The organism is Cyanobium sp. Aljojuca 7D2, assembly GCF_024346415.1.
Classification (GTDB): domain Bacteria; phylum Cyanobacteriota; class Cyanobacteriia; order PCC-6307; family Cyanobiaceae; genus Cyanobium_A.
Window position 1 is genome coordinate 1 of record NZ_JAGQCX010000004.1, and the last position, 54,702, is coordinate 54,702.

Here is a 54,702-nt window from a genome sequence, read left to right on the forward strand (position 1 = left end):
GCTTTGCGACTCGTTGCTGTTCGTCCCAAAAGCCTCTCTGTCCCTCCTTTGCCTGCAAAATTCTTGCTCGATTATAATCAACAAATCCCGAAGATCAAGTGCCCTGGCAATTTTTCGAGGTACCCTTAAAAGAATCCATTCATCAACATCTTCGCAACAAAGGAGCCCACGATCTCAAAGTGATGACCACAGAACATTCAGCTGAGCCATAGCTCAGGACTTCAGGGCGCGGGTTTCACAGCGGCGGCGGCGGCGGCGGCCAGCAGCTCCAACACCTCGTGGTCACTGAGCTGGTTGAATGTTTCGTACCACAGTCCTACCGCTTCAAGCTGATCGACGATCGCCAAGGCTTCGAGGTGATCCACCAACTGGGACAACTCCCGGGCCACTGTGCGGTCAACCACGGGTACGGCCAAGGTGAGGCGGCTCGGCTGAAGCTGATGCAGCGAGAGCAGGGCCGCCCGAACCGTCATCCCGGTGGCGACACCATCATCAACGACGATCAGGTGGCGGCCTCGGAGCGCTTCGGGCAACGGATCGCCAAACAGCCGCTGGCGCCGCAGCAATTCCTGCTGCTGCGTTTGCAACCATCCCTGCTGACGCGCCATGCTCTCGCGGAGCTCGGCAGCATGGCCATTGCGCCACACCGCCACGCCACCATGGGCGATGGCGCCGATTGCCAGCTCCGGCCACTGGGGATCTGCCACCTTGCGCACCGACCAAGTGGCCACAGGGCAGTGCAGAGCCTCAGCCACCGCCACAGCCACCGGAACCCCGCCGCGGGGCAGGGCGATCACCCAGTTGTCGTGCCGTTGGCCAGCGCTCACGCGCAGGCGCTCAGCCAGGGCCAGACCAGCCTGATGACGATTGCTCCAGAGGGGCGGATGCACGGCCATGGTCAACCCGATTGAGCGGTCGGCGTCAGGTTGTCGAGAAACCAATCACGGGCCAGCTCAGCCGCCCGTTGCAGCGCGCCGGGTTCTGCAAACAGATGGGTGGCACCGGGCACCACCTCCAGGTGGTGCCGAGCCTGCAGATGGGCCGCTGCCCAGGTGTTGAGCTCAAGCACATCCAGATCCGCCCCACCCACGATGAACAACGTTGGGCAGGACACATCAGGCAAGGCATTGAACGCCAGGTCGGGGCGGCCACCCCGCGAGACAACCGCCGCCACATGGTCGGAGCGGGCCACCGCCGCGTTGATGGCAGCGGCAGCACCGGTGCTGGCGCCAAACAAGCCCACGGGCAAGCCCTCAAGCTCGGTCTGCTGAAGGGACCAGTCAATGGCTCCCGCTAAACGCTGGCTCAATAAGGGAATGTCAAAACGTAGAGAATCGTTGCCGCGATCGCACTGGTCTTCCTCGGCCGTGAGCAGATCAAACAGAAGGGTGGCCAGCCCTGCCTCCACGAGCCGATCCGCCACAAAACGATTGCGGCTGCTGAAGCGACTGCTGCCACTGCCATGGGCAAAGATCACCAACCCGCGGCAACGGTTGGGCCGAGTCAGGGTGCCAGCCAAGTCGGCCGCCGCTGCATGCACCGTGACGGAGCGTTCGATTGCCGCCATGGAGGCCATGTCTCGTTCTCCTGCCTGGCCCGTCCAACAGCGGTCCGGTCCAAGGATGGGGCCCATCTACCGGCCTGGCCTGCCGTGCGGCCACTCCACCGCAAACCTGCCGCACGCCCCGCAGAAAAGGCCCAATCGCCAGGGGCTCTCAGCCAGATTGTCAGCCCTTGGCCGGTGGCCCGCCCAGGGAATTCTCGAGCAGATAGGCCGCCAGATTGGACAGGGAGCGTCCCTCCATCGTGGCCCGCCGCTCCAGAGCGACATAGAGGGAAAAAGGAACCGTGACCGACAGTCTGTTGGGCTTTAGAAATGCAAATTGATCACGATCAAAGCCAGCCATCTGTATGCGGAAGAAACCTAACCCTATAGCCAGCTCAGACTGAGTGCAAGAGCCCGATCTAATTAGAGATCAGCAATCCCGCATGACATAACAGGGCAGGGCAGGGCAGGGCAGGGCAGGGCAGGGCAGGGCAGGGCAGGGCAGGGCAGGGCAGGGCAGGGCAGGGCAGGGCAGGGCTACATGCGGTTCCTCGTGTATTTTTCTCCTGTAACTATTCGAAATCTGGAATTAATCCAAAGCTCGGCAGTCAGGCCGGGTGAATTGCTTTGCGCCCCAATCCAAGAACTAGGCAATCGCTGTAGCAACCACTACCGGAAAACCGGGATCGGCAAGAATGACGGCGCAAGCCACCTCCAAGCGGGTCAGCGGAATCCGGCTCAGCGCGACTGACCAACAAGTCGCACGGCCTGCCGCCAGAGGCACATCAGGGCAAGGTCAGCTAGGACGGATGCACCTTCTTCTCTGGCCATGCGCCCCATCGCTGTAGGCCCCCGGCTGCTCGCCCTCTGTGCAGCCATCGCCCTACTCCAGCCTGGCCTGGTCCAGGCCGACCCAACAGCCGCCCAGAAGGCTCCCACCCGCGGCACCGCCGAATACAGCTCCACCCTCTCCGAGGTGGACTCCTGCAACCAGGCCCAATCCCGCATTCCCCCGAACGCCACGGTCACGGCCATGCGCGTCTCGACGGCCATCAGGGGGGAATACGGCACCTTCACCTGTCGGGTGAAGTGGAGCCTGTCACCCTCCGCAAAGCCCACCTACCGCCCGATTCTGTTCTCTCCTTCGGCGTGAGCCGCCCCCTTCCTTCGCCATGTCTCGCCACCAATCCCTTCACTTCGTTCTGGAACAGCTGGAAGACGGCTGGATGCTGGAAGCTGAGCACATCACCAAGGACGGCCAGGGAGACTGGATGCTGAACCACGACCAACTTGAGGAGCTCGCCAACCTCCTCCGGCAAGCCCTCAGCTAACTGGACTCCGGTTGATTCGCCTGCGGCCACCCCCCTCCTACGCCTGTGGCCACCCCTAAGCCTCCATGCCACCCAAAAAACAACCCTCCCCCCGCACGGTCAAGCTGCAAATCCTCGGTGCCGTGTTTGTGCCGATGGGACTGCTGGGGCTATGGCTCCACTCCCAGGGCTTCTGGTGAGCCTCCAGCGACGGCACCTCGCCGTCGTGATCCCGACAGCGGCGTGCAGAGGTGGTGCACCGCATGAATCACCACACCCCAAATCAGCAGATCTGGGTCTTCACCTTGCAAGGCAATCGCGGCGGTTGTTGCATCACTCGCCACCAGGCACCACTGGGCGGGACGTCCCTCAAGCCGACGCAGCACAAAGCGTCCCTCATGCACCGCCACCACGGTGGAGCCTGAGCGCGGCGCCACGCTGCGATCCACCACCAGCAGATCACCGTGATGGATGCCGTCGCCGCGCATCGCATCACCATCCACCCGCATCAGGAAGGTGGAGCTCGGGCGGGGCATCAGAATGCCGTTGAGGTCGATAGCCGCCTCGACATAGTCGTCGGCAGGACTCGGAAACCCCGCCGCCACCGACTCCACCGCCAGGGGCAGCTGCAGGGGCCCATCCCCCTGGCGCAAGGGGCCCAACCAAATCAGATCGCTGGTGGGGGCACAGGCCATGGCCGCCACCCTCCGCAACGCAACAGGCGCAATAGTACATCTGAACCAAAGCCGGGCGTCAGTCGCCGCAGCCCCGCCGCACCACCTCAGCCCGCAGGGCCGTGAGAGCGGCGGCATCGGGCAGCTGCGGCGCAAACAGCAAGGTCCAGGCCAACGGCACATCCTCAGCCTCCAGGGCCGCTTCGATGGCCGCCAACCAGGCCAGGGAGCTCTGAGCGAGGGAGCGGATCAAGGCGGCGGTGCTCGCCATCCGTTCGGCGGAGGCGCCCACCAAGTGCACATGGGCAAAGGCCCCCTCCGGAGCCTGCTCGGGTCGCAGCCGCAACAGCACCACTTCGCCAGGGGTGATCGGCTCCAAAGGCCAGGCCAAGGGAACCGGGAGAGCCTCCCCCGCCGCCGCCAGCTGCCGCCACACGGGCCGCCCCCGGCGCTCAATGCGCAGCTCCAGCAGCGGTTCAACCACCACCAGCTGGGGACTCGGCGTGGGCACCACACCCGCGGCATCCCCTTCCTCCACCGCTTCCACCCGGGGGGACACGACACAGACCGCCACCGGATCAACCGGGCGCTGCAAGGCATACCCCGGAGCGGTGAAAGCCACCCCCAGGAACGTCAGGAGCGCAAAGGGGATGGATCGTCTGATCAACCGAATCCGCCGAACGCCGTGGCGGAGCACAACAGCAGCACCCGCAGCCTGCATGAACGATCTGAATGAACTGTCTGCATAAACGGGCAGAACTTCGCGGACCAGCAAGCCGGGTTGGCATCAACCATAGGGAGCGATTGACGCAGCGACATCCCTGGCCGGACGTTTGCAGGACGGCGCGCAGCATTTGCAGCGGAACGCAAAAAACGCCGTCTCACAGAAGCTGGGGGCGCCGCCCTAAGAGGCCTGCAGGGCTCCGCCGCAGCTGGAGCCACCACCGGCGGTGCAGCCAAAACAGTGGTCGGCCACCGCAATCGGATCGCCCTCGGGATCGCGCTCAAGCAGCTCCCGCAGATGCCGCCGGGGCTGCCCTGGCTCCGCCGCAGCCAAACCAAGCTGCTGGTTGAAATCGCAATCGAATAGCCAACCCTGCCAATCAACGCTGATCAGGGAGCGGCACATGACCTGGGCGAGATGGTCGGGACGATGCTGGGCCTGCAGCAGAGCTCGGTAGGACTCCAGCTTTCCCTGGGCCTGGAGCCAGCTGGCAAACCGCTGAATCGGCATGTTGGCCAGGGCATAGAGGCTGTTGAACACCACCCCGAAGTCGGCGGCGAGCACGCGCTTGTACTCCGCTTCCAACTGGGCCTGGGGAGGCGGCAGCGTCGGCCCCTGGGGGTTGTAAACGAGGTGCAGCTGCAGGCCACTGCCGGGCTGGCCGTAGCCAAGCCCGTTGAGCTGCTGCAGCGCCGCGATGCTGCGGGTAAACACACCAGAGCCCCGCTGGCGATCAACGTTGTCGGCGGAATAGCAGGGCAAGGAGGCCACCACCGTGACGCCCTGATTCGCCAGGAAGGGGGCCAGGTCGTGCTGGCCAGGTTCCGACAGGATCGTGAGGTTGCAGCGATCGATCACCTCCACCCCCAGCCGCCGGGCCGCCACCACCAACTCCCGAAACTGGGGATGGAGCTCGGGGGCCCCACCGGTGAGATCGAGGCAGGCCAGCCCCCGGGCGGCCAGCACCGGCGGGATCAGGGCAAGCGTGGCCGGATCCATCATTTCGGTGCGGGTCGGCCCCGCATTCACATGGCAGTGGCTGCAGGCCTGGTTGCAGCGGTAGCCCAGGTTCACCTGGAGGGTGGAGAGGGGGCCGCGCCAGAGCGGCGGGAACAGACTCGAGAGCAGGGGCTGATGCATTCCTGAAGCGACCATCCTGCCGTCTCCCGATGACCGACCATGGTGGGTCGCTTGCCCCGAGTTTGCGATGTTGCAGCAGCCCCCACGCGGCTACGTGACCCTGGCCTGGCTGGGCCTGGTGGCCAACGCCCTGGCCATTCCCCTGGGCCTGGCGGTGATTTTGCTGGATCCCACCTGGCGGGTGACCAACATTGTGGTGGGTGCCAGCGCCGTGCTGCCAACAGCCGTGGTGGGCCTGGTGGCCTCGATCGCCCTGCTCAAGTGGCGCGCCTGGGGACAGATTCTGGCGATCGTGGCGCTGGCCATGGCCCTGGCTGTGGGCTTGCCCTACGGCATCGTGCGCCTGGTGCTGCTGAGTGAGGGACGGCTGCTGACGGCGGCGCTCTCCGCCCTGCTCTGGGCGGCGACCACGGCCGCACTGGTGTATTGGTGCCGACCCAGCATCCGGCGCTACCTGATCTGAGGCCGAGTGCCCCAGGGCGGTTATCGGAATTTTGGTAGCAACAGCTACACGAAAGGGCCGGGGCGCGGCAGTGTGATGAAAGCCATCCGAACGGCACCTCCCATGCCCAGCCCCCAGCGCTTCGCCGCCCTCCAGCAGATTCAACGGCGGCGGCCAGCGGCGACGGCAGCCGCTGCCCCATTCGGGGAGCTGTGGGCAAGCGATGTGTTCACTCTCGAGAAGATGAAGGAGGCGTTGCCCGGACGCATCTTCAAATCGATCCAGCGCACGATCCGCGAGGGCGGCAAGCTCGACCTGTCGCTGGCCAATGCCGTGGCCGACGCCATGAAGACCTGGGCCACCGGCCGTGGCGCCCTCTACTACGCCCACGTTTTCTATCCGCTCACCAACTCGACTGCCGAGAAGCACGACGGCTTCATCTCGCCCAAGAGCGATGGGCGGGTGATCACCGAATTCACGGGCAAGCTGCTGGTGCAGGGCGAGCCCGACGGCTCCTCCTTCCCCAACGGCGGCATCCGCTCCACCTTCGAGGCCCGCGGTTACACCGCCTGGGACATCACCAGCCCCGCTTACCTCATGCAGACCCCCAACGGGGTCACCCTCTGCATTCCCACGGTCTTCGTCTCCTGGACCGGTGAGGCCCTCGACAAGAAAACCCCCCTGCTCCGCTCCAACGCCGCCATGAATCGGCAGGCCCAGCGCCTGCTCCGCCTCCTCGGTGAAACCGATGTGGCTCCCGTCAACTCCAGCTGCGGCGCCGAGCAGGAGTACTTCCTCGTTGACAGCGCCTTCATCTCCCTCCGCCCCGACCTGCTCCTCGCCGGACGCACCCTCTTTGGCGCTCCTCCCGCCAAAGGGCAGCAGTTTGACGACCACTACTTCGGCGCCATCCCCGAGCGGGTGCAGGTGTTCATGCAGGACGTGGAGCGCCAGCTCTACCGGCTCGGCGTTCCCGCCAAGACCCGCCACAACGAAGTGGCACCCGGACAGTTTGAAATCGCGCCCTTCCACGAGGCCGCCAACGTCGCCACCGACCACCAGCAGCTCACCATGACCGTGCTCAGGAGCACGGCCAAGAAGCACGGGTTCACCTGCCTGCTTCACGAGAAGCCCTTTGCCGGCATCAACGGCAGCGGCAAGCACGTCAACTGGTCGATCGGCAACGCCACCCAGGGCAACCTGCTCGACCCCGGCCAGACCCCCCACGACAACCTCCAGTTCCTGCTCTTCTGCGCCGCCGTGATCCGCGGCGTCCACTGCTACGGCCCGCTGCTGCGCTCGGTGGTGGCCACGGCCGGCAACGACCATCGGCTCGGCGCCAACGAAGCACCGCCGGCAATCATCTCGGTGTACCTCGGCAGCCAGCTCGAGGATGTGTTCAATCAGATTCGTGAGGGCAACCTGCAGACCTCGGCCAAGGGTGGCGTGATGGCCCTGGGGGTCGACACCCTGCCGGAGTTCACCAAAGACCCGGGCGACCGCAATCGCACCTCACCGTTTGCCTTCACCGGCAACCGCTTTGAATTCCGCGCCGTCGGCTCCAACCAATCGGTGGCCGGCCCCCTGGTGGCCATGAACACCGTGCTGGCCGATTCGATCGGCTGGATGGCCGACCAGCTGGAGAGCCAGCTCAACGCCGGGATGGCCCTGAGTGAAGCGGCCTTCCACGTGCTGCAACAGGTGATGCGCGAGCACGGCGCCGTGGTGTTCGGCGGCGACGGCTACTCCAGCGAGTGGCACCGCATGGCCGTGGAGCAGCGGGGCCTCGAAAACCTGCGCACCTGCGCCGACGCCCTGCCCGTGCTGCAACGGCAGGAGGTGCGGGAGCTGTTCGAGCGCCAGGGGGTGCTGAGCCCGGTGGAACTGGAGAGCCGCTTCGAGGTGTACAGCGAGCAGTATGTGCTCGCCATCGAAGTGGAGGCCAAGCTGGCCCTGCAGATCGCCCGCACCCAGGTGTATCCGGCGGCGGTGCGCTACCTCGGCGAGCTGGGCACGGCGTTGCAGGAGCAGCAGGCGATGGGTCTCCATCCCAACCTCAAGCTGCGCAACCAGCTGGGCGAGCTGCTCGAGCAGCTCAACAACGGCTGCGATGCCCTCGAAGAGGCCCTCAGCGGCGGCAGTCACGGCGAGGGGGCTGACCACACCGAAGCCCACATGCGCCACTGCGCCGACACCCTGATGCCCCTGATCGGCGCCCTGCGTTCGGCGGTGGATGGCCTCGAAGGCCTGGTCGACGACGACCTCTGGCCGCTGCCCAGCTACCGGGAGATGCTGTTCGTGCGCTGAGGGGCCCGCCGCGCGTGGCGCCCGACACCGAAAGATGTTGTGAAGGTGACAGTTCCGATCTGTCACACAGACCATGATGCAAGCAAGGAGTAGTGCAGACAGACATGGCATCACCGCTAACCCAGACCGTGCGACCCCCCTTCGCCAGCCACGTGCGGCACTACCGTCTCGTCGACCGCCAGGGGGCGCCCCATCCGGTGCTGGACGATCTCTACGAATCGCTCGATGCGGCCTGGAGCGAGGCGATGGGTTGGTGGCAGGAGCACTGCGGTGGCAACCAGGAGCCCTGCGAGATCGGCGTGGAGGTGAGCACGGCCAGTGGCAACTGGCGCACCTTGCGCTTTCCAGGCTGCTGAGCTCACTGGCGCGCCAGCTCCGGTCGGTCCTGCTGGTGCTGGTGATGGTGCTGCCAGTGCTCGCCCTGACGCTGGAGGCTCCGGCAGCCCAGGCGCTCCAGCTGGCGCCCATTCAGGCCTGCAGCCCGCTCAACGAGCGGCAGGTGGAAGGCTGGTTTGACCTGTGGAACGACGCCCTTGCCAGCGGTGATCCGGCCCAGGTCGCCCAGCTCTACGACAGCCACGCCCTGCTGCTGCCCACCCTGTCGGCGCAGCTTCGCGACACGCCCGAAGCCATCACCGACTATTTCGCCACCTTTCTGGCCCGCCATCCCAGCGGCACGGTGACTCACCGTCAGATCGAGCTGGGCTGCAACCTGGCCGTGGATGAGGGCACCTACCGCTTCGCCCTGCACGACCCCGAGGCCCAGGTCGACGCCCGCTACACCTTCGTCTACGGGAGGCGAGAGGGGGAGTGGCGGATCCTGCACCACCACTCCTCCCTGGTGCCCAGCTGATCTGCTGCAAAACCGACCAGCGGAATGGATCAGTTCACCTGCACGCCCTTCCAGAAGGCCACCCGGCCGCGGATGTTGGCGGCGGCCTCCTTGGGCTCGGGATAAAACCAAACGGCATTGGCGTTCACCTGGCCATCCACCACCAGGTCGTAGTAGTGGGCCGTGCCCTTCCAGCCACACACCGAGGTGTGGGAGGAGGGGCGGATGCAGCTGGGGTCGAGGGCGTCGGCAGGGAAATAGGCGTTGCCATCCACGCTGACGATGTCGTCGCTGCGGGCAATCACCCGACCGTTCCACTGGGCTTGCATGGGGCTTGGGGCGCAATCAAGGGTTGATTGTGGCAAGCGCCGGCGGCGGGGCTGGAGGTGGCAGCAGGAGCGGCAGGTGCGGCGTGGGATCCAGGGCCAGCAACTCCGCGCCCTGACGGCGCAGTTCGAAGTGCAGGTGGGGGCCCGTGGCCGAGCCGGTCATGCCCACCGTGCCCAGGGGTTGCCCCTGCTCAAGCCAGGCGCCGCTGAGCACCGTGGCTTCATGCAGGTGGGCATACAGCGTCTGCCAACCCTCGCCATGGTCGAGCAGCACAGTGGTGCCGTAGCCACTGATCGACTCCACCAGCAGCACCCGTCCGGCCCGGGAGGCGAGCACTGCCGTGCCCTGCCGGGCCGCCAGATCAATGCCGGTATGCAACCGCCACGCCGAGCGGCGTTCCGAGTAGCGCCAGCCCCAAGGGTCCAGGCTTTCGGCCAGCTGGGCCAAGGGATAGGCCAGGGGCGGCGGCGCGGGATCCGGATCTGAGGCCCGCAATGCACCCAGGGCCACCGACCCGACCGATCCAGGACGCAGCACATCCGGCACTGAAACGTGGCGCGGCAGCTCCTGGGGCATCGGCAGCAGCAGCGCCTGGGGCTCCGCGCTCTGAGCGCGCAGCGACGACTGGCCAGCCACCGCGGCCAGAAGCAGCGGCAACAGCAAGGGCCAGCTCCGGTGGGTCATGGCTCAGGGGATCGGGCTCAGCGCCAATCGGGGTCGTAGATCCGCAGGGTGCCAAATCCCACCGGCGCTGGCGAGGGGTTGGGGCCAGCGGGGTAGGCCGTCACCTGAAACATGTAGGTGTCGGAGAAGGCTGGGTTATTCCAGGGCTTGAGCACCACCGTGAGCGTGGCCCCAGGCGGAACGGGCTCTGGGAAGCTGAGGGTGAAGCGGCGCGCAGCGCTGTCGAACTGGGCCTGCACCGGCACGCGGGGGCCCTGCTGACGCGGCCGGCCCAGGAACGCGGAGGTGCGATCAACAAAGAACGGAAAGCGGGTGTCGACGCCGCGGGTCTGCTGAATCGTTAGGCCGCCGAGGGCTGCCCCCGCCTCCGGATCGAGCGTTATCGTGAAGTAGTACTCCGCACGGGTCTGCCAGATGGTGGTGTAGTAGCTCACCAGGTCCACCTTCCAGGGGGGCTTGGTGAAGTAGGTGGCACCCTGGAGTTCCAGAGCCCGAGCGGCGGGAATCACACCCGGCCCCAGAACGGGAGCCCCGGCAACGCAGCTGGCCAGGGCACAGCCGAGCGCAACGGCGACACGTCGAAGACGGGGCACAGGCACCAGGGCTTTAGGCGGCTGGGAAAACGCTAGAGGCGGCCTGCAGAAATGGCTGGGGGTCCTGGTCGCGGCGATGGGCCACCGGAATGGGCGGGCCCTGGGCGGTGCCGTCCTCGGGATCGAGGCCGGCGGTGGCCTCCAGGGCCTGACGGAGGCGCCGGGCCGCATGCAGGGGCATGTCCCGCGGCACGCTGATGCGATCGCGCAAGTAGCGCAGGGCGGCCGCGCTGCCGGCCGCCGGCACCAGGCGCTCGCCCCAGCTTTGGGGTTCGCCACGCCTTTGCGTTTCGTCACGGATCAGGGCAGTGAGGGCGGTGCGCAGGGGCTGGTCGAATCCGGCCGCCCCCAGGGAGCTGCGCGCCAGGATCGCTTGCCGGTGTTTGAGCACCCGAGCAAGGGCTACCGCCGCCGCATCGGAGGGTTCGCCGTGGCTGGTTTCCGGATCGGGTGCATCGATCGGCCAGGGGCCCTGATCGATGCGGGCGGCCAGATCGCGCTGCGCTGGCGTGCCACTGGCGTAGCAGCCGCCCATCTGGGGCGGGAGATCGTGGGCGTGGGTGTGGAAATCGCTCTGGGTGCCGCGGTAGGTGGAGCGCTGCTCCAGCGCCGCAAACCAGCGATCGATGGCCGGGTGATCCCGGCGCAGCAAAAAGCCCTTGTAGTAGGCCAGGCTGGCCGCCATCCTCTCCACGTAGGGCACGAACACCAGATCAGCCGTGCTCAGCTCCCCCAGCAAGAACGGCCCGGGGTGTTGGTCGAGCGCCTGCTCAAATGCAGCAGCAATGCGCTGAAAGGCCGCCTGGGCCGAGGCCTCCTGCTGCGGACGGAGGCCGGGGCTGCACAGCCACTGGCACCAAGCGCGAAACAGCACCCGCTCGAGCTGGCGCAGGGGCAGCACAGCGGGGTCGGCCATGCCCGGGCCCAGGCTGCCGAAGGCTCCTTCGAGGGCCTCAAGAATGCGGTCGCTCTCGGTGATCAGCCGGCCATCAAGCTCCAGGGCAGGCAACATGCCAGACGGCACCAGCTGCCGAAACCAGGCCTCCTTCTCGCCGTAGCAAAACATGGTGACCTTGCGGATCCGGTAGGGGATCCGCTTTTCCTCCAGCCACAGCCACACCTTCTGGCAGTAAGGGCACCAAGCGTGGTGATCGCGAAACAAGGTGACCCTCACCGCCTGCTCCGGCTGGCCAAACAGACGCAGGCGAGCCTGGGCGCTGGTGGGACCGTTGACAGGATCGGCTGGGGGCGCCGCCAGACGTTCCAACTCGTGCCAGCTCAGCCCTGCGTTCGCCATCGGCGCCATCCCCATCCCTGCACCAGCCTCGGTTCTAGTGGCTCACAGCAGCGAAGGTGCCTTCCCTAGGCTGGCACTCAACTTTTCGACGATGCAATTCGATGTTCGACGCCTTCACCAAGGTTGTTGTCCAGGCTGATGCCCGTGGCGAATTCATCAACGCCGGTCAGATCGACGCCCTCGCATCGATGGTGGCTGAAAGCAACAAGCGCATGGACACGGTGAACCGCATCACCTCCAACGCTTCCGCCATCGTCACCAACGCGGCTCGCGATCTCTTCGATCAGCAGCCCGCCCTGATCGCACCCGGTGGCAACGCCTACACCCATCGCCGCATGGCTGCTTGCCTGCGCGACATGGAGATCATTCTTCGCTACGTCACCTACGCCATCTTCACCGGCGACGCTTCCGTGCTGGAAGACCGCTGCCTGAACGGCCTGCGTGAGACCTACCTCGCCCTCGGCGTGCCCGGCGCTTCCGTGGCAGAAGGCGTGCGCAAGATGAAGGACGCCGCTATCTCGATCGCCAACGATCGCAACGGCATCACCCCCGGCGACTGCTCCGCCCTCATGAGCGAAGTTGGCACCTACTTCGACCGCGCTGCTGCTGCAGTCGGCTGATTAGCTGAAGCCAGCTGATTGGCTCCAGCCAGCCGAGCTCGCCTGAGCCCGGTTGGCTGGTTTTTTAATGGCGGACTTGCCAGCCTGAATCAATCCAGGGTGGCGTCGCCGGTTTCGCCTGTGCGGATGCGGATCGAGGCCTCAACAGGCATGACGATGATCTTGCCATCGCCCACTTCCCCGGTTTGAGCGGTGCCTTTGATCGCCTCAATCACCCCAGCCATGGCTGAGTCGGTGACAACGGTCGTGATCATGACCTTGGGCAGCAACCGAGCCTCCACCTTCACGCCGCGATAGACCTCGGTGTGCCCCATTTGCTTACCGAAACCCTGCACGGAGGTGACGGTCATGCCATTGATGCCGAGACTCACCAGCGCATCCTTGACAGCATCAAGCTTTTCGGGCCGGATGATGGCTTGAATCTGTTTCACGCGATACCAATGCTGATCTCCCCCTGTTTAGCCACGACCCGATCGCAGTTCTGTAGCAACCGCAGCTGAGCGATGGCCCTAGCTCGGTGGCGAAACACTCCATAACAATCTCCCGGGTGGCGCCATTCACGGCGACCGCCAAGGGATCCAATCGCTGAGAGCAACGGCTTCGCACGACGCCGGCGGGGGCCGGAGCGCGATTTGGTATCAAAACAAACATCTCATCCTCCTGGAAGCGCGCATCCTTCATTGCGAAGGGATTTCGACGATCCCCAACCTGAGCAGCTGTCCCTCTGATCTGCCCATGACCATTGCTTCCACCCCTCCAAGGCGCAAGCGCCTTCAGGAGGCGAGCCTGACTGAAGCGCCACTGATGCTCCTGCGCAACTTGCGCGGGTTGGCCTCCGGCCGCTCCATGGTTTGGCTTGCCTGCGTGCCCTTGGCCCTATTTGGCCTGGGTGTTTTTAACCTGTCTGCCCATGCAGCGGAGCTCCCCGAGCTCACCCCAGCCTTCCTCGCCAACAACCTGTTTCTGCTGGTTTGCGCGATTCTGGTGATCTTCATGAACGCCGGCTTCGCCATGGTGGAGGCGGGGATGTGCCGACAAAAAAACGCCGTCAACATCCTGGCCAAGAACCTGATCGTGTTCGCCCTGGCGGTGACGGCTTACTGGTTCATCGGCTACAAGATCATGTACAACGCCGACTGGGTCATTCCTGGTTGGTTCAAGTTTGGTGGAGTGTTCTTTGACCCGACCGTGACTCCAGAAATGGTCACAGACGGCAGTCTGGTTCCCAGCATCGACTTCCTCTTCCAGGCCGCCTTCGCTGGCACCGCCGCCACGATCGTCTCCGGCCTCGTGGCGGAACGAATCAAGTTTGGCGAGTTCGTGATTTTCTCGTTGATCCTGGTGGGCGTTGTCTACCCGATCACGGGCAGCTGGCAGTGGAACTTCCCCGATGACGCCGGTCTCGGTGGTGGTTGGCTGAACAGCCTTGGCTTCATTGATTTCGCCGGCTCCACCGTGGTGCACTCCATGGGTGCCTGGGCTGGTCTGATCGGCGCCATCCTGCTTGGCCCACGGATCGGCAAGTTTGTGGGTGGCAAGCCCCAAGCCATGCCTGGTCACAACCTGGCCATCGCCACCCTCGGCTGTCTGATCCTCTGGATTGGCTGGTACGGCTTCAACCCCGGCTCCTGGTTGTCGATGGGCGTCGAGGTGCCTTACATCGCCGTCACCACCACCCTGGGTGCTGCCGGCGGCGGCATTGCCGCAACCGTGATCTCCCAGATCCGCGGCGGCAAGCCCGACCTCACCATGACCATCAACGGCATCCTGGCCGGCCTTGTGAGCGTCACAGCCGGATGCGATGCCGTCTCCATGCCTGCCGCCTGGGTGATGGGATTCATTGGTGGTGTGATCGTGGTGTTCTCCGTGGCCTTCATTGATGGCCTCAAGATCGACGATCCCGTTGGTGCGTTCTCCGTGCACGGCAGCTGCGGGATCTGGGGCACCCTGGCCGTGGGCCTGTTCAACACCGACAAGGGTCTGTTCACCGGTCACGGCTTCTCCCAGTTGGGCATCCAATTCGTTGGTGCTCTTTCCTACGCCGTTGCCACCATCGTTGCTTCGCTGATCATCTGGTCCATCATTGGAGCCCTCTTCGGCGGCATTCGTGTCACCGAGAAGGAAGAGATCGAAGGTCTCGACATTGGCGAACACGGCATGGAGGCCTACCCGGACTTCGCCGCTACGGCCAAGTGAGTCGCGCTTCAGTAGCGCTCCTCCTTCCCCCCTGAGCCCATCCACCGGTTCAACCATCTGCCCGCGGCACGCCGCGGGCTTTTTTATTGGCACGCCGCTCGGCGGATGTGGTGCCCGAGGCGAACCCTGCCTACGGTCCAGTCAGTCGTGCGCCGCCAGCTCGCCACCATCTCGCCATGGTCGAAAGCCTCACTCTCGACGAGCTGAGCAGGCAATTTGAGGCTGATGCCCCATTGGATGGCGACTTCCTGGTGCTGACCCTCGCAGCGGCGCTGATCGCCAGCCTGGGCCTGCTGGCCAACAGTGCCGCCGTGGTGATCGGGGCGATGGTGATTGCACCCTGGATCCTGCCCCTGCGAGCCATGGCGTTTTGGATGCTGCAAGGGCAGCTGGCCTTGGCGGGCAAAGCCCTCCTGACCCTCAGCATCGGCATCGGACTCACGGCCCTGCTCTCCGCCATGGTGGGCCTTGGGGTGGGCATGCCGCTGTTGGGGCACGAGGTGACGGCCCGCACGTCCCCAAACCTGCTCGATCTGGGCATTGCCCTGGTGGCGGGTGCTGCTGCGATCTACGCCAAGGTGCGCAGCCGAGCCGTGTCCTCGCTGGTGGGCACCGCGATCGCCGTGGCCCTGGTGCCACCGGTGTGCGTGCTGGGACTGCTGGTTTCAGCCGGCGAATGGGAAGGCGCCCGGGGGGCTGGCCTGCTCTTTGCCACCAACTTGCTGGGCATCCTCAACGGCGCCCTGATGATGCTGGCCGTGAGCCAACCGCAGCTGCGAAAGCGCTTGTGGCGCAGTCGGATGGGCTGGGTGAGTTTGTTGTTCACGGCTCTGCTGGTGCTCCCGTTGAGCAGCAGTTTTGTGCAACTGGTGCGCCAATCCCAGCTGCAGCTCGAGCAGCAGCGGATTGAACGGGCCATCGCCAAAAGCCTGCAGACCAAGACCCTCACCATCGGCCGCCATTCCCAGTTGGTGGGCGTCAGCATCGACTGGAAAAAAACGCCACCGCTGATCCGCGCTTCCGTGCGGGTGAGCCAATCCAACCTGCCGACCCCGGCCCAGGTGGCGGCAGTGCAGAGCTTCATCAACAACCAACAGCCCAAGCGCTACCGACTGGTGGTGCAGCGCAGCGCCATTGACATCGTTGGCCCTGAGCCTGAGCCAATCCCAGTCCAGCCCAGCCGAACCAAGCCGTGATCCTGGGGGCCTCGCGGACGGCACAGCCGGCTGGATCATCGAGCGCGTCACTCCCTGAGGCTCAGGCCTCTACAACCACAAGGTTGCTGCCATGGCGCGATGAACCGGCACCTCGCCAGCTGGCTCAGGCCCTTGCACCTGCCCTGGTTGCTGCCGTGGCTGCTGGGTCTGCTGCTGGCCCTGAGCCCACTGAGCGCGCCCGCCACCCCCGGGCCATCCCAGCCCAACGGAGCCACGCTGGAGGTGTTTGTGCGCGAGGGCTGCCCCCACTGCACCCAGGCCAAGGCCTTCCTTCCCGAGCTGCAACGGCAGCACCCAGACCTGATCATTCGGCTGCGGCCGCTCGACACCGACCCCACGGCCCTTGCCGACCTGCAGCACCATGCGGCCCGGGGGTGCCCACCTTTGTGCTGGGGAACAGGGTTCTGGTGGGATTCGACGGGCCGGCGGGACGAGGCCGGGAGCTACTGGAGCTGATCGCGCGCCAGAAGCACCCCCAGGGGTTGCCTGATCTACAGCGGCTGGGACTGCCGGCCTTCACCTTGGCCCTGGGGCTCCTGGATGGCTTCAATCCCTGCGCGATCTGGGTGCTGCTGTTTTTGCTGTCGCTGCTGGTGCACTGGCGCGATCGCCGGCGCCTGGCCCTGGTGGCGGGCACCTTCGTGCTGGTGAGCGGGGCGGTGTATTACGCCTTCATGGCGGCCTGGCTGAATGTGTTTCTGGTGCTGGGCCTGAGCCGCCCGTCGCAACTGCTGCTGGGCAGCATCGCCCTGCTGATCGGCCTGGTGAATCTGCGCGATGCCAGCCGGCAGAGCGGGAGCTACACCCTGGCCATTCCCGAGGCAGCCAAACCCGGGATCGTCACCCGGATGCGCAAGGTTCTGCAGAGCCGCGCCCTGGCTCCAGCCCTGCTGGGAGTGGCGATGCTCGCGGTGGTGGTGAATCTGGTGGAACTGCTCTGCACCGCAGGCCTGCCGGCGGTCTACACCGCCGTGCTCAGCCAACAATCGCTGCCGGCTTGGGCCCACTACAGCTACCTGGGTCTCTACATCCTCGGCTACATCGCCGATGACGCCCTGATGGTGACCCTGGCGGTGTGGGCCCTCGGCAACCAGCGCCTCAGCGCAGCCGCCGGCCGTCGGCTCAAGCTGGTCAGTGCCGCCGTGATGCTGGGCCTCGGCCTGGTGCTGCTGCTGCAACCCGGCTGGCTGATCTGAGGGGCTGCTGAAGCGCAGCCGCTGGGATGGTGAGCTGCTGCTCACTCCAGTGGGCCAGCAACGCCGCCAGCAGGGTTGAACGATCGCCGCGAAAACGAAGCATGGGAGCCCGAACGAAAGGCAGCCTCGATGCTGGCTCCACCAGCCCGAGCGCCCTGCTGCTCTCGCCACCACCTCGCGCAACCAATGGCACAAAAGCCCGTTCCCACCTGCCAGGAGCAAGCGCTGGTGCTACACCGTGACCAACCCCTGGCCATACCCCACCAGCCACGCGAGCAGCTGTTGCCCATGAAAGAACTGACCAGCGCCATCAACCACCACCTGGCGGCGGAATTTCAGGCCAGCCACAGCTACCTGGCCATGTCGATCTGGCTGCGGGAGAAGGACCTGGCAGGGTTTTCGGCCTACATGCTTGAGAAGAGCAATGAGGAGCGCGGCCATGCCGCCCGGATGATCGCCTACCTGGTGGACAGCGACGAGCAGGTGGAACTCCCCACGATCGACGCTCCCGAACGCAGCTGGCCCTCGGTGCAGCAGCTGTTCGACCAGGTGTACGACATGGAGAAGGGGGTGACGGCCTCGATCAACCGTCTCTACTCGCTGGCCGAAAAGCTGAGTGAGCGCAGCGCCACCGCCATGCTCGATTGGTTTGTGGCCGAGCAGCTCCAGGAGGAAGCGGAGGCTCGCTTCGTGTGCAAGCGGTTGCGGCTGGCTGGCGACAACAGCGCCGCCCTGCTCCTGCTCGACCAGCAGTTTCTGGAAGGCAATGCCCTCGCTCACGTGAAAGGCGGCCTCAGCGGAGCCAATGGGGCCTGAGCAGAGCCGCTAAGGACTGTGACCCTCGTCAGACGCCCCTGAGCGCGCTCCCTACGTTGCGAGCAGTGGGATCAGGCAGGCGAGCACCATGACCGAACTCGGCAAGTGCCCCTTCAACCACGGCGCAGCAGCGGTGGCGGGCCGCGGCCCCGCGCCGCGCGACTGGTGGCCCCAGCAGCTCAACCTCGGGATCCTGCACCAGCACAGCCCGGCCTCCAATCCGCTCGGTGAGGCGTTTCACTACGCCGAGGCCTTTGAGCAGCTCGACTACGCCGGCCTCAAGCGCGACCTGATCGCGCTGATGACCGACTCCCAAGACTGGTGGCCCGCCGACTGGGGCCACTACGGCGGCCTCTTCATCCGCATGGCCTGGCACAGCGCCGGCACCTACCGCACCGCCGATGGCCGCGGCGGCGGCGGCACCGGCAACCAGCGCTTCGCGCCGATCAACAGCTGGCCCGACAACGGCAACCTCGACAAGGCCCGCCGGCTGCTGTGGCCGATCAAGCAGAAATACGGCAACCAGATCTCCTGGGCCGACCTGATGATCCTTGCCGGCAACTGTGCCCTGGAATCGATGGGTTTCCAGACTTTCGGTTTCGGTGGCGGCCGTGCTGACATCTGGCAGCCGGAGGAGGACATCTACTGGGGCAACGAGACCACCTGGCTGGGGGATGCCCGCTACAGCGGCGATCGCGAGCTGGAGAACCCTCTGGCGGCCGTGCAGATGGGTCTGATCTACGTGAACCCGGAGGGCCCCAATGGCGAGCCCGACCCGGTGGCCTCCGGCCGCGACGTGCGCGAGACCTTCCTCCGCATGGCGATGAACGACGAGGAAACGGTGGCCCTCACCGCCGGCGGCCACACCTTCGGCAAGGCCCACGGCGCCGGCAGCGCCGAGCTGCTGGGCCCCTCTCCCGAGGGGGCACCGCTGGAGGAGATGGGCCTGGGCTGGCGCAGCCGCCACGGCAGCGGCAAGGGAGCCGATGCCACCACCAGCGGCATCGAGGGCGCCTGGAAACCCAACCCCACCCGTTGGGACATGGGCTATTTCGAGATGCTGTTTGGCTACGAGTGGGAGCTGATCAAGAGCCCCGCCGGTGCCTGGCAGTGGCAAGCGAAAGACTGCCGCGAGGAGCACCTGATCCCCGACGCCCACATCCCCGGGCTCAAGCACCCGCCGATGATGACCACGGCGGATCTGTCGCTGCGCTTCGATCCGATCTACGAGCCGATCTCGCGCCACTTCCACCAGCACCCGGAGGCCTTCGCCGATGCCTTCGCCCGCGCCTGGTTCAAGCTCACCCACCGCGACATGGGGCCCAAGGCCCTCTACCTCGGTCCTGAAGTGCCCGCCGAGGAGCTGATCTGGCAGGACCCGATTCCGGCGCTGGATCACCCCCTGGTGGACGGGGCCGCCATCGCCGATCTCAAGGTGCGCGTGCGGGCGTCGGGGCTAAGCACCGCCGAGTTGGTGAGCACCGCCTGGGCTTCGGCCTCCAGCTTCCGCGGCTCCGACAAGCGTGGCGGCGCCAACGGCGCCCGGGTGCGCCTGGCCCCGCAGAACAGCTGGGCCGTGAACCAGCCCGAGCAGCTGCAACGGGTGCTGGCCGTGCTCGAGGGCATCCAGCAGGCGTTCAACGCCTCCCGCTCAGGTGGGGTGCGCGTGTCGGTGGCAGATCTGATCGTGCTGGCGGGTGGCGTGGGCGTGGAGCAGGCGGCCGCCGCCGCGGGCATGCCGGTGGAGGTGCCGTTCACGCCGGGCCGGATGGATGCCAGCCAGGAGCAAACGGATGCGGCCTCGTTTGCGGTGATGGAGCCCCAGGCCGATGGCTTCCGCAACTGGCAGAAGGCTCCGATGAGCGTGACCGCCGAGCACCTGCTGCTGGACCGGGCCCAACTGCTGGGCCTGAGCGCTCCGGAGATGACCGTGCTGGTGGGCGGCCTGCGGGTGCTGGGTGCCAACAGCGGTGGCGTGCGCCATGGCGTGTTCACCGAGCGGCCGGGGGTGCTGAGCAACGACTTCTTCGTGAACCTGCTCGACATGGCCACCAGCTGGAGCCCCGTCGACGAGAGCGGCGAGCTGTTTGAGGGGCGGGACCGCCGCAGCGGGCAGCTGCGCTGGAGCGGCACCCGGGTGGATCTGGTGTTCGGCTCCAACTCCCAGCTGCGGGCGATCGCCGAGGTGTATGCCCAGGGCGATGGCGCCGGGCGCCTGGTGTGCGACTTCGTGGCCGCCTGGGTGAAGGTGATGGAGGCTGATCGCTTCAATATCCAGCGCTGAACCCAAGCAGAGCGCAGGGAGACGCCAGACATCAATCCGCGAAACCGAGAATTACTTTAACGCCTTTATGCGGCTATAGTCATTCTATTGCCGCTGGATCCCAATGGCTGTCGCCTCTGCGCCCATCTCCCTGGCCGCCGCCGCCGGGGGCGGCGCGCTGCTGTTCCGCCAGCTGTTTGATGTCGACACCGGCACCTTCACCTACCTGCTGGTCGATGTGCCCAGCGGCGAGGCGGTGCTGATCGATTCGGTGTTCGAGCAACACCACCGCGACCTCTCCCTGATCCGCGAACTGGGCATCACCCTGGTGGCGTCGATCGACACCCACGCCCATGCCGACCACGTCACCGGCAGCTGGCTGATGCACCAGGCCACAGGCTGCGCCATCGGCCTGGCCGCGGCCGCCCGCGCCGAAAACGTCACCCTGCCCCTGGCCCATGGCGATCGCATCCGCTTCGGCGGGCGGCACCTGGAGGTGCGCAGCACCCCCGGCCACACCGATGGCTGCCTCAGCTTCGTGCTCGACAACCACACCATGGCCTTCACCGGCGATGCCCTGCTGGTGCGGGGCTGCGGCCGCTGCGACTTCCAGCAGGGCAACGCCCACACCCTGTGGCGCTCCATCACCGAGCAGCTCCTATCGCTGCCGGAGGCCTGCCTGCTCTATCCCGCCCACGACTACACCGGCCGCAGCGTCACCTCCGTCGCGGAAGAAAAGGCGTTCAACGCACGGCTCGGCGGCGCCGCCACCGAGCGGGATTTCGTGGGCCACATGGAGAACATGAAACTGCCCCACCCCCACAAGATCGCCGAGGCCCTGCCCGGCAACATGCGTTCTGGTAAGCCGCGCGACCAAGCCGCCCCCGAAACCTGGGCACCCCTGCAGCGCAGCTATGCCGGTCTGCCGGAACTCAGCCCAGACTGGCTGGCCGATCACAGCAGCAGCGTGACCGTGGTGGACGTGCGCTCAGGCGAGGAGTTCAACGGCCCCGACGGCCGCATCCCGGGCAGCGTGCTGTTGCCGCTGCCCGACCTGGACAACCGCAGCCACGAGCTGCCCGCGGATCGCCCCGTGGTGCTGGTGTGCCATTCCGGCAGCCGCTCAGCCCTCGCCACCCAGCAGCTGCTCAAGGCCGGCCGCCAGCAGGTGGCCAACCTCCGCGGTGGCATCAGCCGCTGGGAGGCCGACGGCTATCCGATCGAACGCCTGACCAGCAACTGAATCGTCTCCCTCTGCTCCGTTCCCTCCTCCGCCTTGCAAACCATGAGCCCCAGCATCAGCGCCCACGATCTGGCCGAACAGCTCCACTCCCAGCGCGTTGCCGTGATCGATGTGCGTGAGCCGATGGAATACGCCAGCGGCCACATCGCCGGCAGCCTCAACGTGCCCCTCGCACGCCTGCACCTGGCCAACCTGCCCCGGGGCCCGCTGGTGCTGGTGTGCCAGAGCGGCCAGCGCAGCAGCAAAGGTGTGCAAAACCTCCTGCAGCAGGGCTATTCCCACCCCGTCAACGACCTGGCGGGCGGCCTGCCCAGTTGGCAGCAGGCAGGCCTGCCGGTGCGCGCACTCAAGAATGCCCCCCTGCCATTGATGCGTCAGGTGCAGATCGCCGCCGGCTCGCTCGTGCTGCTGGGCCTGATCCTCAGCAACACCGTGGCCCCCGCCTGGATCCTGCTCAGCTGGTTTGTCGGGGCGGGACTGGTGTTTGCCGGCGTGAGTGGCTTCTGCGGCATGGCGCGCCTGCTGGCGGTGATGCCCTGGAACAAAGTGGACCTGTAATGGATCCCTCCAGCCTCGCCCTGTTGGCAAGCGGTGGTGTTCTGATCGGCTTTCTGCTCTCGGTGCTCGGTGCCGGTGGCTCGATCCTGCTGCTGCCCTTGCTGGTGAGCGGCGCGGCCCTGCCCACCCGGGAGGCCGTTCCCCTCTCGCTGCTGGTGGTGATGCTGCTGGCCCTGGCCAACCTGGGGCCTTACTTGCGCCGCGGCCAGTTCGCCCCCCGTCCAGCCCTGATCCTCGGCCTGCCGGCCCTGGCGGGCAGCTGGGTCGGCGGCAGCTGGGTGAAAGCGGGCCTCATTCCCGAGCCAGTGCAGCTGGCCATTTTCGCCCTCGCCGCCCTGGTGGCCGCCTGGCTGCTCAGCCGCCGCACCCTGGTGGCCAACGCCGATGGCATCCGGCGCACCCAGCCAGTGGCCCTGGCCATTCAAGGGGTGCTGGTGGGACTGCTCACCGGCATCGCCGGGGTGGGCGGTGGCTTTGCCATCGTGCCGGCCCTGGTGCTGCTGGCGGGCCTGCCGATGGCCCTGGCCAGCGGCACCAGCCTGCTGCTGATCGCCGTGAATGCCCTGGTGGCGCTCGCAGCCGTGGGCCACTGGCCCGCCGCCAGCCTGCCGCTGATGGCTCCCCTGTTGGTGGGCGGCGCCGTTGGGGCGGTGGTGGGCCAGCGGCTAGCTCCCCGGCTCAGCGACCGCCTCCTACGCCATGGCTTTGCGCTGCTGCTGCTCGGCACGGCTGCCCTCACCGGCGCCGAGGCTTGGCGGCGCCAACACCTGCCCACCGAAGCCGCCATCACCTGGCCCTCCCTCCCCCCATCAGCCGTAGCACCCCATTCGCCATTCTGTTTTCCTGATTTCCCACGCCCTCCCCGCCATGAGCAACCACTTCGATCTGATCGTGCTCGGCGCCGGCTCCGGTGGCCTGGCTGCCGCCAAACGCGCCGCGAGCTACGGCGCCCGGGTGGCGATCGTGGAGGGCGACCGGGTGGGCGGAACCTGCGTGATCCGCGGCTGTGTGCCCAAGAAGCTGCTGGTGTACGGCTCGGCCTACCGGCACCTGCTGGCGGATGCCACCAGCTATGGCTGGGAGGTGGGCGACGTGCGCCTCGATGCGTCCCGTTTGCTCGCCAACGTGCGCACCGAGGTGGACCGGCTCAACACCCTGCACCTCGGGTTTCTGGAGAAAGCCGGCGTGGAGCTGGTGCGGGGCTGGGGCCGCTTCAGCAGCGCCACCAGCGTGGTGGTAACGGGCGCCGACGGGAGCGAGCGCGAGCTCCAGGGCCAGCGGATCCTGATCGCCGTGGGCGGCCGGCCCCAGCGCCCCGAGATCCCCGGCGCAGAGCTGGGCTGGCTGAGCGACGACATGTTTGAGCTGGAGAGCCTGCCCGAGCGGGTGGTGGTGGTGGGTGCCGGTTTCATTGCCTGCGAATTCGCCGGCATCCTCAATGGCCTGGGCGTGCAGGTGACCCAGCTGGTACGCGGCGATCACCTGTTGCGCGGCTTCGATCGCGAGGCCAGCGAGGCGGTGCGTGCCGGCATGGAAGCAGGCGGCATCGAGATCCGCTTCACCCACTCGCCCGCGGCGATCACCGGCCAGTGCGCCCCCGGCGAGCTCAGCGTTACCACCCAAAGCGGCGAATCGATCGCCTGCGGCGGCGTGCTGCTGGCCACCGGCCGCAAGCCCTTCCTCAAGGGCCTCAACCTCGAGGCCGCCGGCGTGGCGGTGGAGGGCAGCCGCATCCCGGTGGATGCCGATCAGCGCACCAACGTGCCCGGCATCTTTGCCGTGGGCGATGTAACCGACCGCATCAACCTGACGCCGGTGGCCGTGGATGAGGGCCGCGCCTTCGCCGACACGGAGTTTGGCCACAAGCCCCGCCAGGTGGACCACAGCCTGGTGGCCTGCGCGGTGTTTTCCCAGCCGGAGCTCGCCAGCGTGGGGCTCACCGAGGAGCAGGCGATCGGCCGCTGCGGTGCCGATGGGATCAAGGTGCACCGGGCCCGGTTCCGGCCGATGAGCCAGGCCCTGCCGGCCCGGGATCCCAAGGTGCTGCTCAAGCTGATCGTGGACACCGCAAGTAACAAGGTGCTCGGCTGCCACATGGTGGGCGAGCACGCCGCCGAGATCATCCAGATGGCCGCGATCGCCATCGGCATGGGCGCCACCAAGGCCGACTTCGACCGCACCATGGCGCTGCACCCCTCGGTGGCCGAGGAGTTCGTGACGATGCCGAATTGATTGCCGCACGCCTTGCCGCTCGATGCCGAGGCCACCGCCTCCGCCGGGAGCGACCCGATCGGCTGGCTGGCTGAAAACAGCGAGGACCCACCTGCGCTGGGAACTGTTTCATCTTGAACAGTCTGTCCTTACCCTGCCAGCAACCCCAAGCCTGCGGCCGCACCCATCCCCATGCTCAGTCTGCTGATCGACCTGGTTGTCATCTTCGGACTGTCGGTGTTGGCGACGCTGGTGTGCCACCGGCTGCGGCTGCCCTCGGCGATTGGCCTGCTGGTGGGCGGCGTGCTGGCGGGGCCCGAGCTGCTCGGCCTGGTGCGCAACGTGCACGAGATCGAACTGCTGGCCGAAATCGGCGTGGTGCTGCTGCTGTTCGTGATCGGGCTGGAGATCTCGATCGCCGACCTGGCGCGCCTGCAGCGTTTTTTCTCCGTGGGCGGCAGCGTTCAGTTCTTCGCCACCGCCGCCGTGGTGGCCGGCGTGCTGCTGCCCACCGGGCTCAGCCCCCAGCAGGGGCTCTACCTCGGTTTCGTGGCAGCACTCTCCAGTACCGCCATCGTGCTGCGGATGCTGCAAGAGCGGGCCGAGCTGCAGACCCCCCACGGCCGCTCGGTGCTCTCGATCCTCATCTACCAGGACGTCGGCGTGGTGCCGGTGATGCTGATGGCCCCCCTGCTGGCGGGCGGAGCCGGTGGATCCGGACTCGGGGCCATCGGCCTGCTGCTGGCCAAGGTGGCCCTGGTGGGGGTCTTCGGCTTCTGCGCCTACCGCTGGCTGGTGCCCTTCGTACTGGAGCGCATCACCCGCACCCGCAGCTCGGAGGCCTTCCTGCTGGGGGTGTTCATGCTCTGTGTGGGCATTGCCGTGCTCACCCAGTCCCTGGGGCTGTCACTGGCCCTGGGCGCCTTCCTGGCGGGCTTCATCCTCTCGGAATCGGATTACTCCCACCAGGCGGTGGCGGTGATGCTGCCCTTCCGCGACGTGCTGATGAGCCTCTTTTTCGTCTCGATCGGGATGCTGCTGAACGTGCGCTTCCTGCTGGCCCATCCCTGGCAGATCGCCCTGCTCACGGCCGGCGTGCTGCTGATCAAGCCGCTGGTGGGAACGATCGCCTCCCTGCAGGTGGGCCTACCCCTCCGCAACGCGGTGCTGGCCGGCGTGGCCCTCGGCCAGGTGGGGGAATTCTCCCTGGTGGCCACCAAGGCAGGGGTGACGGCGGGGCTGCTCAGCCAGGACATCTTCCAGACCGTGCTGGATGTGGCCGTGCTCAGCATGATCGCCACGCCCTTCCTGGTGGCCAGCGGCCCGTCCCTGGCGCAATGGCTCAGCCACACCCCCCTGCAACGGCTGCAGCAGGGGTGGCGGCGGGAGGAGGCCCCGACGGCCAGCGAGGCCTACAACGGCCACATCCTGATCGTGGGATTCGGCGTCACCGGCCGCAACCTGGCCCACACCGCGCGCCGCAGCGACGTGCCCTACGCGGTGGTGGAGGTGAATGCCGGCATCGTCAAGGAAGCCCGGGCCCAAGGGGAACCAATCCACTACGGCGACGCCAGCCAACCTCCGATTCTCGAGCTGGTGCACGCCGATCGGGCCCGCGCCATCGTGGTGGTGATCGATGATCCCGCCGGTGCCAGGCGGGTGGTGGAGCTCTGCCGCCGGTTCTCCCCGGACGCCTACATCCTGGTGCGCAGCCGCTACCTGCGGGAGGTGGAACCACTAATGGCCCTCGGCGCCGATGAGGTGATCGCCGATGAGCTGGAGGTGTCGATCGAGGTGTTTTCCCGGGTACTGGCGCGGATGCTGGTGCCCCGCGAAGACATCAAGACCCTGATCGGCGATGTGAGAGGTGACTGGCGCCGCATGACCCGGGGCCTGGCGAAGGAGGCCACCGCCGTGCATGACCTGCGGGTGGCGGTGCCCAACCTGGCAACCCACAGCCTGCGGCTAGGCCCCCGCTCCCCCCTGCTGGGGGCCACCATCGCCACCAGTCGCCTGCGCGAGGACTACGGCGTCAACGTGCTGGCGGTGACGCGCTCGGGCGAGGCGATCGGCAATCCCCCCGGCGAACTGGCGTTCCAGCAGGGGGATGTGTTGTTTGTGATCGGCCCGACCGACTGGGACGCCGATCAGATCACCTGAGCCCGGCCATTGCCCCCGCGCCTCACCCCAGCAAATCCTTGCGGAGTTTGCGGATCCGATCCAGCAGCTCCGCCCGCTGTTGTTGCTTGAAGGCGTTGCGGGCCAGGCTGTTCAGCAGGGCCACCAGCCCGACGAGCTCCAGCAGCCCGCCCACCAGGGGGATCTCGTTGATGGCATCCAGGGTGGCACCGGTGAGCTTCAGGGCAATGCCGGCCAGCACCGCCAGGGCCAGGATCTGCAGGGCCGGCACCAGATCGGCCAGCGACTGCAGCGGGGTGGCACCGAGCTTCTGCAGCAGCTGGTTGAGAAACTGCAACGGCAGACCCAGCACCGCGCTGGCTCCTGGCTCGGCATTGGCGGAGTCGGATGGGGCCGGCTCAGTTGTGGCCAGCGGCGCCGCCGTGGCCACTGGAATGTCCAGCGTCGGGGGCTCCGTGGCCGGTTCAGGCTCGAGGCTGATCTCTGGGTTGATCGGCAGAGCCTCTGGGTTGATCGCCTGAACCTCTGCGTCTGCCAAGGCACCAACCAGCACAGGCCAGGGTCGTTATAAAGCGGGCTTCAGCCGGCGGCCAGCCCCTTCTCGTCGAAGACGCCTTCAAACAGCACCGAGCTGAGATAGCGCTCGCCGGAATCGGGCAGCACCACAACGATCGTCTTGCCGGCGTAGGCATCCTCCCGGGCCAGACGCAGGGCAGCGGTGGTGGCCGCGCCGCAGGAGATCCCGGCCAGGATGCCCTCCTCCTTCATCAACCGGCGGGCCATGGCCACCGCCTCCTCGTCGGTCACCGTCTCCACCCGGTCCACCAGATCGAGCTCGAGGTTGGCGGGCACAAACCCGGCACCGATGCCCTGAATCTTGTGGGGACCGGGCTTGAGCTCCTGGCCCGCCTTCGCCTGGGAAATCACCGGACTGTTGGTGGGCTCCACCGCCACCGACACCAACGGCTTGCCCAGGGTGCCCTTGATGTAGCGACTCACGCCGGTGATCGTGCCGCCGGTGCCGACGCCCGCCACCAGCACATCCACCTTCCCTTCGGTATCGGTCCAGATCTCTGGGCCGGTGGTGTCGTGGTGAATCTGGGGATTGGCCGGATTGGAAAACTGCTGCAGCAGCACGTAGCGGTCGGGGTCGGAGGCCGCCATCTCCTTGGCGGTGCCGATGGCACCGGGCATGCCCATGCGTCCCTCGGTGAGCACCAGGTGGGCGCCATAGGCGGTGAGCAACTTGCGGCGCTCCAGGCTCATGGTTTCCGGCATGGTGAGGGTGAGGGGAATTCCCTTGGCCGCCGCCACGAAGGCCAGGGCGATGCCTGTGTTGCCGCTGGTGGGCTCCACCAACTCCTTGCCGGGGCCCAGCAGTCCCTCCTGTTCCGCCCGCCAGATCATGGCGGCACCGATGCGGCACTTCACCGAGAAGGCGGGATTGCGGCCCTCGATCTTGGCCAGCACCCGCGCCTGACAACCCTCAGTCACCCGATTGAGCTGCACCAAGGGGGTTTTGCCGATGGTGAGGCTGTTGTCGGCGTAGATGCTGGTCATCCGATCGGGGCGGCCGTTCTTTGCCCGCAGCCTAGGAATGGCTGGCCCCCAGGCCATAAACCTCGGCATCGGCGGGGTCGCGGATGCCGAGCTGTTCACGCCACGCGCTGATGGGGCGATCCCAGCCCTCCTCCCAGCGGGCGGCCACCAGGCACTGGGCCTGACGCCCGATCGCCATGCCATGGGCCACCGCCTGGCTCAGTTCTTCAAAGCGCTCCATCTGGAAGCGGAAACTGGCCAGCTGACCGGCGGTGGTGAGCAACACGTAGGCCGGAAAGCCGATCTGGGCGGCGGTGATCGCCAGCACCCCGCTCTCGCCAGCGGGCATGGTGCCGAAGCCACTCACCACGTGATGGATGTCGTGGGTGGTGGCGACCCGCTGGGTGAGCCACTGGGCCTCGGTGGTGGTGGGCCGGGGCCGGAAGAATTCGGGGTCGTAGTTGAGTTGGCGAATCAGCTCGGCATAGCTGCGGCCCAGGCTCCCCTCGGGCAGCTGGATCAACCGGTCGATGTCCGGTTGGAGCGGGGGGTAGCGCTGATCGAGCATCGCGGCGCCCCCCGGCACGGCCCGGAAGCGGCGAACCGAATCCACCATCTGGGGGCTGTCGATCATGTTGTCGACCAGATCCGCCACCGAGCTCAGATCACCGCCGCTGCGACCGATCGCCGCCAACAATTTGAGGTTATTGGCCGCCCGCAGCAGCTCCCCGAACCGTGACATCCAGCCAGACCCAACTCCCTCCAGGATGACGTGCCCCAAAGGGACTGATAGGTTTCGGCCATGAGCAGTCCGCCATAGACGCCGAGCATCACCTCGGCACGGAAACTCTGCCGCTGAACCATCTGAGGTGTCAGGCCTGAACCTCAGCCCGTCGCCTTGACCTGGGCCGGGCTCGGTGTGTTCAGCAGTGCATCCACAGCTGCAGTGCCCACACAAATACCGACAGAAACCAGCGACGACCGATAACCAGTGACAAACGATCCTTTTTTGAAGGGATTCTTCCCGCCCCTGACGTCCCTTCCCAAGGAAATGCTGGCCGGCGTTGTGGTGGCCCTTGGCGTGGTGCCCGAGGCGATCGCATTCTCTCTGGTGGCGGGAGTGGACCCAAAGATGGGCCTGTTCGCCTCGGTGGCGATCTGCTGTGTGGTGGCCTTCGCAGGCGGACGCCCCGCCATGATCTCAGCCGCCACGGCCGGCGTGGCCCTGCTGATGGGTCCCCTGGTGGCGGCCCACGGGGTTGCCTATCTGCTGGCGGCCACCCTGCTGGCAGGCCTGTTCCAGATCCTCTGGGGCTTCCTGCACCTTGGCCACCAGATGCGGTTTGTGCCCCGGGCCGTGACTCTGGGCTTTGTCAACGCCATCGGCCTGCTGATCTTCCGGGCCCAGCTGCCCCAGATGGGGCTGGGGGCCGATGGCGGCGAAACGGTGGCCAGCCTGGGGGGAGCAGCGGTGGCCTGGCCCAGCGTGTGGCTGCTCGTAGCCCTTGGATTGGCAATCATCTACGGCTTGCCACGGGTCACCACGGCGGTGCCCTCCACCCTGGTGGCGATCGTGGTGATCACCCTGCTGGCCGAGGGGTTGAACCTGCCGGTGCCGCGGGTGGGAGATCTGGGCGAGCTGCCCAGCACATGGCCTGGCTTCGGGTTACCAGCCGTGCCCTTCAACCTTGACACCCTGGCGATCATCCTGCCGGTGAGCCTGGCGATCTCCTTTGTAGGGCTGTTGCAGGCCTTCCTCACCGCCACAGTGATCGACGACCTCACCGATTCCGACAGCGACAAGAATGTTGAGGCCCGCGGCCAGGGGCTGGCGAATATCGCTTCGGGGCTGATCGGCGGCATGGCCGGGGCCGGCATGATCGGCCAATCGGTGATCAACGTGGAAGCGGGCGGGCGCTACCGCCTCTCCACCTTCACCGCCGGTGCCGGCTTGCTGATTCTGGTGCTGGGGCTGCGGGAGCAGCTGGCGCGCATGCCGATGGCAGCCCTGGTGGCCGTGATGATCATGGTGTCGATCAGCACGTTCAATTGGGAGTCGTTTCGGGCCATCCGCAGGGTCCCCAAGAGCGACACCGCCGTGATGGTGGCAACCATGTTGATCGCCCTGATCACCAGCAATCTGGCGATCGCGGTGCTGGTGGGTGTAGCCCTGGCGGGGATCCTGTTCAGCCGCAAGGTGGCCAAGGTGATCACCGTGCACTCCAGCTGGCTCGAGCCTGAGCACCGCTTCTACAGCGTGCGTGGTCAACTCTTTTTCGTCAGCACGGTCTACTTTGTAGAGGGATTTGATCTGCGCAGCCATCCCCAGCGGATCACGATTGACATGGGCAATGCCCACATCTGGGATCAAACCGGGGTGCGCGCCCTTGACCAGGTGATCCGCAAGTTGCGCCAGGGCGGCTCCCAGGTGGAGGTGTTGAACCTCAATGCCGAGAGCCTGGATCTGTTTGGGCGCATCAGCGATGCCCCAGACCTGGTGGAGGGAGCCCGCTGCGAACTGGCCCGATGAGGGCCCTGAACCACTGGCGCGGGGATCTCACCGGCGGCATCACCGCCGCGGTGGTGGCCCTACCCCTGGCCCTCGCCTTCGGAGTGGCCTCCGGAGCCGGACCGATGGCCGGGCTCACCGGCGCGATCATGTTGGGCTTCCTGGCGGCCCTGTTCGGCGGTACACCCACCCAGGTGTCTGGTCCTACAGGTCCAATGACCGTGATCATGACCGCCGTGATCACCCTGCTGGTAGGGCGCTACGGCCAGTCCAGCGGCCTGGCAATGGCCTTCACCGTGGCCCTGATGGCGGGCGGCTTCCAAGTGCTGTTCGGCCTGATGAAGCTGGGCCAGTACATCACGATGATGCCCTACACCGTGATCTCGGGCTTCATGTCGGGGATCGGCGCGATCATTGTGGTGCTGCAGCTGCCGCCCCTGCTGGGAGTGAGCCTGGCTGGGCCGATCCCCACGATCCTGGCCAGGTTGCCCTGGGCTGTGGCCCATCTCAATCCCACGGCGCTGGCGGTGGGACTGGCCAGCTTTGCGCTGGTGATGCTCTATCCCAAGCGCTGGAACTTCCTGCTGCCAGCCCCCCTGGTGGCACTGGTGGTGGTGAGCGGGGTCTCGGTGCTGTGGCTGCCAAGCAACGCCCTGCCGAGGCTGGGAGCCATGCCCTCCGGCCTACCCGAGCTGCAATGGCCCCAGGTGGGATGGGGGGATCTGCGCACCCTGGCGGGCTTCGCTCTCACCCTGGCGGTGCTGGGCTCGATCGACTCGCTGCTCACCTCCCTGGTGGCCGACAACATCACCCGCAGCCAGCACGATTCCGACCAGGAATTGATCGGCCAGGGCATCGGCAACATGGCCAGCGCCCTGCTTGGTGGCCTGCCGGGTGCCGGTGCCACGATGCGCACCGTCACCAACGTGCAGGCAGGCGGGCAAACGCGGCTCTCGGGCATGGTGCACGCCCTGGTGCTGCTGCTGTTCACCCTGGGGGCTGGTTCGCTGGCCAGCCCGATTCCCCATGCGGTGCTGGCCGGCATCCTGCTGAAGGTGGGGCTGGAAATCATCGACTGGTCGTTCATCGCCAGGGCCCCCGTGCTGTCGCTGCGGACCACCGGGCTGATGTGGCTGGTGCTGCTGCTCACCGTGTTCTGGGACCTGATCACCGCCGTGGTGGTTGGGGTGTTTCTGGCCAACATCCTCACGATCAAACGCCAGAGCGAGCTGCAGCGGCAGGCGATGCGGGCGCGCAGCGGCGGCGAGGGCGACCATCACGACCTCAATCTCGAGGAGCAGGAGCTGCTAAGGCAGGCCGGCGACCAGCTGCTGCTGCTGCAACTCAGCGGCCCGTTGAGCTTCGGTGCCAGCAAATACCTCACCCAGCTGCTTCGCTCCAGCGCCAACTTTCACACCCTGGTGCTCGATCTCAGCGAGGTGCCGCTGCTGGGGGTGACCGCCGCCTTGGCGATTGAAACCATCTGCTTCGACTGCCGCGACCAGCAGCGGCAGGTGTTCATCGTGACCGCAACAGATCAACCGCGGGAACGCCTGCATCGGCTCAAGGTTCCAGCAATCTCTGGTGTGACACTCACCAAGAGTCGGCTGGAGGCCCTGGCTGCCGCAATCAGCCCAAAGGTGGCCTGATCAGGCGGACTCCCACTCGACTTTCACCACATCCAGCGGTCCGCGCCCACTGTGGTTGAGCTCGGTGGCCGCCCTCAGGGCTGCCTCATGGGTATGGAAGAGAAACGCTTCGCTGGTGCTGCCCACATCCACCAGACGCTGATCCTCTCCGGCAATGGCCACAAAGGAGCCATCGTTGAGCCGCCTCAGGGCGTAGCGCTCGGCCTGGGTGCAATCCATCGGGTGGGAGGGATCGATCTCAGGAGCCCAGAAGTGCATCGCCACCAATCAGTCGCTCCAAAGCTAGCCAGCCTCGCCAGGCCGCACGACCCCCGGCAGGATCAATTCCAGCAGGGCTCCACCCTCGGGGCGGTTGCTGGCCTGGATGCGACCGCCGTGGGTGACGGCAATCTGCTGCACGATCGAGAGCCCCAGGCCACTGCCGATGCGTTGGTTACGGGCCCGGGCGGGGTCCCCCCGGTAGAAGCGCTCAAACAGATGGGCCAGGTCGTCCTCACTGAGGCCTGGGCCCTGGTCGGCCACGCTCAACTGGCACCAGTCGCCGCGGCTGTCGAGGCTCACCCGCAGCTCGCCGCCCTCCGGGCTGTAGCGCAGGGCGTTGTCGAGCAGGTTGAGCAGGGCCCGGTGCAGGCGGGAGCTGTCGCCGCGCAGCTGCAGGACAGCGGGTGCCTCCAACGCCAGGTGGATCTGACGCGGATCGGCGAGGGGGCGCAGGTTGGCCCACACCTGCTCCACCAACTGGGGCAGATCCACCACGCTCGTCCGCTGAGCGGCGCCTGGCAGCGTGTTCTCGAGGCGGGAGAGCTCAAGCAGATCCCCCACCAACTCCTGCAGCCGCAGCAATTCACGCTGCAAGCGCTCCACCAGGCGGGCGTTCTGGCTGTTGACCTGGGCGGCGAGGCTGTCGCCCACCAGCAACAGGGCCGTGAGGGGCGTTTTCAACTCGTGGGCTACATCGCTCACCCAGCGCTCCTGCTGCTCCAGTTGGGCATCGAGGGAGCGGCGACTCTGGAGTTGCACGCCCAGCCAGCCGTCGCGGCCTGGCACCACCATCACGTCGAGGTCTTGGCCGCCCGAGTGCCACTCCAAGCGCTGGGGGCGATCCTGACGGCGGGCGATCCGGATGCTGCTGGCCAGGCCGGGATCGGCACAGATCTCGGCAAAGGGCTGGCCCACCAGCAGCCGCCCCGCATCGAGCTGGAGAATCCGCTCCGCCCGGGGGTTGATGTGGCCCACGGTGCCGTTGCGCTCGAGCAAGATCCAGCCAGTGGCCGACGAATCCATCCAGCTGAGCAGCTGCCGGGCCGGGGGCAGGGGGCGGCGCCAGCCTCCACGCCGATGCCACAACCCCATCAGTCGGTTGAGGGCGCTAACCAAAGCGATAGCCAAATCCCCGCACGGTGATCAGATGCACCGGGGCTGAAGGATTCTCTTCCAGCTTTTCGCGCAACCAGCGGATGTGCACATCCACGGTTTTGCTGTCGCCGAAGTAGTCGATGCCCCAGAGCTGCTCCAGCAGCTGATCGCGGCTCCACACCCGCCGGGGGTTCTGCATGAACAGCTCCAGCAGGCGGTATTCCTTCGGCGAGAGGTTCACCTCCAGGCCATCCCGGGTCACCCGGCATTCCTCCGGATAGAGGCTGAGATTGGCGTGCTCGAGCACCCGGGCCCGGGAGGTTTGGCTGGAGGAGCGGCGCAGCAGGGCCCGGCAGCGGGCCACCAACTCCCGCATGCCAAACGGCTTAACAAGGTAGTCGTCGGCGCCCACCTCGAGACCCAGCACCCGATCGGTTTCGGTGTCGCGGGCGCTCACCACCAGAATCGGGGTCTGGTTGCTCTGCTGGCGCAGCTGGCGGCAGACGTCGAGCCCCCCCAAGCCAGGCAACATCAGATCCAGCACTACTAGCGCAAACCCCTGCCCCTCCGGTGCCCGCTGCAGCAACTGCAGGGCATCGCGACCGTTGCCGCAGGCCTGCACCGCAAACCCCTCCAATTCGAGGGCTTCGCGGATCGTTTCGCGGATCGTTTCGTCGTCTTCGACGACCAACAAGGACGGCTGCATGGCGCCATTCTCACCGGCGAGCTTGAAACCCCAGAAGGTTGTTTCAACGGAAGAGGTTTCAACCACAGCGATACCCCTGCCCGCGCACGGTGGTGATCAGGGCTGGTTGGGCTGGATCGGCCTCCAACTTGAGGCGCAGCCAGCGAATGTGCACATCCACCGTTTTGGGGTCGAGTTCCGCCGCCTCGAGCTCACCCCACACACGGGTCAGGAGTTCATCGCGGCTCCAGATCCGGCGCGGATGTTCCAGAAAAAACTGCAGCAGGCGAAATTCCCGGGGCGAAAGGGTCACGTCCTGGCCATCCCGGCTGACCCGGTGCTCCTCCACCCGCATGGTCACCGCGCCACAACGCAGCTCGGGGGTGGCCTCCAGCCCGAGCTGGTGACGGCGCACCAGCGCCCGGCAGCGGGCCAAGCATTCCGCCAGGCCAAAAGGTTCTGGCAGAACGTCGTCGGCGCCCACCTCCAAGCCCCAGATCCGATCGGCTTCGCTGCTGCCCGGGCAGAGCATCAGCACCGGGATCGACATCTCGGCCGCCCGCACCCGGGCGCACAATGCTGCGGCCTGCGCGCCGAGGCTGCCATCGAGCACCAGCAGCTCCCAATCCGAGGGGGTGGCAAGCTGCTCGGCAGCGTCGTCTACATCTCTGCAACGGCTCACCTCGCACCCCGCCTCGACAAGGTCGTGGCGGAGCCGGTGGGCTGCCGCAGGATCGGAATGCACCAACAGCAGCCGAATCGACGGCTGACTCATCGATGCGAATGGCGCTGCTGGGGGAGATGGCTCACCACGAGACGCCGTTGGCTATCGATCTGCAGCCAACCCTCGTCGCGCAGCGCGCCCAGGATGCGGGTCACGGTGACCCGGGTGGTGCTCAACGCGCTGGCCAGATCCTGGTGGGTGAGCTTGATCTGCAGGCACAGGCCCTGCTCACAGGGCTGGCCGTAGTCGTTGGCCAACAACTCAAGGAAGCCCCGCACCCGCTCTTCGATGCGCCGCAGGCCCAGCAGCTCCAGCAGGGCTTCACTCTGGCGGTAGCGGGCCGCCATGCCCTGAAGCAAACCCATCGCCAGGTGGGGAGAGCGCTGGATCTCCTCGCAGCTGAGGCAGAGCAGGTCGCTATCCACCAGGGTGGTGGCCGCATAGGCCTCCACGTTGGTGAGCGGATCGCCGAAGGGTTCGTTCGGGCCGGCCAAGCCCAGCAGCAGCTCATCGCCGTGGATCGAGATGGCGGATAGCTTCACCATGCCCCGCACCACCACCCACACGTTGCGCTTCAGCAGGGGCACCTGGCTGCCAGGCGCCAGATGCACCAGGCTGAGCTTCTCGTAGCTGGTCTCCAGCAGCTCGCGAAAACTGTCGCTGCGACCCGGTTGAAGGGAGGGCGTGAACACCATCGCGGAACAAGCCGTTGGTTTGGCAGAACGCTATGGAGGGCTCAGCGCCGAGAGGCAAAGACCGGGTAGTGCGGGGTTTAAGGGTCGGTTAGGGCAGAGGAGCCGACCAGAGCGCGGCGCAACAAGTCATCGCGGCCACAGCGTCCCGGAAGCAGACGATCTCAACGAAGTCCAGGCGGGAGTGCGGGACCACGCACGTCGCGCCTGGGGCTGGCGACCATGGACTGAGGTCGGTGTTTCGGTCAGACCACCGCACCAAAAATGGGCCATCGCTCGACGATCCCTCTAAAAAACCAACAGGCTTGATTTGGCCAGCTTGTTGTGACGTGTTTGTTGTGGCGGCAGATCTGCTTGATGAATCCATCCCTGCAGAAACGGTTAATAGCAGTGCGGGCGCTTCGCATCAGCACGACCGCAGGATAGAGCATGTTCGAAATCAGAAGCAAAACGAAGTATTGATCACCCAAAACAACTTTTAACAGTTGAATGCGTGTGGATCAACCTCCATTTCCATCATGGGCATCCCACCCGTTCACCCCAATGAAAGCAACCCAAGGCAGGGCGCTCGATCCACCAATGATCTGAGCCCAGAGTGTTGCGCCATTCTGGAGCGCATTCCTGGGGCAGGGCTGAAAGGGCCTGGCTATCCGGAAAATGTGTTGGGCCAGCTGATGCACAGCCCAGACCTGCTTGGCCCCTTCCTGAATTGGTGGGTCACCAGCAAGAGCTCGATGGCGTTCGGCGAGCGGCAGCAGGAGTTGGTCATCCTGCGGATTGGCTGCCTCTATGCCAGCGATTACGTGTGGAAGCACCACGTGCCAGTGGCCCAGGAATTTGGTGCCAGTGATGAGGAAATTGAGGCGGTGCGGCTGGGTCGCTTTGAGGCTTTCAGTGGCCTCGAGAGGGCCTTGCTCACCCTGACAGAAGCCATGGTGGAAGAGCGCACCGTATCGGCTGAACTTTGGGCTGCATACGGCAGCCAATTAAGCGCCCAGCAGGTGGTGGATCTGATCGGCTTGATCTCCCAGTACGTTCTGTTCGCCCTCACCAACAACGTGTTGCAGGTGCCGATTGAAGCATCGATGCCCGATGCACCTGGGTTAACCCAATCATAGACAATCACGACTGGCACAATTCAGCCTCGTTTTGCTGAGGCGTTGCCAGCCATGAAGCAGACTTAATCACGAGGAACAGTCAATGGCCCCAGGAACAACTGTTGTGGTGGGAGCTGCCCACGGCATCGGTGCGGCAATCGCCCGTCGTGTCGCCCGGGAGGCCTGGACCAACAAGCTCGTGATCGCTGGCATTTCCGACGCGTCAATGGATGCTCTGGCCAACGAATTGCGCCGTGATGATCTGCCGGTGGATGTGCTGCACGTTGACCTCGCCGATCAAACCTCCGTTGCCACGCTCGTGGCTGCCACGGCAGAGGCCGAGCGCGTGGCGATCGCGGCGGGGATCTACACCAGCGCTCCGGCCTTGGAAACCACCCGCGAGCAGATCGACAACGTTATGGCCATCAATCTATTTGGGGTGTTCTTTACCGCCCAAGGGTATGCCCGTGAAATGGTGGGCCGCGGCTCTGGCTCCATTGTGGCGATTGGATCCATCTCCGGGCGCTTTCCGCGCCTGGGGCAGATTGCCTATGGAGCAGCCAAGGCCGGCATGCGCCATGCGTTGCGCATCCTTGCGCTCGAGACCGTGCCCTTGGGAGTTCGCATCAATGTGATCTCGCCCGGAGCGACGGAGTCAGACATGATGCACAAACTGATGGCAGATCACCCCAATCTTGATGATCTAGCCGCCGGCAGCTTGACGTCATTTCGGCCAGCCGTACCGGATGGTCATGTGGGTCGCCCTGAGCAGGTGGCTGCGGCCACAGCCTTTTTGTTATCTCCTGATTCGGCACATATTGCCTTTCATGATCTCTACATCGATGGTGGCGAGACCCTGGGGATTTAAGCCCCTCACTTCTCGTTGGCTGAATCCCGTGGCCGGGTAGCGACCATCAGTCTGTAGGCCTGGGACATCGCCCCAGGATCTGGATGCCCCAGGCTGCGCTCGCCATGGGGACGGCGCGGCCGAGCCGGGGCAGCAGTTGAGCGGTGGCCAAGGCCGCCCCGGAACTGGCGGCGGCGGCCAGAGCAGCGGCGATGTCGCCATCGAGGGTGTCCGCGCTGGCGAGCTGTCCGCCGCCGCCATCCCGATCGAAGCCCACGGTGAACAACGCCACCGACAGCAGCAGCAGGGGCAGGGCAACGGGCCCGCAAGCCTTCCACAACGGCAATGCAGAGGCCATAGCCCCAATCAGCTGGCGGGAGGTTATGGAAGGCCGGCGGACGATGCCGGTATCGCGCTTGCTTGACAGGGGGGGCGGAACGGAAACAAGCGCCTGTTGCGGTTTGCAATCGCCACCAGGGAGAGCATCACCGGCACCTCCACCAGCACCCCCACCACGGTGGCCAGGGCGGCTCCGGATTTAAGGCCAAACAGGCTGATGGCCACCGCCACCGCCAGCTCAAAAAAGTTGGAAGCGCCAATCATGGCGCCAGGGGCAGCAATCGCCTGGGGCTGACGCCAACGCCGCATCCACTGGGCACTGATCCAGAAGATCAGGTAGGTCTGCAGGATCAGGGGGATGGCAATCAGGGCGATCGCCAGCGGATTGGCGAGAATGGACCGGGCCTGCACCATGAACAGCACCAAAACGGTGAGGATCAGGCTCAGGATTGCCAGGGGCTTCAGGCGGTGCTCCAAGCGCTCAATCCGCCCTGGGGAGTGCAACAGCAAGCGGGTCAACCAGCCCGCCACCAAGGGCACCACCACAAACAGGCCCACAGCGGTCACCAGGGTGTCCCAAGGCACGATCACCTGGCTTACCCCCAGCAGCAGGGCTGCGATCGGGGCAAAGGCAAACACCATGATCAGGTCATTGATGGCCACCTGAGCCAGGGTGTAGTTGGGATCGCCACCGCAGAGTCGGCTCCAAACAAACACCATGGCCGTGCAGGGGGCCACCCCCAGCAGAATCATGCCGGCGATGTATTGATCGCCCATGGCTGGTGGAATCCAGGCCGCAAACAAGCCGCGAATGAACAGCCAGGCGATGGCCGTCATCGTGAGTGGCTTGATGAGCCAGTTCACCACCACGGTGACCACCAGCCCCTTGGGCTGACGGCGCAAATCGACGAGCGCATGGAAATCAACCGCCAGCATCATGGGGTAGATCATTCCCCAGATCAGCAGGCCAATCGGCAGGTTGATGCGGGCAAATTCCAGACCTGCCACAGCCTCCGCCGCCTGCGGGAAGACGGCGCCGAGGGTGACACCAGCCGCGATGGCCAGGGCTACCCACAGGCTCAAAAAGCGCTCAAAGATCCCCATGGCGTTTCAACAGCAGGGGCTGGCGGGGGCGGTGCAACCAGCCGCCAGATCGGCCAACCAGCCCCGCAGGCCCTCGAGGGCTTCTGGCTGCAGTTGGTAGTACACCCAGCGGCCCTCTTGGCGATCCACGAGCAGCCCCGCCTCCTTGAGCACCTTGAGGTGAAACGACAGCTTCGACTGAGCCAACCCCAGCTCGCTGGTGAGCTCGCAGACGCAACGCTCACCGCCGGCCAGAGCCTCGATCACCTGCAACCGCAGCGGATCGGCGAGGGCCTTGAGGCGCTGGCGGGCCTGATCGGCCTGGAGGGGCGCTGGGGCAACGGGAGCAGTGGCAAGGGGGGCGGTGGCAACGGGCACGGACGAGAGCCTGCTGAACCCATCAAAGCTAATTGGTGCGAGCAGCCAGCACCTGGGCAGAGGACCCAGCCATAGACAACACCTGCTTACACAAATCCACGTCGTCGTCCCATACTAAAGGCTGCAAATAACATGAGGCCATTCTCGGCCCATGCGAAAGGCTGCGCGACCCATGTTCGAAGCACGCTCCAACCGCGCCGGCGCCTACCGCAGCCAGCCATCGGGCTATCGCGCCTTCCGTCCGGCTCCCCTGCCGCCGGATCCGCCCGTGCGGCTGAGCGGTGAATTGCAGGCGCTGCTCTCCCAGGCTGATCGGGCCCTGGGGCGACTGGATGGATCGGTGGAAACGCTGCCGAACCCTGACCTGTTTGTCTTCATGTACGTGCGCAAGGAAGCAGTGCTCTCCAGCCAGATCGAAGGCACCCAGAGCTCCTTGCAGGATTTGCTGGCAGCGGAGGCCAAGGTATTCGGAGCCGGCGGCCTCCCCCGCGATGTGGATGAGGTGGTGAACTACGTGCGGGCGATGAACCATGGCCTGCAACGCCTCGCCACCTTGCCCGTGTCGATGCGGTTGATCGGCGAGATCCATGCCGTGCTGCTGCAGGGAGTTCGCGGCAGCCGGCTCACCCCAGGCGAGCTGCGACGCAGCCAAAACTGGATCGGCCCTGGTGGCTGCACCCTGGCCACTGCCACCTTTGTGCCGCCACCCCCGGAGGAGCTACCAGAAGCTCTGGGGGCCTTGGAACAGTTTCTCCACGCCCAAGACGATCTACCGGCTCTGATCCGCATCGGACTGGCCCACGCCCAGTTCGAAACGATCCATCCGTTTCTCGATGGCAACGGCCGAGTGGGGAGACTGCTGATCACCTTCCTGCTCACCGAGAAAGGAATCCTGCACAAGCCCGTGCTCTATCTCTCGCATTACTTCAAGCAGCACCGCCAGGCGTACTACGACCACCTGCAGGCGGTGCGCGAAGACGGCAACTGGGAAAACTGGCTGGCGTTCTTCCTGCGAGGCGTGGCCGAGGTGAGCCAGGAGGCCAGCGGCACAGCCCGGCGCATCCTGGCGCTGCGGGAACAGCATCGGGCCTTGATCACCGATCACCTCGGGCGTGCTGCCGCCAACGGCCACAGGGTGCTGGAGAGCCTGTTTGACCGACCGATCGTGAGCGTCAACGCGATCGAAGCCCTGATCCACACCACCTACCCGGCGGCCAATGGCCTGGTGGCGCGTCTGGAGTCGCTCGACATCCTTCGCGAGATCACTGGCCAGAAGCGGAACAGGCGCTTCTGCTATCAGCCCTATGTGGAGCTGTTTGGCGAAGCGCCGCCGGAGTAGCCCTGGCCCGCCCTTCCCCACCCGTCTTAACCACGCCATAAAACCCATCAACTCTGCTTGATGGGAGAGTGGGTCGAGCTTCAAGCGCTGCCCCATGAAAATCGGCATCAACGGCTTCGGCCGCATCGGCCGCCTGGTGTTCCGGGCCCTGTGGGGCCGGCCCGGCATTGAGCTGGTGCACGTCAACGACAACGGCGGCGATGCCGCCACCGCCGCCCACCTGCTGGCCTTTGATTCCGTGCATGGCCGCTGGCAGCAGGCGGTGCAGGGAAACACACGCGGCTTCTTCGTCGGCAGCCAGCCGGTGAGCTACAGCCAGGAGAGCGATCCCACTGCCGTGCCCTGGCGGGAGGCCGGCGTGGAGATGGTGCTCGAGTGCAGCGGCAAATTCAAGACGCCCGAAACGCTGCAGCCCTATTTCGATGCGGTGGGGCTCAAACGGGTGATCGTGGCCTGCCCGGTCAAGGGCGAAATCGCCGGCGCCGAAGCGCTCAACGTGGTGTTCGGCATCAACCATCACCTGTATGCCCCCGAACAGCACCGGCTGATCACAGCCGCCTCCTGCACCACCAACTGCCTCGCACCCGTGGTGAAGGTCGTGCACGAGAGCTTCGGCATCGAGCACGGTTCGATCACCACCTTGCACGATGTAACCAACACCCAACGGGTGGTGGACGGCTTCAAGAGCGATCTGCGCCGGGCGCGCTCCTGCAGCCAGAGCCTGATCCCCACCACCACGGGCTCAGCCAAGGCGATTGGGATGATTTTTCCGGAGCTGCAGGGCAAGCTCAACGGTCACGCCGTGCGGGTGCCGCTGCTGAATGCATCGCTCACCGATGCGGTGTTTGAACTCAAGCGCAGCGTCACGGTGGAGGAGGTGAACGGCGCATTCGAGGCGGCCGCCAACGGCGCACTGCGCGGCATCCTCGGCTACGAAACCCGGCCGCTGGTGTCGGTCGACTACGTCAACGACGATCGCAGCGCCATCGTCGATGGCCTCTCGACGATGGTGGTGAACGGCACCCAACTCAAGGTGTACGCCTGGTACGACAACGAGTGGGGCTACAGCTCGCGCATGGCGGATCTGGTGAGCCATGTGGCTCTGATTGACGAGCGCTGAGCCAACGCCATGGCACGCGCCCTATCCGCCCTGCAGCAATACGCGGTCGTGACGGCCAACTACTGGGCCTTCACCCTCACCGACGGCGCCCTGCGCATGCTCGTGGTGTTTCACTTCCACGAGCTGGGCTACAGCACGCTCGAGATCGCTTTCCTGTTTCTTTTCTACGAATTCTTCGGCATCGTCACCAACCTCTATGGCGGCTGGCTCGGGGCCCGCTTCGGGCTGCGGCTCACCCTCTGGAGCGGCACCTTGATGCAGGTGGCGGCCCTGCTGATGCTGATCCCGGTGGCCGACAGCTGGCCCAAGTGGTGGAGCGTGGCCTACGTGATGGTGGCCCAGGCGATCAGCGGCATCGCCAAGGATCTCAACAAGATGAGCGCCAAGAGCGCCATCAAAACCGTGGTGGCAGAAACCCCGGAGGATCACAGCCAGGGCGAAAGCCAGCTGTTCAAATGGGTGGCGATTCTCACCGGCTCCAAGAACGCCCTCAAGGGCGTGGGCTTTTTTCTGGGGGGGCTGCTGCTCACCACGATTGGCTTCAATGCCGCCGTGGGCGCCATGGCCGCCGGCCTGTTTGCCGCCTTCCTGCTCACCCTGGTGCTCCCCGGTGACATCGGCCGCATGAAGGACAAGCCGAAATTCACGGCCCTGTTCTCCAAATCGCAGGGCATCAATGTGCTGTCTCTGGCCCGCTTCTTTCTGTTTGGCGCCCGCGATGTGTGGTTTGTGGTGGCGCTGCCGGTGTTTCTGCAGAGCGCGCTGGGCTGGCGCTTCTGGGAGGTGGGCGGCTTCATGGGCCTGTGGGTGATCGGCTACGGGATCGTGCAGGGTGCCGCCCCGGCCCTGCGGCGCAGTTGGGGCAAGAGTGCACCGCCTGGCGTGAGTGCGGTGGAGTTCTGGAGTGCCCTGCTCACCGCTATCCCGGCCCTGATCGCCATCGCCCTCTGGCGTGAGGTGGCTCAGCCCGGTGTAGCCGTGGTGGTGGGGCTGGCGGCCTTCGGGGTGGTGTTTGCCATGAATTCCTCGATTCACAGCTACATGGTGCTGGCCTACACCGATGCCGAATCGGTGAGCCTCAACGTGGGCTTCTATTACATGGCCAATGCCGCCGGCCGCCTGCTGGGCACGGTGCTCTCCGGGGCCCTGTTTTTGGTGGGGGGATTGCAGGCCTGCCTGTGGAGCTCGGCCCTGCTGGTGGCCCTGGCAGCCGTGGTGAGCACCCGGCTGCCATCGCCGCCACGGCAGTTGTCCCAAGCCGGGTAAGACTCAGCCCGATCTACCGCCAACGGGCGGGAGGCAGGCCATGGGTTGGTTTGGAATGGCTGAGCTGCTGATCCTGGCGCTGCTGGCCGATGGCCTGTTTCGGCGGCTTGGGTTGCCGGGGCTGATCGGCATGTTGCTGGTGGGGATCGCCCTGGGGCAGTCGGGGCTGGGGCTGCTCGATCCCAAGCTGCTGGCCCTCAGCGGCGAGCTGCGCCAGATGGCGCTGGTGGTGATCCTGCTGCGGGTGGGCTTTGGCCTCAACCTGCGCACGCTTCAGCAGGTGGGCGGGCGGGTGCTGCTGCTGGCCTGGATTCCGGCAGCCGTGGAGGGTTTCACGATCACCCTGGTGGCCCAGCCCCTGCTGGGGCTGGGCTGGCTGGAAGCTGCCCTGCTGGGCTCGGTGATTGCAGCGGTTTCGCCCGCCGTGGTGGTGCCGCTGATGCTGCGGTTGATCGAGGAGCAACGGGGCACCGCCAAGGCCATCCCCCAACTGGTGATGGCTGCAGCCTCCCTCGATGACATCGCCGTGATCGTGGTGAATGGACTGCTGCTGGGCCTGCTGGTGCAACAGGCCAGCAGCCCTGGGCTGCAGCTGCCGTGGACCCAGTTGGCCGGGCTACCCCTGGGGCTGCTGCTCGGTGCTGCAGCAGGCGCGGGAGTGGGCCTAGTGCTGCTGCGTTGGATCGAACGCTTTGGGCCCCAGGTGAACCGTCAGGTTCTGGTGATCCTGGCCCTCGCACTGCTGCTGCTGCGACTGCAGGACAGCATCCAGGGCCTGGTGCCCTTCACCGGCCTGGTGGCCGCGCTCAGCCTCGGGCTGCTGCTGCTGGAGCTGCGGCCCCAGTTGGCGCAGCCGATCGCGGGCAAACTGGCCTCGATCTGGGTGTTTGCAGAACTGGTGCTGTTCACCCTGGTGGGTGCCCAGGTGGATTTGGAGGTGGCCTGGCGCAGCGGCCTGGCGGGGCTGGCGGTGTTGGCCATCGGACTGGTTGCTCGCAGCGGGGCCGTGCTGATCTGCTTAGCGCGCAGTGGTTTAAGCGCTGGCGAGCGGCTGTTTGTGACGGTGGCCTACATCCCAAAGGCCACGGTGCAGGCGGCGATCGGAGCCATGCCGCTGCTGGCGATGCAAGCCGTGGGTCTGCCCAGCGGACCGGGTGAAATCATCCTGGCGGTAGCGGTGCTCAGCATCCTCACCACAGCACCCTTGGGGGCGTGGCTCAGCAGCTTGGTGGCGGATCGGGTGTTGCTACCGGAAAGCCCACAGCTGGACACCCGCTGACGTTCAGTGAACGCAGACGCGCAACAAAAAAAGGGGCCCGAAGGCCCCTGAAGATGCTGCGTTAAATCACGCAACTCACTGGCCGATCTTGGCCACAGCAGCCTTGGCGCGCTTGAGCACATCACCCTTGAGGGGAACGTAATCGAGCTCGGCGGCCATCTTCTGGGCTTTGGGCGAGAGGGCCCAGAGCAGGTAGTTGCGGATAGCACCAGCCTTGGCGCCGTTGCCCTTCTGGTAAGCCAGGATCCAGGTGAAGGAGGCAATCGGGAAGGCGTTGGCACCCGCGGGGTTGCACTCTTCACCACCGAGGTTGGCATCGAGCTTGATACCGTTCAGAGCCGCGGCTCCGGTGGCATCGTTGGCCATCACAAACTTGCCGGCCTTGTTCTGAACGGCAGCCGCCTTGATCTTGCCCTTCACATAGGCCTGGTTGAGATAGCCAATGGAGCCCGGGGTGTTGTTAATCACACCGGCCACGCCCTCGTTGCCCTTGCCGCCCACACCCACGGGCCACTTCACCGCCTTACCTTTACCCACCTTGCTCTTCCACTCATTGGAGAAGCAGGACAGGGAGTTGGTGAACACGTAGGTGGTGCCCGAACCGTCGGAGCGGTGAGCCACGGTGATCTTGCCCTTGCCGCACTTCAGCTGCTCCCAGGTGGTGATCTTGCCGAGGAAGATATCGGCCACCTGCTGCTGGGTGAGCTTGAGATTCTGGCAGCTGGGGTTGTTGTAAGCCGGGGTCACCGTGCCACCCACCATGGGGATCTGCACAACACCGCGGGAAGCAGCTGCGCCCTTCTTGAAGTCAGCGGCTTGCAGTTCTTCGTCAGTACCACCGAAGTCAACTGTGCCAGCCAGGTACTGGCGCACACCGGCGCCCGAACCCACCGACTGATAGTTCACTTTGGCATTCTTCTCGCGGGCATACTCCACAGCCCAGCGCTGATAGATGGCATTCGGGAAGGTGGCACCAGCTCCGCTGATGGTGGCCTGGGCCAACGCGGGGATGGCGAAGCTTGTGGCACCGGCAGCAATCGCGGCCGTGGTGCCAAAGATCAGGGCCTTCTTGGCGAAGGTCATGGAAAAGACTTTTGGGGTCAAACCTTGAATAGCAAGGCGTTGATCCACCCGTCGTTATGCCGTGGTTAAGGAGCGGTCAAGGTTGATCAGAGCCACCCTGTCTGTTGCCGACATCGCCTGAGATCACCAAAAGCAGCCAATAAAAAGCCCCCCATTCCTGGGGGGGGCTAGAGGTGTGTGAGAAAGCAGTTGAGGACTGTGTGAGGAGTGAATATGCCGTTCTGGAGATCAGAAGCGGAAGGTAGTCTGAATCACACCACCATAAGTACCTTCACCAGCGTTGCCGTCATTGTAGTTTTTAGTGATCCAGAACACGGCCGGTGTAACGGAAATATTGTCAGAGACACGGAATCGGTAGAACAACTCATACATGTAGCCAGGAGGATTCTCCTGAGCACCAGTCGAACTTGATGTCACGTAGAGGGGTGAGCCAACAGCAAAACCTGCGCTATTTCCACTGGCGAACACATCCTTCCACTGGAGTCCAACCATCCAAGACCAGATATCTGCCGACGGACGAGTATCACCTTCGCTATAGCTAGTATAGCTGAAGCCACCAGAGATTGACGGAAGCCACTTGGCATCCATCGGCTCCCAGAAACCCGCAAGCGACACGCTGTTGCTCTCCTGGCCATCGCCAAGAGTTCGGAAGAAGCTGCTGGAGGAGCTGTTGGGATCCCTCAAGCGTGCATTCTCAGAGCCGTAACGGTAAGCAACCGCTGCACCCCAGTTTTGACCCTTCACACCCAGTTGAGCCAGGATATTTTGAGCTCCTTCTTCACTGAAAGCACCGATTGAAGAATCAGCATAGCCTGGACCTGCGCCGCCATCTTGAGATACCCAGTTCAAGTCAAAGGCAATGAAAGGGTTGCCCTTCTTGACTTTTTGCTTCCAAGAGAAGCCTGCACCGGCACCAGTCGCCTTGTTATAAGTACCTGTAGCACCAACAAGATTAAAGAAGTCGAGGATATCCGACTTATACGCGGTAGGAAGGAACGACAACATCTCGGTGTTGCGGGCGAGGGCACCCACCGTAATCTTCACCTCATTACCCACCGGGAAGGAGTAGAAGAGACGATCAATGAAGACAGTTCCGTCTCCTTCTTCCGCCTTATCCAACTTGAACACATTGCCGCTGCTACCAAAAGGATCATCACTGAAATTGCCACTGCGAAGGCGGGTCCGCAGCAGATCTTTGCCTGTGAAGCTGGTGTCGAAGCTCAGACGAGCGTCGTAATTGAAGGTAGTAGCAGTTGAGCCATCGCCATAGTAATTGGGCGAACCGGCAATAATCATGCTCACTTCACCACGCAGCTTGGTGGTGGTGGAGAACTGCTGGGCTTCCAGCTTGCCCACTTTCTTCTCGAGGCCAGAGACGCGGCCGGTGAGTGCGGCGAGCTCAGTTTTGAACTCATCCATCAGGCGCTGCAGCTCATCGGTCACTTCGGTGACGCGATCGAGGCAGGCATTCAGCAGGGCAGCCGCTTCGAAGCGGGTCATGGCGTTGCCGCCCTTGTAGGTGCCGTTGGGGTAGCCGGCGACGCAGCCGTACTTCTCCACCAGGTTGCTCAGAGCCTGGTAGGCCCAGTCGGTGGGCTGCACATCGGAAAACTGGTTGACGCTGGTGACCTGGTTTTTGGATTCCCAGGCGCGGAAGCGATCCACGTCTTGCTGTTGCATGTACTCGTTGATGGCAGCAGCGCCGCTCAACGAAGCCAGCTCTTGAGCGGAAGCGGCCATCGGGGCCGCAAGGCTGGTGCCGGCCAGTGCCAGCAGCAGCTTCTTGGAAAGATTCATCGGGTCCTCACACCGATAGGGATGACTTCACAAAGGAAGTCGGCCGCAACCTATCGAGGGCCAATGCATGAAACGAGCACGTGCACTACACCAAATTGTGTTGCAGAACACATGCAAACCAGCAGATGAGATGCAGTTGTGCCGCAGCTTAAAAAAACAACCGGCCATAAGATTCCTTAGAAGCGCCTGGCTCCTGCTCAGGAATCGTGGCGTCGCTCTCAGCAGCGAGTTCTTCGAGTTGCTGACGCAACCAATGCCGAAACACCAGCAAGGCCCCCAGGTCGGCCAGGCGCTCATCACCCATCATCCAAAAACAGTTAGGGCTGAGCATGGCGTGGGCAAAGCAACTGTGAACAACCCACCCTTAGCCGAACCGGGCAGCTGCACGCCTTAATCCCACCTTCACCCAAGTCCAGGGGCTGCATGTCAGCGACCTGGACGACAACGCCTGCCAAAGGCGGCGCCGTTGCCGAGTGGGCAGCACCTCGATCACCAGCTCGCGCCACTGCTCCCAGCAATGGCGTTGATGTTGCACCAGCAGCCACTCCAGCTGGGGCAGCTCCTGCTCCAACCGGCCCGGCACTTGATCGCTGATGGCACGCTGCAGCACCTGCAGATCGTTGAATTCACCCAGCAGCTCCTGGCCCTGCTTGAAGCGGCCGATCCAGGGCGCGGTGTGGCTACCGGCAAGCTCGGAGAGATTCTCGAGGCGGTAGCGCGCTTGCTTGATCTGCCGCCGCAGCTCGTGCAGCACCTCCACCTCGCCGGCCGCGCTGGAAACCTGCCAGCCCGGATGCAGAAACAAGCTGGCCAGGCTGGGGCCCTGCCATTCGAGCAGCCACTCCCGAATCGGCAGCTCCCCCAACCGGGAGAATTCGGGCTGCTTCAACCAGCCCTGCAACTGGGCCAGCCCCTCCAGATAGGAGCGGCTCTGCAGCACCTCCACCACATGGCCGTAGGCCAGCTGGCGCTCGCGCCGCAGTTGCTTGATCACCGGCCGCAGGGCCTTCACCTCGGCCTGCGGCAGTTGGGGCAAGAAACCATCTTCCAGGCGCTCACGCAACACATCGAGATCCCGTGCCAATCCCAGCCGCCGCACCCATTTGGCCAGGCGCTGGTCGTTGATGGCCGGGGGCAGCTGCAGGGCCGGCTCAAACTGCAGCAGGGTGGTGCGCAGGCGACGCATGGTCACCCGCATCTGATGCAACGGTTCGGTGCCCTTGCCCTCGGACACCGGAGCCTGCAGCTGCACCAGCTTGGACACGTGCTTCTGCAACAGGTCCCTGGCGTAGCTGCCATTGCTCAGGGGCTCGGAGCGGGTTGGGATCGCCATGCAGGGCTCAACGGAATTCCGGTTTCTTGATGCTCTCCAAGCTGCGCTGCAAGGCCTGTGCCGTGGTGAGGCCCACGGGCAGATCGCCACCGAAAGCCGTGCCCGTCACATGCCGGTATAGCTTACTTTCCACCAGCAGATAGGTGCTGGATGGCATGGGGATATAGCCAGCCTGTTTCACCAGCTTGAGCCCATTCTTTACGGTATATGTCACAAACTTCTGAAGCTCCGGGTGTTGCCGCAGGGCTTTGTCGTTGACGTAGAGAAACAGCGGCCTCGAGAGGGGCACATAAGCTTCTTTCTGAACCGACGCCAACGATGGCATCGCAGCGCCCTTCTTGCCCACGACGCTCAGGGGCTTCAGCCGCTTGGCATTGGACTGGTAGTAGGCAAAGCCGAAATAACCCAGAGCGTCAGGATTCTTGGCCACACAGGCAACCAGGTCATTGTCATTTTCACTGGCAAAATAGTCTGATCTGGAATTGCGCTCATCTCCATTGATGGCCTTATTAAAATAATCGTAAGTACCAGAATCCTTGCCTGGTCCGCAGAGCCGAATCGGCTGGTTGGGCCAATCCAGGTTGACCTGGCTCCAGGTTTTCAGCGATCCCGTTGCCCGTTGATTCCAGAGCCGCGCCAGCTCCCGGGTGGTGATGCTGGACGCCCAGGTGTTGGCAGGGTTCACCACCACCGTGATCGCATCAAAGCCGATCGGCAGCTCCAGAAAGGTCACGCCCTTGGCCGCGCAGGCCTTGAGCTCCTTGGCATTGATCGGACGCGAAGCATTCGCGAGGGGCAATTGGCCGGCACAAAATTGCCGGAACCCCGCCGAGGTGCCCGTTTCCTTGAGCTCAAAGCGCACCTGGCGGTTGGCTCCCCCCTTCTGATAAGCCGCAATCGCCGCCTGCAGCACCGGAAACACCGTGCTGGAGCCGCCAATGCGGACCGCATCAGGCGCCGCCAGAGCCGCCTCTGGCAGGAGGGCCAGCATCGGGGCAAGCGAGGCGAGGCGCAGGAGGGGGCGCATGACGGTCACATCCACGACAGAACTCTGGGCGATCTCGAGCTCCTAGGCGGTTAAGGCCAGGTTGTGCTTCCGGACCCGATGGGTCAGCGCGGCGCCGTCCAATCCTGAAACCAGCCACGGCGCCACAACCAATAGGACTGAATCAACGCCACAATCGCCATCAACAGCAGGGCGTAGAGATAGCCATAGCGCCAATTGAGCTCGGGCACGTTGGCGAAATTCATGCCATAGATCCCACCGATGAAGGTGAGAGGCGCAAAAATACTGGTGAGAATGGTAAGGGTTTTCATCACCTGGTTCATGCGATTGCCCACGCTGGCGGCATAGGCCTGGGTAATGGCATCGCACTGATGGCGCAACAACTCACAGTTTTCAAACAACAGCTCCACCAGATCAGCCATTTCCTGAAAGCCCCCCAGCGCATCAGGGCCCAGGAGCTGTTGCCCCTGGCGCAGCAGCACCCGGATCTGATGGCGCAGGGGCCACACCTGGTTGCGAATCGTGCGCAGGTTGCTGCGATGCACGAAAGCTCTGGCCAGCAGTTTCGGCTTGGGATCCCGCAGGGCCGCCTCCTCCAGATCATCGAGGCGATTGGCGATCTGCTCCAGCATCGGGAACAGAGCATCGAGCAATTCATCCACCAGGAAGTGAAGGATGTCGTCGAGGTCGCGGTGTTCCACAGCCCCTGCCTGCGATTCCAACCAGGCGGTGAGCTCCGGAAACGACTCGCCCGCCGGTGCCTCCTCAAAGGTGACCAGCAGGTTGGGCATCAGCAGCAACCCCACCTGGGCACTGAGCAGATGCAGGGGATCGCGGGCAAAACTGAGCCGGTGTAGCACCACGATCACCGCTTCACCGAGCCCATCCACCCGAGAGCGCTGCGGCACCTCGAGCAACGGCGGCAGCAGCATGGGAGGCACCTGCAGGGTGTCGAGCATTTCCTCAACCAGCCGGGGATCGCCCAAGCCCATCACCCGCAGCCAGAGGGGATAGCCGAGCCGCTGCAACGGCTCGAGCTCCTGGGGCGACTGGAGCTGCAGCAACCGCGGCCCTTCGGGCTCAAACAGCACGGCACTGAAGCAGCTTCGGTGGCGCCCCCCAGAAACGTAGAGATGGGCCGGCAGATTGGCGGGGCGCTCCTCCAGCAGATGGGAGTTCAGCGCACCAGGGGTGGGGCGCAGCACGGCGGAGGGGAATCAGGGGCGAGCCAGCGGTTCAACACCTGGCCGCCACCCACGATGCTGGCCTGGATCAGCAGGCAGAGCAACACCTGGGGCCACCAACCCTGGGAAGAATGATCCATGGCATGGCGTCGCCTCGGGAGTGAAATGGTGCAGCCACCACCAGAAACGCGCCAGTGCTCCCGGCAACACAAGGCCAAGCCTTCACCACCTCTTAAACCCTGGCTTCTAAACTGAAAAAGTTCGCTGGACCCCTGTGGCCACTGCGGGATCGCGTCCAACACCTCCCGAGTCGGATGGCGAGCCCACCGGTGTGCGCTCACCCATGGAACCCCATTCGCCGTACCGCGGACCGGACTGGACACCCCAGCGTTTGATGTTTCACCAAAACCTTGAGTCTTTCGCCGAGCGGGTGGGACTGGTGGTGGGGCTGCAGAGCAATGGCAAGGTGAGCCAGGAGCAGGCCTACGCCCAGATCCGCAACATCTGGAAGGAACTCAAGGACAGCAAGGACGCGTTGCTGAAGTCCCAGAAAGGGCAGTAGGTCTACGGCACCTGGCACTAAGCGTTAAGACTGGCTTCGACAAGGGGCCTATCTTTCGAGCTTTTTTAAGCTCTGGCCCCTGCTCGAAGGCTGGCTTGGATTCTGTTGCCCAGTTGCCCCTGGTCTTCCACAACCACCAAGCGGTTGTGGATCGGGACCCCCAGGGTTTGGCCAACAAACTCAACCAGCACTTCCCCGTGCTCGAGTTTGCCCCCCGCCTCCCTGAGTCCAGTCCGTTCCTGCATCGGGCCAGCACTGCCACCGTTGGCGAGCTCACCCTCACCTCTGGGTACACCTGTCCGATCATCGGAGCGATCGGCGAAAACCCCGGGATCGGTGCCATCAACATCTGCTATTCCGGGGCCGCGACCTACGAGGTGGACAGCCGCAGCTACAGCATCCATGGCGAAGCGCCCCTCTACTTCAATCCAGGCCTCGAATACCGCTACGCCACCGACCACTACAACGGCTTGGTGCTGCATGTAGACCTGCAGCGGCTGCAGAACACCGCCGCCGCCATTGCTGGCGTAGGGCGATCCGGCCGCCGCTTCGCTCCGGATCTGCAGAGGCCCCAGGTGCTCGCCATGACCGAGAAGCGACAAGCCGAGCTGCTCCTCACCCTGCGGCGGGCCTTTGCCCTGGTGGATGCACCCGAACTGGAGAACCGAGGAGACCTGGCGGTCCTCCAGGTCGACGACCTCATCTATCGCATCCTGGCCCTGGCCCTCTGCGCCCAGCTCGCCGACGCCGACCAACAAGCCCGCCACCAGAGCGAAGGGCTATCGCGCCAGCTGATCTTTAAGGAACTGCTGGAGTGGATTGAGGCCAACCTGCACAGCCCCATCAACCTGACCGAGCTGGAGCAGCGCAGCGGCTATTCCCGGCGCAATTTGCAGCTGGCCTTCAGCCAGCGCTTCGGCTGCGGGCCGATCCAGTGGATCCGCCGCCAGCGCCTGGAGCTGGCCCGCCAGCACCTGCTCAACCCTGCGGCCAGCGACACCGTCGCCGGCATCTCATCCAAACTCGGCTTCCGCAACCTCTCGGCGTTCAGTCGCGACTTCCAAAGCGTTTTCGGCATCCGCCCCTCTGAGGTGCTGCGTGAGGGGCGGCGCCTGCACGGCTAGGCCTTCACCCCGGGGATGAAGCGGCGCTCGTGCTGGGCACCGGCGAGCATGCGATTCCAGTAGAGGTTTGGAAGGATCTTGCGCTTCACAAACCACATGCTCCAGCGCTCCTTGGTGGGATCGAGCGGGAACGAGGGGGTGGGCTCCTGCTTGTAGTTGAACTCGGCCATGATCGTTTTGCCGTAGCCCGTGATTAGGGGGCAGCAGCTGTAGCCGTCGTAGGCAGCAGCCAGGGGCACGCCATCGAGGTGCGCCAACAGATTGGCCACCACCACCGGGGCCTGGCCGCGCACGGCCGCGGCCGTTTTGGAATTGGGCATGCCACTCACATCGCCCAGGGAGAACACGTTGGGATAGCGCACGTGCTGGAGGTTGAACTGATCCACCTCCACAAAGCCGGCGCCATTGGCCAGGGGGCTGCTGGCCACCACCGCGGACGGTCCCATCGGCGGGGTCACGTGCAGCAGGTCGTAGGGGATCACCTCCTCCCGGGTCACCTCCCCCTCGGTAACGCTGAACACCGCTTCCTTTTTGTCGGCCCGAACAGCGGTAAGCATGTGGTTGTAGCGGGCGTCGATCCCCTTGCGCTGCACCACCTCCCGCAGCGGCGCCGCGTAGGTGGGCACCCCGAAGATCCCCGGGGTGGCCGTGGCATAGATCACCTTGGCGTTCAAGCGCTTCTTCTTGAACACGTCGTCGGCCAGGTAGGCGATCTTCTGCGGGGCACCGGGGCACTTGATCGGCATCGGCGCGCAGGTGAACACCGCGTTGCCGCCCTTGAACGCCTGAATCGCCTCCCAGGTGAAAGGGGCGAAATCCTTGCTGTAGTTGCTGCACACCCCGCCCTGGCCCAGGGCTTCGCTAAGCCCCTCGATCTTGTCCCAACGCAGCGTCAAACCGGTGGCCACGATCAGCACGTCGTAGCTGAGCAGCTCCCCGGTGCTGGTGGTCACGGTGCTGTGGTCGGGATCGAAGCCCGCCGCCGCCGCCTGGATCCAGTGCACCCCCGAGGGGATCAGGTCGCGCTCGGCGCGGCGCGTGTCCTCCAGGCTGAACACGCCGCCACCCACCAGGGTCCAACCCGGTTGGTAGTAGTGCTCATCCGAAGGCTCCAGAATCGCCACATCCAGAGCAGTGCGGGCACGCTTCAGCTGGGCCGCAACGGTGATGCCAGCGGCACCGCCGCCAACGATCAGGATCTGGTGGTGGGCCATGGTCGGGGTGGAAACGCGCCAGCTGATACGCCTGTTTCAGATTTAGGTGGTCGGGGGGCTGGCCGCCAGCCGATTGCAGTGAATCTTTCAGGCCTGCCAGGGTGGTGGTGACCCCTGTGCGCTCGCCGTGCCCCGGCCCCTGCAGCAGCTCACCATCCGCCAGCCAGACGACTGGCATGTGCACCTGCGCGACGGGGCGATGCTGCAGGCCGTGGCGCCGGCCACGGCCGCCCAATTCGCCCGGGCGATTGTGATGCCCAACCTGCGGCCGCCGATCACCACCGTGGCGGCCGCCAGTGCCTACCGGGAGCGCATCCGGGCCGCCCTGCCCGACCACAGCGGCTTCACGCCGTTGATGACGGCCTATCTCACCGACACCATTGATCCACAGGAGATCGAGCGCGGTTTTGCAGAGGGCGTGTGGGCGGCCGCCAAGCTCTATCCGGCCGGCGCCACCACAAACTCCGATTCCGGCGTCACAGCGATCGCCCGCATTGAGCCGGTGCTGGCGGTGCTGGAGCGCATCGGCATGCCGCTGCTGATCCACGGCGAGGTCACCGACGCCGAGATCGACATCTTCGATCGCGAAGCGGTGTTCATCGAGCGGGTGCTGGAACCGCTGCTGCAGCGCCACCCGGGCCTGAAGGTGGTGCTCGAGCACATCACCACCATGGATTCGGTCGACTTCGTGCGCAGCGGCCCAGCCAACCTGGCGGCCACGATCACGCCCCATCACCTCCACATCAACCGCAACGCGATGTTTGCCGGTGGCCTGCGGCCTGACTTCTACTGCCTGCCGGTGGCCAAGCGCGAACTGCACCGCATCGCCCTGCGGGGAGCGGCCACCTCCGGCAATCCCAAATTTTTCCTCGGCACCGATTCAGCCCCCCACAGCCGCGAGGCCAAGGAATCGGCCTGCGGCTGCGCCGGCATCTTCAACGCCCCGTTTGCACTGGAGAGCTACGCGGCTGTGTTTGAACAGGAGAAGGCCCTGGACAAACTCGAAGCCTTCGCCTCGGAGTTCGGGCCTCGGTTTTATGGGCTGCCGCTCAACGCGGGCATGATCACCCTGGAGCGGCAGCCGCATGAGGTGCCCAGCCGGCTGCACTGCAACGATGCCGCCGGCAGCGCGGTGAATCTGGTGCCCTTCCATGCGGGC

At 65.2% G+C, this 54,702-nt stretch carries 59 protein-coding genes and 1 pseudogene (1 of these 60 only partly in view); 30 read left to right on the top strand and 30 right to left on the bottom strand.

Annotated elements, in window-relative coordinates; genetic code table 11:
- Positions 1-221 precede the first annotated feature (221 nt).
- The 3 genes from KBY57_RS05440 to KBY57_RS05450 all read right to left on the bottom strand — a co-directional run bounded on the left by KBY57_RS05440 (position 222) and on the right by KBY57_RS05450 (position 1,907).
- Positions 222-896, bottom strand: a complete 675-nt coding sequence (locus tag KBY57_RS05440) for a phosphoribosyltransferase (RefSeq protein ID WP_254994886.1) — start codon at positions 894-896, stop codon at positions 222-224.
- Between the two features lie 2 nt (positions 897-898).
- Positions 899-1,567, bottom strand: a complete 669-nt coding sequence (locus KBY57_RS05445; protein ID WP_254994887.1) for a dienelactone hydrolase family protein — start codon at positions 1,565-1,567, stop codon at positions 899-901.
- Positions 1,568-1,727: 160 nt separating this feature from the next.
- Entirely contained in the window at positions 1,728-1,907 is a 180-nt protein-coding gene (locus KBY57_RS05450) for a ribbon-helix-helix domain-containing protein (RefSeq protein WP_094559932.1), read from the bottom strand.
- Positions 1,908-2,375: 468 nt separating this feature from the next.
- On the opposite strand from KBY57_RS05450, the gene KBY57_RS05455 reads away from it, so the two are divergent.
- A complete protein-coding gene (locus KBY57_RS05455; protein ID WP_254994888.1) occupies positions 2,376-2,699 on the top strand; it encodes a hypothetical protein in 324 nt (107 codons plus the stop codon).
- A 19-nt stretch (positions 2,700-2,718) separates the two neighbouring features.
- Positions 2,719-2,877 carry a hypothetical protein gene (locus tag KBY57_RS05460; RefSeq protein ID WP_254994889.1) on the top strand — a complete coding sequence of 53 codons (159 nt, stop codon included), beginning with the start codon at positions 2,719-2,721 and terminating at the stop codon, positions 2,875-2,877.
- 149 nt (positions 2,878-3,026) lie between these two features.
- Here the strand turns inward: KBY57_RS05460 and KBY57_RS05465 are convergent, their stop codons facing one another.
- From KBY57_RS05465 to arsS, 3 genes are all read right to left on the bottom strand, one after another.
- Positions 3,027-3,551 (bottom strand): LexA family protein, encoded by a 525-nt coding sequence (locus tag KBY57_RS05465; protein ID WP_254994890.1) that lies wholly within the window; start codon positions 3,549-3,551, stop codon positions 3,027-3,029.
- A gap of 58 nt (positions 3,552-3,609) precedes the next feature.
- Entirely contained in the window at positions 3,610-4,152 is a 543-nt protein-coding gene (locus tag KBY57_RS05470; protein WP_254994891.1) for a hypothetical protein, read from the bottom strand.
- 282 nt (positions 4,153-4,434) lie between these two features.
- Entirely contained in the window at positions 4,435-5,394 is a 960-nt protein-coding gene (gene arsS / locus KBY57_RS05475; RefSeq protein ID WP_254994892.1) for an arsenosugar biosynthesis radical SAM (seleno)protein ArsS, read from the bottom strand.
- A gap of 67 nt (positions 5,395-5,461) precedes the next feature.
- On the opposite strand from arsS, the gene KBY57_RS05480 reads away from it, so the two are divergent.
- The 4 genes from KBY57_RS05480 (at position 5,462) to KBY57_RS05495 (ending at position 8,996) form a co-directional block, all read left to right on the top strand.
- Positions 5,462-5,857 carry a Hepatitis C virus core protein gene (locus KBY57_RS05480; protein ID WP_409996413.1) on the top strand — a complete coding sequence of 132 codons (396 nt, stop codon included), beginning with the start codon at positions 5,462-5,464 and terminating at the stop codon, positions 5,855-5,857.
- Positions 5,858-5,959: 102 nt separating this feature from the next.
- Positions 5,960-8,143, top strand: coding sequence for a glutamine synthetase III (locus KBY57_RS05485; protein WP_254994894.1), 2,184 nt, complete (start codon positions 5,960-5,962; stop codon positions 8,141-8,143).
- Between the two features lie 104 nt (positions 8,144-8,247).
- Positions 8,248-8,499 carry a hypothetical protein gene (locus tag KBY57_RS05490; protein ID WP_254994895.1) on the top strand — a complete coding sequence of 84 codons (252 nt, stop codon included), beginning with the start codon at positions 8,248-8,250 and terminating at the stop codon, positions 8,497-8,499.
- Between the two features lie 44 nt (positions 8,500-8,543).
- Entirely contained in the window at positions 8,544-8,996 is a 453-nt protein-coding gene (locus KBY57_RS05495; protein WP_254994896.1) for an SgcJ/EcaC family oxidoreductase, read from the top strand.
- 29 nt (positions 8,997-9,025) lie between these two features.
- On the opposite strand, the gene KBY57_RS05500 is transcribed toward KBY57_RS05495, so the two are convergent.
- From KBY57_RS05500 to KBY57_RS05515, 4 genes are read right to left on the bottom strand one after another with little or no spacing between them, the layout of a single operon-like run.
- The gene (locus KBY57_RS05500) at positions 9,026-9,304 is read right to left on the bottom strand and encodes a DUF427 domain-containing protein (RefSeq protein ID WP_254988887.1); all 279 of its coding nucleotides are present in this window, start codon (positions 9,302-9,304) and stop codon (positions 9,026-9,028) included.
- Between the two features lie 16 nt (positions 9,305-9,320).
- A complete protein-coding gene (locus KBY57_RS05505) occupies positions 9,321-9,989 on the bottom strand; it encodes a M23 family metallopeptidase (RefSeq protein WP_254994897.1) in 669 nt (222 codons plus the stop codon).
- A 17-nt stretch (positions 9,990-10,006) separates the two neighbouring features.
- Positions 10,007-10,588 (bottom strand): DUF2808 domain-containing protein, encoded by a 582-nt coding sequence (locus KBY57_RS05510; protein WP_254994898.1) that lies wholly within the window; start codon positions 10,586-10,588, stop codon positions 10,007-10,009.
- A gap of 7 nt (positions 10,589-10,595) precedes the next feature.
- On the bottom strand, positions 10,596-11,888 hold the full coding sequence (locus tag KBY57_RS05515; RefSeq protein WP_409996414.1) for a glutathione S-transferase family protein: 1,293 nt from the start codon (positions 11,886-11,888) through the stop codon (positions 10,596-10,598).
- Between the two features lie 92 nt (positions 11,889-11,980).
- On the opposite strand from KBY57_RS05515, the gene KBY57_RS05520 reads away from it, so the two are divergent.
- Positions 11,981-12,499 (top strand): phycocyanin subunit beta, encoded by a 519-nt coding sequence (locus KBY57_RS05520; RefSeq protein ID WP_254994901.1) that lies wholly within the window; start codon positions 11,981-11,983, stop codon positions 12,497-12,499.
- A gap of 89 nt (positions 12,500-12,588) precedes the next feature.
- On the opposite strand, the gene KBY57_RS05525 is transcribed toward KBY57_RS05520, so the two are convergent.
- Complete coding sequence (locus KBY57_RS05525) at positions 12,589-12,930, bottom strand: P-II family nitrogen regulator (RefSeq protein ID WP_254994902.1); 342 nt, start codon at positions 12,928-12,930, stop codon at positions 12,589-12,591.
- A 304-nt stretch (positions 12,931-13,234) separates the two neighbouring features.
- Here KBY57_RS05525 and KBY57_RS05530 point away from each other — a divergent pair, with 304 nt between their 5' ends.
- The 11 genes and pseudogenes from KBY57_RS05530 to KBY57_RS05580 all read left to right on the top strand — a co-directional run bounded on the left by KBY57_RS05530 (position 13,235) and on the right by KBY57_RS05580 (position 26,359).
- A complete protein-coding gene (locus KBY57_RS05530; RefSeq protein WP_254994903.1) occupies positions 13,235-14,695 on the top strand; it encodes an ammonium transporter in 1,461 nt (486 codons plus the stop codon).
- A 176-nt stretch (positions 14,696-14,871) separates the two neighbouring features.
- Positions 14,872-15,891 carry a DUF389 domain-containing protein gene (locus KBY57_RS05535; protein WP_254994904.1) on the top strand — a complete coding sequence of 340 codons (1,020 nt, stop codon included), beginning with the start codon at positions 14,872-14,874 and terminating at the stop codon, positions 15,889-15,891.
- A 99-nt stretch (positions 15,892-15,990) separates the two neighbouring features.
- Positions 15,991-16,368 (top strand): DsbA family protein, encoded by a 378-nt coding sequence (locus KBY57_RS05540; RefSeq protein ID WP_254994905.1) that lies wholly within the window; start codon positions 15,991-15,993, stop codon positions 16,366-16,368.
- A complete protein-coding gene (locus KBY57_RS05545) occupies positions 16,320-17,108 on the top strand; it encodes a hypothetical protein (RefSeq protein ID WP_254994906.1) in 789 nt (262 codons plus the stop codon). Before KBY57_RS05540 ends, KBY57_RS05545 begins: the two co-directional genes overlap by 49 nt.
- Before the next feature lie 288 nt (positions 17,109-17,396).
- Positions 17,397-17,924, top strand: a complete 528-nt coding sequence (locus KBY57_RS05550) for a ferritin (RefSeq protein WP_254994907.1) — start codon at positions 17,397-17,399, stop codon at positions 17,922-17,924.
- Between the two features lie 88 nt (positions 17,925-18,012).
- A complete protein-coding gene (gene katG / locus KBY57_RS05555; protein ID WP_254994908.1) occupies positions 18,013-20,208 on the top strand; it encodes a catalase/peroxidase HPI in 2,196 nt (731 codons plus the stop codon).
- 103 nt (positions 20,209-20,311) lie between these two features.
- Positions 20,312-21,430 (top strand): rhodanese-like domain-containing protein, encoded by a 1,119-nt coding sequence (locus KBY57_RS05560; RefSeq protein ID WP_254994909.1) that lies wholly within the window; start codon positions 20,312-20,314, stop codon positions 21,428-21,430.
- A 42-nt stretch (positions 21,431-21,472) separates the two neighbouring features.
- Positions 21,473-21,988, top strand: coding sequence for a rhodanese-like domain-containing protein (locus KBY57_RS05565; protein ID WP_254994910.1), 516 nt, complete (start codon positions 21,473-21,475; stop codon positions 21,986-21,988).
- Positions 21,988-22,710, top strand: a pseudogene (locus tag KBY57_RS05570) (sulfite exporter TauE/SafE family protein); the annotation flags it as partial. The gene KBY57_RS05565 and the pseudogene KBY57_RS05570, both read left to right, overlap by 1 nt.
- A gap of 145 nt (positions 22,711-22,855) precedes the next feature.
- Positions 22,856-24,220, top strand: a complete 1,365-nt coding sequence (gene gorA, locus KBY57_RS05575) for a glutathione-disulfide reductase (RefSeq protein WP_254994911.1) — start codon at positions 22,856-22,858, stop codon at positions 24,218-24,220.
- Positions 24,221-24,391: 171 nt separating this feature from the next.
- Positions 24,392-26,359: a cation:proton antiporter gene (locus tag KBY57_RS05580; protein WP_254994912.1), complete on the top strand. Its 1,968-nt coding sequence runs from the start codon at positions 24,392-24,394 to the stop codon at positions 26,357-26,359.
- Between the two features lie 22 nt (positions 26,360-26,381).
- Here KBY57_RS05580 and KBY57_RS05585 read toward each other — a convergent pair whose 3' ends face one another.
- The 3 genes from KBY57_RS05585 to KBY57_RS05595 are packed head-to-tail and all read right to left on the bottom strand — an operon-like array spanning position 26,382 to position 28,619.
- A complete protein-coding gene (locus tag KBY57_RS05585; RefSeq protein WP_254994913.1) occupies positions 26,382-26,876 on the bottom strand; it encodes a CAAD domain-containing protein in 495 nt (164 codons plus the stop codon).
- Positions 26,877-26,917: 41 nt separating this feature from the next.
- On the bottom strand, positions 26,918-27,898 hold the full coding sequence (gene cysK / locus KBY57_RS05590; protein ID WP_094559950.1) for a cysteine synthase A: 981 nt from the start codon (positions 27,896-27,898) through the stop codon (positions 26,918-26,920).
- A gap of 31 nt (positions 27,899-27,929) precedes the next feature.
- On the bottom strand, positions 27,930-28,619 hold the full coding sequence (locus KBY57_RS05595) for a Coq4 family protein (RefSeq protein ID WP_254994915.1): 690 nt from the start codon (positions 28,617-28,619) through the stop codon (positions 27,930-27,932).
- 309 nt (positions 28,620-28,928) lie between these two features.
- Here KBY57_RS05595 and KBY57_RS05600 point away from each other — a divergent pair, with 309 nt between their 5' ends.
- Positions 28,929-30,407, top strand: a complete 1,479-nt coding sequence (locus tag KBY57_RS05600) for a SulP family inorganic anion transporter (RefSeq protein WP_254995091.1) — start codon at positions 28,929-28,931, stop codon at positions 30,405-30,407.
- Positions 30,404-32,035, top strand: coding sequence for a SulP family inorganic anion transporter (locus KBY57_RS05605; protein ID WP_254994916.1), 1,632 nt, complete (start codon positions 30,404-30,406; stop codon positions 32,033-32,035). The genes KBY57_RS05600 and KBY57_RS05605 overlap by 4 nt, the downstream gene beginning before the upstream one ends.
- Here the strand turns inward: KBY57_RS05605 and KBY57_RS05610 are convergent, their stop codons facing one another.
- The 5 genes from KBY57_RS05610 to KBY57_RS05630 are packed head-to-tail and all read right to left on the bottom strand — an operon-like array spanning position 32,036 to position 35,495.
- Positions 32,036-32,299 carry a hypothetical protein gene (locus tag KBY57_RS05610; protein WP_254994917.1) on the bottom strand — a complete coding sequence of 88 codons (264 nt, stop codon included), beginning with the start codon at positions 32,297-32,299 and terminating at the stop codon, positions 32,036-32,038. It lies immediately after the preceding gene.
- Between the two features lie 18 nt (positions 32,300-32,317).
- Positions 32,318-33,424, bottom strand: coding sequence for a sensor histidine kinase (locus KBY57_RS05615; protein ID WP_254994918.1), 1,107 nt, complete (start codon positions 33,422-33,424; stop codon positions 32,318-32,320).
- Positions 33,405-34,097, bottom strand: a complete 693-nt coding sequence (locus KBY57_RS05620; protein WP_094559987.1) for a response regulator transcription factor — start codon at positions 34,095-34,097, stop codon at positions 33,405-33,407. Before KBY57_RS05620 ends, KBY57_RS05615 begins: the two co-directional genes overlap by 20 nt.
- A 58-nt stretch (positions 34,098-34,155) precedes the next feature.
- Positions 34,156-34,851, bottom strand: coding sequence for a winged helix-turn-helix domain-containing protein (locus tag KBY57_RS05625; RefSeq protein ID WP_254994919.1), 696 nt, complete (start codon positions 34,849-34,851; stop codon positions 34,156-34,158).
- Positions 34,848-35,495 carry a Crp/Fnr family transcriptional regulator gene (locus tag KBY57_RS05630; RefSeq protein ID WP_254994920.1) on the bottom strand — a complete coding sequence of 216 codons (648 nt, stop codon included), beginning with the start codon at positions 35,493-35,495 and terminating at the stop codon, positions 34,848-34,850. The genes KBY57_RS05625 and KBY57_RS05630 overlap by 4 nt, the downstream gene beginning before the upstream one ends.
- Before the next feature lie 233 nt (positions 35,496-35,728).
- Between KBY57_RS05630 and KBY57_RS05635 the strand changes: the two genes are divergently transcribed.
- The 3 genes from KBY57_RS05635 (at position 35,729) to KBY57_RS05645 (ending at position 37,457) form a co-directional block, all read left to right on the top strand.
- A complete protein-coding gene (locus KBY57_RS05635) occupies positions 35,729-35,974 on the top strand; it encodes a hypothetical protein (RefSeq protein WP_254994921.1) in 246 nt (81 codons plus the stop codon).
- A gap of 192 nt (positions 35,975-36,166) precedes the next feature.
- Complete coding sequence (locus tag KBY57_RS05640; protein WP_254994922.1) at positions 36,167-36,610, top strand: carboxymuconolactone decarboxylase family protein; 444 nt, start codon at positions 36,167-36,169, stop codon at positions 36,608-36,610.
- Positions 36,611-36,692: 82 nt separating this feature from the next.
- Positions 36,693-37,457 (top strand): SDR family NAD(P)-dependent oxidoreductase, encoded by a 765-nt coding sequence (locus KBY57_RS05645; RefSeq protein ID WP_254994923.1) that lies wholly within the window; start codon positions 36,693-36,695, stop codon positions 37,455-37,457.
- A 46-nt stretch (positions 37,458-37,503) separates the two neighbouring features.
- Here the strand turns inward: KBY57_RS05645 and KBY57_RS05650 are convergent, their stop codons facing one another.
- From KBY57_RS05650 to KBY57_RS05660, 3 genes are read right to left on the bottom strand one after another with little or no spacing between them, the layout of a single operon-like run.
- Complete coding sequence (locus KBY57_RS05650; RefSeq protein WP_254994924.1) at positions 37,504-37,794, bottom strand: hypothetical protein; 291 nt, start codon at positions 37,792-37,794, stop codon at positions 37,504-37,506.
- A 23-nt stretch (positions 37,795-37,817) separates the two neighbouring features.
- On the bottom strand, positions 37,818-38,879 hold the full coding sequence (gene arsB, locus KBY57_RS05655) for an ACR3 family arsenite efflux transporter (protein WP_254994925.1): 1,062 nt from the start codon (positions 38,877-38,879) through the stop codon (positions 37,818-37,820).
- Between the two features lie 6 nt (positions 38,880-38,885).
- A complete protein-coding gene (locus KBY57_RS05660) occupies positions 38,886-39,236 on the bottom strand; it encodes an ArsR/SmtB family transcription factor (RefSeq protein WP_254994926.1) in 351 nt (116 codons plus the stop codon).
- Positions 39,237-39,408: 172 nt separating this feature from the next.
- On the opposite strand from KBY57_RS05660, the gene KBY57_RS05665 reads away from it, so the two are divergent.
- The 4 genes from KBY57_RS05665 (at position 39,409) to KBY57_RS05680 (ending at position 44,240) form a co-directional block, all read left to right on the top strand.
- Positions 39,409-40,575, top strand: coding sequence for a Fic family protein (locus tag KBY57_RS05665; RefSeq protein WP_254994927.1), 1,167 nt, complete (start codon positions 39,409-39,411; stop codon positions 40,573-40,575).
- Between the two features lie 94 nt (positions 40,576-40,669).
- The gene (locus KBY57_RS05670) at positions 40,670-41,695 is read left to right on the top strand and encodes an ArsJ-associated glyceraldehyde-3-phosphate dehydrogenase (RefSeq protein WP_254994928.1); all 1,026 of its coding nucleotides are present in this window, start codon (positions 40,670-40,672) and stop codon (positions 41,693-41,695) included.
- Between the two features lie 9 nt (positions 41,696-41,704).
- Positions 41,705-42,961: an organoarsenical effux MFS transporter ArsJ gene (gene arsJ, locus KBY57_RS05675; RefSeq protein WP_254994929.1), complete on the top strand. Its 1,257-nt coding sequence runs from the start codon at positions 41,705-41,707 to the stop codon at positions 42,959-42,961.
- 55 nt (positions 42,962-43,016) lie between these two features.
- Positions 43,017-44,240, top strand: coding sequence for a cation:proton antiporter (locus KBY57_RS05680; RefSeq protein WP_254994930.1), 1,224 nt, complete (start codon positions 43,017-43,019; stop codon positions 44,238-44,240).
- Positions 44,241-44,315: 75 nt separating this feature from the next.
- Here the strand turns inward: KBY57_RS05680 and pstS are convergent, their stop codons facing one another.
- The 7 genes from pstS to KBY57_RS05715 all read right to left on the bottom strand — a co-directional run bounded on the left by pstS (position 44,316) and on the right by KBY57_RS05715 (position 50,783).
- A complete protein-coding gene (pstS, locus tag KBY57_RS05685) occupies positions 44,316-45,323 on the bottom strand; it encodes a phosphate ABC transporter substrate-binding protein PstS (protein WP_254994931.1) in 1,008 nt (335 codons plus the stop codon).
- A gap of 228 nt (positions 45,324-45,551) precedes the next feature.
- Positions 45,552-47,120 carry an iron uptake porin gene (locus KBY57_RS05690; protein ID WP_254994932.1) on the bottom strand — a complete coding sequence of 523 codons (1,569 nt, stop codon included), beginning with the start codon at positions 47,118-47,120 and terminating at the stop codon, positions 45,552-45,554.
- A gap of 148 nt (positions 47,121-47,268) precedes the next feature.
- Positions 47,269-47,424 (bottom strand): hypothetical protein, encoded by a 156-nt coding sequence (locus KBY57_RS05695; protein WP_254994934.1) that lies wholly within the window; start codon positions 47,422-47,424, stop codon positions 47,269-47,271.
- A gap of 60 nt (positions 47,425-47,484) precedes the next feature.
- On the bottom strand, positions 47,485-48,453 hold the full coding sequence (locus tag KBY57_RS05700) for a CHAD domain-containing protein (RefSeq protein WP_254994935.1): 969 nt from the start codon (positions 48,451-48,453) through the stop codon (positions 47,485-47,487).
- A gap of 7 nt (positions 48,454-48,460) precedes the next feature.
- Positions 48,461-49,480: a PstS family phosphate ABC transporter substrate-binding protein gene (locus KBY57_RS05705; protein WP_254994936.1), complete on the bottom strand. Its 1,020-nt coding sequence runs from the start codon at positions 49,478-49,480 to the stop codon at positions 48,461-48,463.
- Positions 49,481-49,563: 83 nt separating this feature from the next.
- The gene (gene corA, locus KBY57_RS05710; protein ID WP_254994937.1) at positions 49,564-50,664 is read right to left on the bottom strand and encodes a magnesium/cobalt transporter CorA; all 1,101 of its coding nucleotides are present in this window, start codon (positions 50,662-50,664) and stop codon (positions 49,564-49,566) included.
- Positions 50,637-50,783 carry a hypothetical protein gene (locus tag KBY57_RS05715; RefSeq protein ID WP_254994938.1) on the bottom strand — a complete coding sequence of 49 codons (147 nt, stop codon included), beginning with the start codon at positions 50,781-50,783 and terminating at the stop codon, positions 50,637-50,639. Before KBY57_RS05715 ends, corA begins: the two co-directional genes overlap by 28 nt.
- 254 nt (positions 50,784-51,037) lie before the next feature.
- Here KBY57_RS05715 and KBY57_RS05720 point away from each other — a divergent pair, with 254 nt between their 5' ends.
- Positions 51,038-51,205 (top strand): hypothetical protein, encoded by a 168-nt coding sequence (locus KBY57_RS05720; protein ID WP_315859774.1) that lies wholly within the window; start codon positions 51,038-51,040, stop codon positions 51,203-51,205.
- Between the two features lie 95 nt (positions 51,206-51,300).
- Positions 51,301-52,329, top strand: coding sequence for a helix-turn-helix transcriptional regulator (locus tag KBY57_RS05725; RefSeq protein WP_254994940.1), 1,029 nt, complete (start codon positions 51,301-51,303; stop codon positions 52,327-52,329).
- Here the strand turns inward: KBY57_RS05725 and KBY57_RS05730 are convergent.
- Positions 52,326-53,543, bottom strand: coding sequence for an FAD/NAD(P)-binding oxidoreductase (locus tag KBY57_RS05730; protein ID WP_254994941.1), 1,218 nt, complete (start codon positions 53,541-53,543; stop codon positions 52,326-52,328). The genes KBY57_RS05725 and KBY57_RS05730 overlap by 4 nt on opposite strands.
- 127 nt (positions 53,544-53,670) lie before the next feature.
- Here KBY57_RS05730 and pyrC point away from each other — a divergent pair, with 127 nt between their 5' ends.
- Positions 53,671-54,702 carry the 5' portion of a dihydroorotase gene (gene pyrC / locus KBY57_RS05735; RefSeq protein WP_254994942.1) on the top strand. Its footprint extends 36 nt past the window's final position, so 1,032 of the gene's 1,068 nt are visible here — the first part of the coding sequence; it begins with the start codon at positions 53,671-53,673; the stop codon falls past the right edge of the window.

Excerpts from the sequence above, each read along its gene's own strand:
- KBY57_RS05440 (WP_254994886.1), bottom strand. The coding sequence starts at position 896 with ATGGCCGTGCATCCGCCCCTCTGGAGCAATCGTCATCAGGCTGGTCTG.
- KBY57_RS05445 (WP_254994887.1), bottom strand. The coding sequence starts at position 1,567 with ATGGCGGCAATCGAACGCTCCGTCACGGTGCATGCAGCGGCGGCCGAC.
- KBY57_RS05450 (WP_094559932.1), bottom strand. The coding sequence starts at position 1,907 with ATGGCTGGCTTTGATCGTGATCAATTTGCATTTCTAAAGCCCAACAGA.
- KBY57_RS05455 (WP_254994888.1), top strand. The coding sequence starts at position 2,376 with ATGCGCCCCATCGCTGTAGGCCCCCGGCTGCTCGCCCTCTGTGCAGCC.
- KBY57_RS05460 (WP_254994889.1), top strand. The coding sequence starts at position 2,719 with ATGTCTCGCCACCAATCCCTTCACTTCGTTCTGGAACAGCTGGAAGAC.
- KBY57_RS05465 (WP_254994890.1), bottom strand. The coding sequence starts at position 3,551 with ATGGCCTGTGCCCCCACCAGCGATCTGATTTGGTTGGGCCCCTTGCGC.
- arsS (WP_254994892.1), bottom strand. The coding sequence starts at position 5,394 with ATGCATCAGCCCCTGCTCTCGAGTCTGTTCCCGCCGCTCTGGCGCGGC.
- KBY57_RS05480 (WP_409996413.1), top strand. The coding sequence starts at position 5,462 with ATGTTGCAGCAGCCCCCACGCGGCTACGTGACCCTGGCCTGGCTGGGC.
- KBY57_RS05485 (WP_254994894.1), top strand. The coding sequence starts at position 5,960 with ATGCCCAGCCCCCAGCGCTTCGCCGCCCTCCAGCAGATTCAACGGCGG.
- KBY57_RS05490 (WP_254994895.1), top strand. The coding sequence starts at position 8,248 with ATGGCATCACCGCTAACCCAGACCGTGCGACCCCCCTTCGCCAGCCAC.
- KBY57_RS05495 (WP_254994896.1), top strand. The coding sequence starts at position 8,544 with ATGGTGCTGCCAGTGCTCGCCCTGACGCTGGAGGCTCCGGCAGCCCAG.
- KBY57_RS05500 (WP_254988887.1), bottom strand. The coding sequence starts at position 9,304 with ATGCAAGCCCAGTGGAACGGTCGGGTGATTGCCCGCAGCGACGACATC.
- KBY57_RS05505 (WP_254994897.1), bottom strand. The coding sequence starts at position 9,989 with ATGACCCACCGGAGCTGGCCCTTGCTGTTGCCGCTGCTTCTGGCCGCG.
- KBY57_RS05515 (WP_409996414.1), bottom strand. The coding sequence starts at position 11,888 with ATGGCGCCGATGGCGAACGCAGGGCTGAGCTGGCACGAGTTGGAACGT.
- KBY57_RS05520 (WP_254994901.1), top strand. The coding sequence starts at position 11,981 with ATGTTCGACGCCTTCACCAAGGTTGTTGTCCAGGCTGATGCCCGTGGC.
- KBY57_RS05530 (WP_254994903.1), top strand. The coding sequence starts at position 13,235 with ATGACCATTGCTTCCACCCCTCCAAGGCGCAAGCGCCTTCAGGAGGCG.
- KBY57_RS05535 (WP_254994904.1), top strand. The coding sequence starts at position 14,872 with ATGGTCGAAAGCCTCACTCTCGACGAGCTGAGCAGGCAATTTGAGGCT.
- KBY57_RS05540 (WP_254994905.1), top strand. The coding sequence starts at position 15,991 with ATGAACCGGCACCTCGCCAGCTGGCTCAGGCCCTTGCACCTGCCCTGG.
- KBY57_RS05550 (WP_254994907.1), top strand. The coding sequence starts at position 17,397 with ATGAAAGAACTGACCAGCGCCATCAACCACCACCTGGCGGCGGAATTT.
- katG (WP_254994908.1), top strand. The coding sequence starts at position 18,013 with ATGACCGAACTCGGCAAGTGCCCCTTCAACCACGGCGCAGCAGCGGTG.
- KBY57_RS05560 (WP_254994909.1), top strand. The coding sequence starts at position 20,312 with ATGGCTGTCGCCTCTGCGCCCATCTCCCTGGCCGCCGCCGCCGGGGGC.
- KBY57_RS05565 (WP_254994910.1), top strand. The coding sequence starts at position 21,473 with ATGAGCCCCAGCATCAGCGCCCACGATCTGGCCGAACAGCTCCACTCC.
- gorA (WP_254994911.1), top strand. The coding sequence starts at position 22,856 with ATGAGCAACCACTTCGATCTGATCGTGCTCGGCGCCGGCTCCGGTGGC.
- KBY57_RS05580 (WP_254994912.1), top strand. The coding sequence starts at position 24,392 with ATGCTCAGTCTGCTGATCGACCTGGTTGTCATCTTCGGACTGTCGGTG.
- cysK (WP_094559950.1), bottom strand. The coding sequence starts at position 27,898 with ATGACCAGCATCTACGCCGACAACAGCCTCACCATCGGCAAAACCCCC.
- KBY57_RS05595 (WP_254994915.1), bottom strand. The coding sequence starts at position 28,619 with ATGTCACGGTTCGGGGAGCTGCTGCGGGCGGCCAATAACCTCAAATTG.
- KBY57_RS05600 (WP_254995091.1), top strand. The coding sequence starts at position 28,929 with ATGCTGGCCGGCGTTGTGGTGGCCCTTGGCGTGGTGCCCGAGGCGATC.
- KBY57_RS05605 (WP_254994916.1), top strand. The coding sequence starts at position 30,404 with ATGAGGGCCCTGAACCACTGGCGCGGGGATCTCACCGGCGGCATCACC.
- KBY57_RS05620 (WP_094559987.1), bottom strand. The coding sequence starts at position 34,097 with ATGCAGCCGTCCTTGTTGGTCGTCGAAGACGACGAAACGATCCGCGAA.
- KBY57_RS05625 (WP_254994919.1), bottom strand. The coding sequence starts at position 34,851 with ATGAGTCAGCCGTCGATTCGGCTGCTGTTGGTGCATTCCGATCCTGCG.
- KBY57_RS05630 (WP_254994920.1), bottom strand. The coding sequence starts at position 35,495 with ATGGTGTTCACGCCCTCCCTTCAACCGGGTCGCAGCGACAGTTTTCGC.
- KBY57_RS05640 (WP_254994922.1), top strand. The coding sequence starts at position 36,167 with ATGCACAGCCCAGACCTGCTTGGCCCCTTCCTGAATTGGTGGGTCACC.
- KBY57_RS05645 (WP_254994923.1), top strand. The coding sequence starts at position 36,693 with ATGGCCCCAGGAACAACTGTTGTGGTGGGAGCTGCCCACGGCATCGGT.
- KBY57_RS05650 (WP_254994924.1), bottom strand. The coding sequence starts at position 37,794 with ATGGCCTCTGCATTGCCGTTGTGGAAGGCTTGCGGGCCCGTTGCCCTG.
- arsB (WP_254994925.1), bottom strand. The coding sequence starts at position 38,879 with ATGGGGATCTTTGAGCGCTTTTTGAGCCTGTGGGTAGCCCTGGCCATC.
- KBY57_RS05665 (WP_254994927.1), top strand. The coding sequence starts at position 39,409 with ATGTTCGAAGCACGCTCCAACCGCGCCGGCGCCTACCGCAGCCAGCCA.
- KBY57_RS05670 (WP_254994928.1), top strand. The coding sequence starts at position 40,670 with ATGAAAATCGGCATCAACGGCTTCGGCCGCATCGGCCGCCTGGTGTTC.
- arsJ (WP_254994929.1), top strand. The coding sequence starts at position 41,705 with ATGGCACGCGCCCTATCCGCCCTGCAGCAATACGCGGTCGTGACGGCC.
- KBY57_RS05680 (WP_254994930.1), top strand. The coding sequence starts at position 43,017 with ATGGCTGAGCTGCTGATCCTGGCGCTGCTGGCCGATGGCCTGTTTCGG.
- pstS (WP_254994931.1), bottom strand. The coding sequence starts at position 45,323 with ATGACCTTCGCCAAGAAGGCCCTGATCTTTGGCACCACGGCCGCGATT.
- KBY57_RS05690 (WP_254994932.1), bottom strand. The coding sequence starts at position 47,120 with ATGAATCTTTCCAAGAAGCTGCTGCTGGCACTGGCCGGCACCAGCCTT.
- KBY57_RS05695 (WP_254994934.1), bottom strand. The coding sequence starts at position 47,424 with ATGGGTGATGAGCGCCTGGCCGACCTGGGGGCCTTGCTGGTGTTTCGG.
- KBY57_RS05700 (WP_254994935.1), bottom strand. The coding sequence starts at position 48,453 with ATGGCGATCCCAACCCGCTCCGAGCCCCTGAGCAATGGCAGCTACGCC.
- KBY57_RS05705 (WP_254994936.1), bottom strand. The coding sequence starts at position 49,480 with ATGCGCCCCCTCCTGCGCCTCGCCTCGCTTGCCCCGATGCTGGCCCTC.
- KBY57_RS05715 (WP_254994938.1), bottom strand. The coding sequence starts at position 50,783 with ATGGATCATTCTTCCCAGGGTTGGTGGCCCCAGGTGTTGCTCTGCCTG.
- KBY57_RS05720 (WP_315859774.1), top strand. The coding sequence starts at position 51,038 with ATGTTTCACCAAAACCTTGAGTCTTTCGCCGAGCGGGTGGGACTGGTG.
- KBY57_RS05730 (WP_254994941.1), bottom strand. The coding sequence starts at position 53,543 with ATGGCCCACCACCAGATCCTGATCGTTGGCGGCGGTGCCGCTGGCATC.